Genomic DNA, 52,550 nt, shown 5'->3' with positions numbered 1-52,550 from the left:
CCAGCTCAGCGGTGAGAACACCGTTGGCCAGACCCCGGACCCCGTCCGTGCCGAAGAGCTTTGCCATAGAGGCAGGGAGCCCGATCAGCGCTTGCTGAACTGCGGTGCCTTGCGGGCCTTCTTGAGACCGGCCTTCTTGCGCTCGATGACGCGGGCGTCACGCGTGAGCAGCCCGGCCTTCTTGAGCGACGGGCGGTTGGCCTCGACGTCGACCTCGTTGAGGCAGCGGGCCACGCCGAGGCGCAGGGCGCCGGCCTGACCGGTGATGCCACCGCCGTGGATCCGGGCGATCACGTCGAAGCGGCCCTCCAGCTGAAGGTTCGCGAACGGCTCGTTCACGACCTGCTGGTGCAGCTTGTTCGGGAAGTAGCTCTCCAGGGTGCGGCCGTTGACGGTCCACTGGCCGGTGCCCGGGACGATCCGGACACGGGCGACGGCCTCCTTGCGGCGGCCGGTGGCGCCGGCGGGCGCGATGGTCGCCGGGCGGGCCGGCGTCTCCAGGCTCGGGGCGCTCTCGGAGGAGTAGGCGACGCCGTCCTCGTTGACCTCGTAGGTCTCCTCGAGCTCGACCTCGGCAGTCTCGTTCACGTTCTCAGTCACGTCAGAATCCTCGATCTACGAATGTCTACTGGGAGATCTGGGAGATCTCGAAGGGCTTGGCCTGCTGGGCCGCGTGCGGGTGCTCCGGGCCGGAGTACACCTTGAGCTTCTTGAGCATCTGACGACCGAGGCGGTTCTTGGGGAGCATGCCCCAGACCGCGTTCTCGATGGCCTTGCGGGCGTCCTTCTCCAGCAGCTCGCCGATCGGGGTCTGGGTCAGACCGCCCGGGTAGCCGGAGTGACGGTAGGTCAGCTTCTTGGTGGCCTTGTCGCCCGAGAGGTGCACCTTGGAGGCGTTCACGATGATGACGAAGTCACCGGTGTCCATGTGCGGGGCGAAGATGGTCTTGTGCTTGCCGCGCAGGAGCGTGGCGGCCTGGACGGCGAGCCGTCCGAGGACGACGTCGGTGGCGTCGATGATGAGCCACTCGCGCTGGATGTCCGCGGGCTTGGGGCTGTACGTACGCACGTGTATGCCTTAATCCTCGTTCGTAGCCGGACCGGGAAATCCCCGATTCGACGGTGCTGCTACGGCTTCTGACGAACACTGCCCGGCTCATGAGCGTCCGGGTCTGCACCCCGTCCCGTGCGAGGGACGTGGCGCGGCAGGAGTCGCGACCGGTAAGACTACCGGCGTACGCCCCGAAGGGTCAAAACGAGAGACGGGTTGGCGACCGCCTTCGGCCAGGGAATAGGTTGTCCGTGGGAACTGCGCCGCCGACATCACCGGCGGCACCCCAGGAATCTGCCCATGGATCTGCAGAGAACGACCGAGTGCGAAGGAGCCCTTGTGTCTGACGACAACAACTCCCTGACCGTCCGGGACAACCGGACCGGCAAGGAGTACGACATTCCGATCGCCGACGGCACCATCAAGGCCGCCGACCTTGGAGCGATCAAGCTGAACGACGACGAGCCGGGTCTGGCGACGTACGACCCCGGCTTCGTGAACACCGCATCGACCAAGAGCGCCGTCACCTTCATCGATGGCGACAAGGGCATCCTCGAGTACCGCGGATACCCGATCGAGCAGCTGGCCGAGAAGTCCAACTTCCTCGAGGTCGCCTACCTGCTCGTGTACGGCGAGCTGCCCACCAAGGAGCAGTACGACTCCTGGGTGCACGAGATCACCTACCACACGTTCGTGCACGAGAACGTCAAGGGCTTCATGCAGGGCTTCCGGTACGACGCCCACCCGATGGGCATGCTGATGGCCTCGGTCGGCGCCCTGTCGACGTTCTACCCCGAGGCCAAGAACATCCACGACCCGGAGAACCGGCACATCCAGATCGTCCGGATGATCTCGAAGATGCCGACCCTGGGCGCCTGGGCCTTCCGGCACGCGCAGGGCAAGCCCTACGTCTACCCGGACAACGAGCTCAGCTACACCGAGAACTTCCTCTCGATGCTCTTCAAGATGAGCGAGCTCCGGTTCGAGGCCGACCCGCGCCTGGTCAAGGCGCTCGACGTGCTCTTCATCCTGCACGCCGACCACGAGCAGAACTGCTCGACCAACGCGGTCCGCTCGGTCGGCTCCTCGCAGGTCGACCCGTACTCGGCCGTGGCGGCCGGTGTCGGTGCGCTCTTCGGCCCGCTGCACGGCGGCGCCAACGAGGCGGTGCTGCGGATGCTGCGCCGGATCGGCTCGAAGGAGAACATCCCGGCCTTCATCGAGGGCGTCAAGAACGGCAACGAGAAGCTGATGGGCTTCGGGCACCGCGTCTACAAGAACTTCGACCCGCGCGCCACGATCATCAAGAAGGCCTGCGACGACGTCTTCGAGGTCACCGGGGTCAACCCGCTGCTCGCGATCGCCCAGGAGCTGGAGAAGATCGCGCTCGAGGACGAGTACTTCATCAAGCGCCGGCTCTACCCGAACGTGGACTTCTACTCGGGCCTGATCTACGAGGCGTTCCAGTTCCCGCCGGAGATGTTCACGGTGCTGTTCGCGATCGGCCGGACGCCGGGCTGGCTGGCCCAGTGGCTGGAGCTCACCCAGGACACCGAGCAGAAGATCGCCCGTCCGAAGCAGATCTACACCGGTGACCGGAAGCTGACCTTCGTGCCGGCCTCCGAGCGCTGGAAGTGATTCCCGCCGGACGCTGATCCGAGCTTCTCGACAGCAGCCGACGTCGCCGCATCCGTGCGGTGACGTCGGCTGCTTTCGTCTGCGGATGCCCTACGCTCGAACGATGGAGACCAAGGAGGGTTCCGGCGGGGACGACGACCCCGACTTCGAGCTGATCAGGCCCGAGGACTTCCTGCCGCCGCAGCCATTCCCGGCGGACGCACGGCGGATGGGCGTCGACCGCTACACCGGCGGCGACGGAGCCTTCCTGGCCATGGCCGCGGCCCTGGACGGGCGCAAGACCTCGCACCGGGTGTTCGCGCTGGTGCTGCTGATCTTCGTGATCACTCCGGTCGCGCTCAGCCTCTGGCAGCTGTTCCGCTGACCGGTCAGCCGCCCACGACGTCGCTCAGCATGTCGCGCAGGACGGCGGTGGCGCTGTCGGTGTCGCCCAGCGGGGACGCGAAGTCCGCGTCCGACGAGCTGAGCACGCTCCCGGCCTCGTAGAGCGCCCAGATCCTGGCGCCGCTCCCCCGGTAGTCGGCCAGCTTCGCCGGCAGGTAGGGGTTCGGCACGAAGTGCGGGCTGGTCGCGTAGTCGTTGATCAGCAGCACGTCGAACCGGGTGCTCAGGTTCAGGTACTCCAGGTAGCCGAGCATCGTGTTGATGACGATCACGCCGGTGAGACCGGCTTCCTCCACCAGCCGGCGGAGGCCCAGCGGCTTGCTGGTGAAGACGTGCAGCTGGACCCGGTCGCGCTCCTCGGGACCGAGCCGGCCGAGGGCGTCCATCACCTCGGACAACCCGCGGTTCGGGTAGAAGTTGCCGAAGAACCCGATGTGCACCCGCTCCCGCTCCAGCCGGTACGACGGCGCCACGACGTCGTACAGGTCGGCACCGGGGACCGGGTGGTGCAGCACCCGGGTGATGCCGCGAGCGCGTGCGGCGAGAGCCTGGTCCGAGCAGTAGCCGAGCATCAGGTCCCGCTGGTGGGCGTTGGTGTAGATGATCTCGTCGGCGAAGGCGTAGGCGACCAGCTCGGCCCACGCGAACTGGTCCCGGATCGCCGGCACCTCGTGCCCGTGCCGCCGGAAACCCGCGGTGAGCTCCTCGATGAGCCAGTCGTCCTCGACGTCGCCGACCCGGCTCTCGCCGTACGCGTTGTAGGCGAGCGGGTCCGAGAACTCCGCCACCCAGCGGATCTCCGGCTGCCGGAGCTTCAGGATCGCGGCGGCGAAGTGCGAGTGCTGATTCATCGCCCGGCTGTAGACCGAGCGGTAGGGGCCCTTCTCCCCCTCCAGCTTCGCGACCTCCTCCAGGGCGCTCTCCGCGAACCGGCGGCCGGCCTGCCACTTCACCAGGTGCCGCTTCCCGGGCAGCATCCGCAGCTCGTCCAGGACCTCGGCAGGGATCCGGAGGGAGACGGGATCGGTCCTCCGGCTGTTGGACATGTCCTGCGAGACCACGTCGGTGACGATGCCCGCCTCGCGGAGCCGGCGCGCCGCGACCAGCCCGCTGGTGTCGATGAATGGGACGAAGCAGAACAGGATCGCCAGGTCGCGCGCGCGACCGCGGTTGATCTCTGCCCACGGCAGCTCGTGGACCCGCCGGGCCCGCGCCTCGGCGACCACCCGCGGGTGTGCCTCGGGGTCGGCGTCCAGCAGCTCCCGGATCCAGCTGACCTGGTCGGCGAGTACCTCGTCGCGACGGCGCAGCGTCGTCGGATCGCCGTCCGCCAGCGCGAGCAGGCCCCGGGCCAGGTCGAGGCGGGCGCCGAGGTCCAGGTCGGCTGCGGGCTCCGCCCCGCCCAGCAGCGCCAGCAGGCCGGGAGCCACGGGGACCGAGGAATCCAGGACCAGCCGGTTCGCACCGCGCGCGGCGGCGAGTCCGATCTCGCGGGCCTCGTGGAGGTAGCGCCGGTCGACGGTGAGGCGGCGCGTGCGGCAACCCGCCAACGAGCCTGCGAAGGCGGACTCCGTCTCGGCGTACCGGTCCGGGTCGTCACCGGACCCGTCGACCACCACGACCTCGACCGTGCTGGCAGTGACGCCCTGGGCGCCGATCGACTCCAGGCAACCGGCCGTCGAGGCGTCCGCGCGGACCACGACGACCAGCGAGAACCGCGGCTGCTCGAGCTCGACGCCGGCGGGTGGTGCCACAATGAGCCGACCAGTTTTCCCGGCCTCGGCGTCTGTCACGCGGTCACGATAACAAAGGAGCACCGATGCAGGCTGGCCCAGGATCCGGACCGCAGCGTGCCGTCGTGGTCGGGCCCCGTCGCATCGAGGCAGCCCGGATGTTCGGCGCCCTGGTCGACGACGCGCGGGTGACGTCGTACGAGGACTTCGGTGCCGAGGTCGACCTGTCCACCGTGGTTTCGCTGGGCCTGGTCGTAGGCCCGGAGACAACCGCCTTCCTCGCCGCCATGACCGGAGGCGCGCTGCCCGAGCAGGTGCTGCTGGGGATGGCCGACGAGGTCGCTGAGGCCGCCGGCCGCGATGCGCTGCTCACCGCCGTCACGGCGAGTCCCGCGTTGCGGCCCGCCGAGGTGGTGTCCGCGGACGGCGTCGTCCTGGTCCGCCTCGGTCCCGTGGCCGCGGTCGACGCAGCCGACACCGAACGGGCGCTGGCCACCCTGAGCGATGCCACGCAGGCGCCGCCCCGAACCACGAGTCGGCTCGGACGCCTCCGGGAGCACCTCAGGACCCGGGCCACCGATCGGACGATCCAGCCGCGCTGAGCGGCTGACGACTGCTCACCGCGGACGCAGCAGCGGCTGGATCTCCTCGGCGAAGCGAGCGGCCATCGTCTCGGGCAAGCGCTCCTCGGCACAGGCAAGGGCGCGCGCTCGCAGCTCCTCGGGACGCAGCACGCACTCGTCGAGCGCGCTCCTGATCACGGCCGCGAGCGAGGACGGGTCCCGCGGCTCGAAGAGCTGGACGTGCGGTTCTTCCTCCCACGCACGGAGCGCGCCGGAACGCGGTGCCACCACCGGAAGACCGAAGGTTTGCGCGAGGAGGAACGCCCCCGAGTTCAGGATGTTGCGGTACGGGAGGACGGCGAGGTCGGCTGCTTTCATCCATACCTGGAGCTGATCGCCGGGCACCTCCTCGAAGAAGGCGATCACCCGGGGATTGTCCGAGCACCGGGCCTCGAGGTCCGCAGCCGCGTCGACGTCGACCGGTTGGCCGGCGACCAGCAGCCGCAGGGTCGGGTCCTCGGCGACCAGGTCGTCGAAGACGTCGACGAGGTTGTCGAGGCCCTTATAGGGGCGGATGCCGCCGAGCGCGATCAGCGCCCGCTCACCCTCCTTGAGCCCCAGACGCTTCCGTGCCGCCTCACGCGTGATCCAGTCCGGGTACTCGCCGCGATAGCTCGCGTGCTCGATCAGGACCACCTTGCGCGGATCGAGGTCGTACAGCCCCTCGACAGCATCCAGCGTCGCCGCCGACAGCACCTGGATCTTCTCGGCGCGGTCGGCGAGCAGCTGAGCGAGCTCCAGCTCCGCCCACCGGTGGGAGGTGTCGTGGGGCAGGACGTTGTGGACGGTCCAGATCAACCGGCCGCCCGCGTCGAGGAAGTCGTCGAGCGCCACCTGGAGCCGGTCCAGGGCGAGACGCGCCCGGAACGGCCCGCGGGCCCACTGGAGGATGGGCGCGGTCCAGTGCAGGCTGAGCACGCCCGGATCCCGGCCGCCCTCGATGCTGCGCCGCAGGTGCCCGATGAGGTGGACCACCGGGACGGCGTAGGCGTCGACCGTGTCCAGCCGCGCATGGAGCATCGCCTGGTAGGGATTGCCCCCGCTGTAGTCCGGGAAGAAGTGCATCGGGTAGGTGAGCGAGGACGTGGTCGCCCGCCCCTCGGCGATGATCTCGACGAACTGGTCGGCCCGGCGCCCCCAGGAGTGCTCGTTGCGCACGAAGTCGCCGAGTTCCTCGGCTCGGGCGCGCACTCCGGCCGGGTCACCGCGGAGCTCCGTCAGGAGCTGGGCCAGTGAGGACGCGCCGGTGTAGTGCGGCACCTCCGGGAACCCGAGCTCGATCACACCGAGGGATCCGTTGATCAGCGGCAGGCTCTCGCACGCCGCGCTCTCGAAGAGCCGGCTGTTGAGACTGCCGTAACCCACGGTCGTGGCGTTCATGTCGTCGATCACGAAGCTGCAGCTCCGGTAGATCTCCGGAAGCGCGAAGTAGGGCAGCGGATCGCGGTGCCACCGCAGCAGGGTCTTCGGCGCCTTCTTCGCATGCCCGTACATGGCGACATCGGCATCGGCGGGCAACCGCATCAGCGCCTTGTGCGCGCGCCGCTCGGTGCCCCAGAAGTGAGCAGTCGTCACGGCGGTCGGCACGCGAGTCGTTCCCGGCTCCGGGGGCGAGAAGAGCTTCGTGTCGACGCCGATCGGGAGCACGCCCACGGTGTTGCTCGGACTGATGCGCTTGAGTCGTTGCAGGGACAGGTTCGAGCTCGCGACGACCTGGTCGAAGGCCCGGAGACGGTCCTGGACCGCCCAGCGCTCGGTCTCGTTGCGGACCCAGGCGACCTTCCACGATCCGGCGGGCGCCATCGAGGCGTCCGCATCCGGCATCATCGCGATGAAGATGTCCGCGGTCCCGGCCAGGTGCCAGTCCGCACGGGGCAGCAGCTCGACGCCGTAGCCGCGCTCGACCAGCTCGAGCCCGAGGCCTACCGCGACGTAGAGGTCACCACGGCCCAGGTCGAGATCGAGGGTCGAGACCGCCAGGACCACGCGTTCACCGGGACCGGTCTTGTGATGGCCGTCGATCAGCCTCTGGTAGTCGGCACGACGTTCGAGGTTCTCGGCGGGGTCGGTCGGCAGCGCCAGTCGCGACCGACTCATCCGCGGCCCCGCAACCGGCGAACACGACGGATGATCCGAGCCGTCAACCGGACGAACCGGGAGCTCGTGTAGGCCTCCAGCTCCGCGCGCGCCCGGTTGCGCTCGCCGAGGAGGCGATCGCGGCGCAGGGTCATCCGGGCCAACCGCTCGTCACGGATCGCGAGCTCCTGCGCACCGGCCTCGACCTCGCGGGCGAACTGGTCGCGCTCGGCCTGGAGGAGCGACCTCGCGTCCTGCAGCTGTGCCTTCAGCAGGCGGATCTCCCGCTCGGCGGCAACGTGATCGGCCCCGAAAGTGTCAGGCTCCGTGGGTGACATGAACTTCCTCGTCTGCGCTTGGGTACTGGGTGATGACGTCGTTGCGGCCGTAGACCCGGTTGCGTGCGTCCGCCTTCGCGAGTGCGACCAGGTCGTCGAAGGCAGCGAGCCAGTGGGGGGCGTCCCGCTCGACGTTCCGGCGGTACGGCGCCAGGAACACCTGATCCAGGTGGGCCAGGGCGACCTCTCCGTCCAAGCCGAGGGAGTCCTCGGCGAACAGGTAGCGATTCCTGGTCATGTAGTAGAGGTAGTAGGGCTTCGGCAAGGACGTGCTGGACCGCTTGAGGTGGTGCATCGTGGCTCGCTGGTCCACCATCACCCGCCATCCGGCCGCAGCGACCCGCCGACACCAGTCCACCTCCTCGCAGTAGAGGAAGTACTGGTCCGGAATCGGACCTACCTGCTCGACGACCAGGCGACGCACCAGCAACGAGGCGCCGGTCACGTAGTCCGCGTCGCGGACCACCGGAGCGGGAGCCTTCCGGACCGGGACCCCGAGGTTGACGTGCTCGGTGACCGCCGTCGCCAGGTCGACCAGGCCTCCGTCGAACCAGATCCGGGGCGGCTTCCCGGGGAGAACCAGGCGGGGACCGACCATGCCGCAGTCCGGGGTGGCGTCCAGGTGCTCGCGCAGGATCGCCAGCGTCGTCGGCGCCACCAGCGTGTCCGGGTTCAAGATCCAGACGAGGTCGCACCCGCGCTCCATCACCCAGCTGATGCCCAGGTTGTTGCCGGCGGCGTACCCGAGGTTGTCACCCGTCGAGATCACCGAGGCCCGGCTGCCGACCTCGCGCACCAGCTCCTCGTGGAGCGCATCCTCGGGCCCGTTGTTGACGACGAGGATGTCCATGTCGAGGTCGGTGGAGTTCTCCAGGGACCGCAGGCAACGGAGCGTGTCTCCTGGATCGCCGTAGTTGAGGATGACGACACCGGTAGTACGCGGGGTCACAACCGGCCCCACTAGCTACGGTCCAAGACACGAGACATGGCGAGGATCATACCGGGCTGAGCGGATCGCGATGCCGCTCCGTTCCGAGCCTGTGGATACTGCGCGTTCAGCGCGTACGGCGCACGGCAGCGCCCACCCGCCGTACTCCGGCGCGCAGGATCCCTGCGCCCTGCCGTCCTCGGAGGCGCTCCAGCTCGGCTGCCTGCCGCTCGACCCGGGACTTCAGCCGCTGCACGCGCGCACGAGCGCGGTCTCGCTGGGCACGCTCGGCGGCGAGCCGGTCCACCAGGGCGTCGAAGGCGCGGACCAGGTTCGGGATGTCGCTGTCCAGGCTCACCCGCAGGGTCGGGTCGTCCGAGGCCGTGAGGATCCAGACGGCTTCGACCGGGTTCAGCCGCATCAGGGTGCACGCGGCGTCGCCCAGCATCGTCCGGGGGTCGACCCGGCGCACGCCGAGGCCGCATTCCATCAGCCGAGCCTCCAGGTCGCGCCCGTACCAGCGCACGTGATCGGCCTGACCGAACCGGCGCAGGCGCTCGCTCTCCGGTGCCGACGGGTCCTCGTCGGTATCGACGTCGGGCTTCCACGGCACCTGCATCAGACCGATCGCACCGGGCGAGAGCACCCGAGCCAGCTCTCGCATCGCCGTCCGGTCGTCCGGAACGTGCTCGAGCACGTGGTAGCAGATCAGGAAGTCGACGGACTCGTCCGGCAGCGGCAGCTGCGTGAGCGACGCGAAGCAGTCGACAGCACGCGGGTCGGCGCCCAGGTCGACGCGCAGACGCCGTTCCGCTCCGAGGCCGTCCAGCATCGGGCCGACCAGCTCGGTCGGCGCGATGTCGAGGAGGGTCCCGATCGGCTTCAGCGCCGGCTGCAGCGCCGCCAGCAGCAGCGCCAGGAACCGCTGGCGCTCCAGGCTGCCGCACTTGGGGCAGCTCGCATCGGGGCGTCCGCCCGGGCCTGGACGGAACTCACCGGGGACGAAGGAGGAACAGCACGGGCAGAATCGTGCGGGATACTCGGCGGCGGGTTCCATCTACACCTCTCCTGGTGAGCGAGTTGCGCCGCGGAATCGGGCAACGGGCATCGACCTGCGCCAGGCAGTCTAGGGGCAGGGTGCCCGGACCGTGGCTCCGGACGAACGGCGCGGAACCGTCAGCGGGGACCGGCCGCCTCCAGCAGGGCCGCCTCCTGCTCGGGCGTGAGCCCCGGATCGCCGCCGCGCCCGGAGGGAGGTGTCGGGGTGCCCTCGCGCCGAAGCCAGGCCCAGGTGTCGGTGACCGTCTCCTCGACCGGGCGGCACCGCAGGCCCGCAGCCGCGGCGGCCGAGGTGTCCGCGTCGTGCAGGCCGGCCAGCTCCCCGGTCGGCGGCACCCAGATCGGCAGGTCGGTCCAGCCCGAGACGCCGGCTTCCTCGACCTGCTCGGGCGTGACCGGGACCAGCTCGGCCCCGGACCCGGTGGCCGCGAGGCAGGCGTCGAGCAGTGCGCCGATCGTGGTGTGGCCGGGACGGCTGACGGCGTTGTAGGTGCCGGTGACGCCGGTCAGCATCCAGGCGACCAGGTCCCGGCCGTCGACGTACTGGAGGGGGCGGTCGGCCGGACCGGGTGCCGGCACCCGCCCGCCGGCGGCGATCCGGTCGAGCCACCACGGCAGCCGGCCGACGACCTCGTACGGCCCCAGCACCAGGCCGGCCCGGGCGAGCAGCGAGCGTTCCGGCCCGAAGGTCTCGAGCACGGCGAGCTCGCCGCCGCGCTTGGCGGCCGCGTAGCTCTCCGCGGACTCCGACGCCCCGCCGCCGGCTCCGGCATCCGCCTCGACGACGGGAGCGCTCTCATCGGCTCCCGGTGCCGGCGGCCAGGTGTAGACCGAGCGGCTGGAGACGTAGGCGTAGCGCTCGACCCGGTCGGCGAGCAGCCGCGCCGCGGTCCGTACGGCGACCGGCTCGGACGACCAGGTGTCGAGCACCAGGTCCCAGGTGTCGGTGCCGAGCACGCCGGCGAGTGCCGCGGGGTCACGCCGGTCGGCGTACCGGGCCTCGGCGCCGGCGACCGCCGTCCCGCTGACACCGCGGGTCACCGTGGTCACGGTGTCGCCGCGGCCGAGCGCGGTCTCGACCGCCGCCCGGCCGACGTGGTGGGTCCCTCCGAGGACGAGAACGCGCATGCGTCGAGACTGCGCTCCCCGCACCCCGACCACAAGGGCGGTTCACTCAGGGCGGAACTTCTGGGCGGAATCTCAGCGGGCGCGCTGCACCCGGCCCTCGTCCCAGACCGGCTCGTCGGACTCGTAGACCGAGCCGTCTTCACCGAAGACCAGGTAGCGGTCGAACCCCCGCGCGAACCAGCGGTCGTGGGTGACGGCGAGCACCGTGCCCTCGAAGGCCTCCAGGCCCTCCTCGAGCGCCTCGGCGGACTCGACGTCGAGGTTGTCCGTGGGCTCGTCGAGCAGCAGCAGGGTGGCACCGGAGAGCTCGAGCAGCAGCACCTGGAAACGGGCCTGCTGACCACCCGAGAGCGACTCGAAACGCTGCTCCGAGGCGTGCGCGAGCTCGTAGCGGTCCAGCACCCGGGCCGCCTGCTCGCGCCCCATCCCGGCCCGGTGCGCGTCGCCGCGGTGCAGGATCTCCAGCAGCGTCCGGCCGATCAGCTCGGGGTGGTCGTGGGTCTGCACGAACCAGCCCGGGCGGACCCGGGCACCGAGCTTCGCCTTGCCCGCGTGCCGGACCGGGGCGATCTCGCCCTCACCGACCGGACGGTGCTCAACGTCGGGATCGCTGCCGCCGAGCGCGAGCAGCCGGAGGAAGTGCGACTTGCCGGAGCCGTTGGAGCCGAGCACCGCGACCCGCTCGCCGTACCAGACCTCCAGGTCGAACGGCTTCATCAGGCCGAGCAGCTCGACGCCCTCGCAGACCACCGCGCGCTTGCCGGTGCGACCGCCGACCAGGCGCATCGTCACCTTCTGCTCCCGCGGGATCGCCTGCGGCGGACCGGCCTCCTCGAACTTGCGGAGCCGGGTCTGGGCCGCCTTGTACTGCGCGGCCAGGCCGTCGTTGTACTCGGCCTTGATCTTGTAGCGCAGCACCAGCGCCTTGAGCTTCGCGTGCTCCTCGTCCCAGCGCCGCTGGAGCTCCTCGAAACGCAGGAACCGGTCCCGACGAGCCTCGTGGTAGCTGCTGAAGCCTCCGGGGTGGGTCCAGACGGTGTTGCCGGCGGCACCCAGCTCGACGGTGACGATCCGGGTCGCGGTGTTGTCGAGGAGCTCGCGGTCGTGGCTGATCAGCAGGATCGTCTTCGCCGACGAGCGGATCCGCTCCTCCAGCCAGATCTTCCCGGGGACGTCGAGGTAGTTGTCCGGCTCGTCGAGCAGCAGCACCTCGTCCGGGCCGGCGAGCAGGTACTCCAGGACGAGCCGCTTCTGCTCGCCGCCGCTCAGGGTCGCGAGCGCGCGGTACTTCGCCTTGTCGTAGCCGATGCCGAGGCTCGTGGTGCAGCAGGCGTCCCAGACGACCTCGATCTCGTACCCGCCGGCGTCCGCGAACTCGGCCAGCGCGGTCGCGTAGCTCATCTGGGTCGGTTCGTCGTCGACCTCCATCAGCTGCAGCTCGAGCCGTTCGACCTCGGCCGCCGCGACGCGGACCCGGTCCGGCGCCACCGAGAGCAGCAGGTCGGCGACCGTCGGGTCCGGCCCGAGACCGGCGCCGACCGCCTGGCGCATCACGCCGAGCCCGCCGGTGCGGGTCACCGCGCCGGCGTGCGGGACCAGCTCACCGGTGATGATCCGGAGCAGCGTCGTCTTACCGGCGCCGTTCGCGCCGACCAGGGCCGCCTTGGCACCCTCACCCACCCGGAAGGCGACGTCGTCCAGGAGCACCCGGCCGTCCGGCAGCTCGTAGCGCACTCCATTGACATCCACGTGACCCACGAGGTGCGATTCTTCCCGGTGAAGGTGCCGAATGCACCTGGTTATCAGGAGCCGAGGTAGGCGCTGAGCGCGTCGTGCGCGTGCCGCGGCGTGAAGCCGGTCCTGGTGAGCTTGGTCAGGTCGAGGGTGCTGTTCCGCGGCCGCGGCGCCATCTGCTTGCCGGCGCCGTACTCCTCGGTGGTCACGCAGGTGACGTCGTCGGCAGAGCGACCGCGCAGCACGAAGACGTCCTTGGCGATGTCGGCCCAGCTCTGGACCGGACCCTCGCAGCTGACGTTGTAGGTCCCGTACTCCGCGTCGCTGTTCAGCAGGTGCAGGGTCGCGGCGACCAGGTCGTCGGTGAAGGTGAGCCGTCCGCGCTGGTCGTCCACCACGCTCGGCGCGATGCCGCGGTCGGCCAGGTCGGCCATCGTCCGCACGAAGTTGGACCCGTCCCCGACCAGCCAGCTGGTCCGCAGCAGGTAGTGCCGCGGAGCCGTCGAGACAGCGAGGTCGCCGGCGGCCTTGCTCTGCGCGTAGGCGCCGAGCGGGCTGAGCAGCTCGTCCTCGTCGTGGACCTCGTTCACCCCGTCGAAGACGTAGTCGGAGGAGTAGTGCACCAGCACGATGCCGTGCGCCCGGGCCACCTTGGCGAGCTCGGCGACCGCCGAGCCGTTCACGGCCCAGGCCAGCCGGCGGCCGTCGGTGGTCTCGGCGACGTCCACCGCCGTGTACGCCGCGGCGTTGATGATCAGGTCGAAGTCGCGCCAGGAGGTCGAGTCGAAGGCATCCGGGTCGGTGAGGTCGAAGTCCTCGACCGTGCGGTACTCGGCGTCGGGCATCACCGCCTGGAACTCGTTCGCGAGCTGGCCGCCGGCACCGAGCACCAGGGTGCGCGGTCGCCGGAACGGGACGACGTCGGTCAGCGGCGGGTGGGTCAGGTCGGCGGCGGAGATGTCGGCATCCGCCAGCGGCAGCGGCCAGTCGATCGCCAGCGTCTCGTCGGCCAGGTTGACGAAGGTGTAGCCCTCGCGCGCCTGCGGCGACCAGTGGTCGTTGACCAGGTACGAGTACGTCGTCGCGTCCTCGAGCGTCTGGTAGGCGTTGCCCACGCCCCGGGGGACGAACACCGACGTCTCCGGCCCGAGCTCGAGGGTGAAGAGGGCACCGAAGCTGTCCCCCTCGCGCAGGTCCACCCAGACCCCGAAGATCCGGCCGGTCGAGATCGAGACCAGCTTCTCCCAGGGCTCGGCGTGGATCCCGCGGGTCGCGCCCGCGCGGAGGTTGTACGACACGTTGTTCTGCACCGGCCCGAAGTCCGGCAGACCCAGCGCGACCATCTTCTCGCGCTGCCAGTTCTCCTTGAACCACCCGCGGTTGTCGCCGTGGACGGGCAGCCGCAGGACCATCAGCCCCGGGATCGGCGTCGTCTCGATCGAGAGCTCGTCCGCCACGGTCACTGCCCTGCCTGGGCGTACTTGGACTCGGTCAGGGCCTTCTGCGGCCGCCACCAGTCCTCGTTGTCGCGGTACCAGCCGATGGTCTGCTCCAGCCCGGACTCGAAGTCGGTGTAGGTCGGGGTCCAGCCCAGCTCGCTGCGCAGCCGGGAGCTGTCGATCGCGTAGCGCAGGTCGTGACCGGCGCGGTCGGCCACGTGGTCGTAGTCGTCGACCTCCCGACCCATCAGCCGCAGGATCGCCTGGACGACGTCCTTGTTGTTCTTCTCGCCGTCGGCGCCGATCAGGTAGGTCTCCCCCGGGACGCCCTTCTCGATGATCGCGAGGACGGCCCGGTTGTGGTCGTCCACGTGGATCCAGTCGCGGACGTTGAGGCCCTCGCCGTACAGGCGCGGCCGGATGCCGTCGATCAGGTTGGTGATCTGCCGCGGGATGAACTTCTCGACGTGCTGGCGCGGGCCGTAGTTGTTCGAGCAGTTGCTGATCGTCGCGCGCACCCCGAAGGAGCGGACCCAGGCCCGGACGAGCATGTCCGAGCCGGCCTTCGTCGAGGAGTACGGGCTCGAGGGCTGGTACGCCGTCCGCTCGGTGAACCGCTCCGGGTCGTCGAGCTCGAGGTCGCCGTACACCTCGTCGGTGCTGATGTGGTGCAGCTGCACCCCGGTCTTCCGGGCCGCCTCGAGCAACGTGAACGTGCCGATCACGTTGGTCTGCAGGAACGGCGACGGGTCCGACAGCGAGTTGTCGTTGTGGGACTCCGCCGCGAAGTGCACCAGCACGCCGTCCTCGTCGGCGAGCTTGGCCACCAGCGGGTCGACCACGGCCGGGTCGGCGATGTCGCCGACCTCCAGGCGCACCCGGTCCGCGGGCAGCCCGTCGAGGTTGGCCCGGCTGCCGGCGTAGGTCAGCTTGTCCAGGACGGTCACCGACGCGTCGGTCTCCGTGACCAGCGAACGGACGAAATTCGAGCCGATGAAGCCGGCGCCGCCGGTCACCAAGTAGGAACGCATTGGCGAAGCCTAGCGGTCCCGCGGGCACCCGGACCGCGCCGACCCACGATCCGGGGAATCCGGCGTAAGCCTCAAACCGGACTACCCGGCCAGACCCTACGATGGCCCCCATGCGCGGAATCATTCTGGCCGGCGGCACCGGGAGCCGGCTCCACCCGATCACCCTCGGCACCAGCAAGCAGCTGGTCTCGGTCTACGACAAGCCGATGGTCTACTACCCGCTCTCCACGCTGATGCTGGCCGGCATCCGGGACATCCTGCTGATCACCACCCCGGACGACGCGCCGGCGTTCGAGCGACTCCTCGGCGACGGCTCCCAGTTCGGCATCTCGATCACCCACCAGCAGCAACCGAGCCCGGACGGCCTGGCCCAGGCGTTCGTCCTCGGCGAGGACCACATCGGCTCCGAGTCGGTGGCGCTCGTGCTGGGCGACAACATCTTCTACGGCACCGGGATGGGCACCCAGCTGCACAACTTCGTCGACGTCGACGGCGGCGCCATCTTCGGCTACCGGGTGGCCGATCCGAGCGCCTACGGCGTGGTCGAGTTCGACACCGAGGGACGCGCGGTCTCGCTGGAGGAGAAGCCCGCGAACCCGCGGAGCCCGTACGCCGTCCCGGGGCTGTACTTCTACAGCAACGACGTCGTCGGGATGGCCAAGGAGCTCGCCCCGTCGCCCCGTGGCGAGTACGAGATCACCGACATCAACCGGATGTACCTCGAGCAGGGACGTCTCCGTGTCCAGGTCCTGCCGCGCGGCACCGCCTGGCTCGACACCGGCACCTTCGACAGCCTGCTCGCCGCCGCGAACTACGTGCAGACCATCGAGGCCCGGCAGGGCCAGAAGATCTGCGTTCCCGAGGAGATCGCCTGGCGCCAGGGCTTCCTCACCGACAGCGAGCTGGTCGCGCGCGCCGAGCCGCTGGTCAAGAGCGGCTACGGCGACTACCTGCTCGCCCTGATCGGGTCCGAGGGCTGAGGGAAGCCTCAGCGTCCGGTCACGGGTGCGACGCGACCAGGTTGAGTCCGACGACGCCGACCACGATCAGGCCGAGCGACGCGCCCTTCAGCCAGGTCATCGACTCGCCCAGGAAGGCGAACCCGATCACCGCCACCGTCGCCGTACCGGCACCGGCCCAGGCGGCGTAGGCGACGCTCACCGGAATCGACCGGACCACGACGGCCAGCATCCACAGCGAGACCACGTAGCCGCCGACCACGATCGCCGTCCAGAACGGGTCGGTGAAGCTCTCGGCCCGGGGAAGCAGGGACGTCGCCGCCACCTCGATCCCGATCGCCCCTGCCAGCAGCAGTGTCGCGCCCCACATCTCCGTCGCTCCTCATCCATGTAGCGAGTGCTACATCCAGGCAAGAAATGTAGCATATGCTACGTTCCTGCGGTACCGTCCGGGAATGGCCGAGCACCACCGCGAGGAGCTCCTGGAGAAGGCGACCGACTACGTCCACGCCGAAGGGCTCATCGGGTTGTCGCTGCGGCCCCTGGCGGCCGCGATCGGCACCAGCGACCGGATGCTGATCTACCACTTCGCGAACCGGGACGCCCTGGTCTCCGCGGTCGTCGCCCGGACCAACGAGCGCGCGATGGCCGCCGTGGCGGCGCTCCCCGGTGCGCCGAGCATCCGCTCCGGGGTCAACCGGCTCTGGGCGGCGTACGGCGAGCCGCCGCTCTCCTCCTGCCTGGACGTCTACTGCCAGGCCGCCGCGACCGGTCTGATCGGCCGGGAGCCCTACCTGACCGACGCCCGGGCCAGCGGCGAGCTCTGGGCCGGCGCGCTGCGCGGCTACCTGATCCGCTGCGGCGCCCCCCAGCGCCGGGTGGCGCGGATCGTCACCCTGGTCGACTCGGCCCTCTACGGCTTCCACCTCGACCTGATCACCGACGACCCCGACGAGCTGGCCCGCGGTGTCGACGACCTGGCCCGCGCCGCGGAGGCGCTGGCTCAGGGCTGAGGCGTCAGCCGGGTCACCGTGCCGGTGAAGCTGGTCGCGTAGAGCGACGCCGGGTCCCAGCCCGGGCCCGCGCCGAAGCGGACCGAGCTGACCAGCGGGATCCCGGAGGCCACCGTGCAGATCGCCCCGGTGGCCGGAGTCACCCGGACCACCTTGCCGGCGACGTTCAGCGCGACGTACAGGTTGCCGTCTGCTCCGAGGGTCAGGTCGTCCGCCGCGTTGAGCGGCCCGATCCCGGGGATCACGATCGTGCGCAGCACTGCGTGCGGGGCGTCGAGGTCGATCACGCTGATGACCGTCTTCGCGTCGAACGTCGAGTCGACGTAGAACACGCCCTGGGCGGCGTCGACGGCCATCCCGTTCGTCGAGGTCGCTGCGGGGGCGAACGGGCTCTTCGCGCCGGCCGCCGTCACCCGGGTCATCGAGCCCTTGCCGAGGTCGCGGCTGACCACCAGGTCGCCGCCCGGCAACCGGACCATGCCGTTGGGCATCACCAGGCCGGTCGCGACCGTGCTGACCTGGCCGGTGTCGAGGTCCACCGCGTTGATCGCCCCGTCGGCCTTGTTGAAGAACCCGGAGACCAGTCCGTTCCCGCTGGTGAAGTAAGCGGTCCGTCCGTCCACCACGATGCCGCCCGGCGAGGTCACCTTGTCGACGACCGTCGACCTGACCCCGGTGGCGCTGAGCCGACGCAAGCCTCCCGGCGGGCCGATCAGGCTGGTCTCGGAGACCAGCATCCCCCCGGTGCCGTCGAACGCCAGGTTCTCCAGCACCGAGTAGCCGCGGGCGACCTGGCTCTTCGTCCAGGTCGGACAAGCCGCCGCGGAGGCAGGCGCGCTCGGCACCACCAGGGCGGCCGTCGCGACCAGCAGGCTCAGGGTCAGGGGCAGTCGGGTGCGCATCGCGATTCCTCGTCTCGTCGGCGGGCCCGGATCCCGGGCCTGATCTTAATCACCGCACAGCCTCCGCACAGGCTCATCGCGCAGGCTCGGAGCATGGACAGGGAACAGCAGCGTCGGCGGATCCAGCGGGCCCGACGCGGGATCGTCGCCGGTGCGGTCACGGCCAGCCTCGGCCTCGCCGGCTACCTGGGTCTCGCTCCGAGCGCCACGGCCGGCGCTACTACCTCGACGGCCCCAGGGAGCGGCACCGAGAGCGGGACCGAGAGCGGGACCGAGAGCGGGACCGGGACCGGGACCACCTTCGCCCAGCAGTACGGCGACAACTCCACCCAGGTCACCTCGGGCTCCGGCAGCACGCACGCCACCACGAGCGGGTCATGACCGCCGCCGAGTGGGACGTCTGGAGCACGACCGCCCGGCTGGTCGTGACCGACTCTGCCGTGCTCGACGAGGCCCGCGGACTCTGCGCGGACGTGCTCTCCGGGATCGGCCGGGTGGCCAGCCGGTTCGACCCCGCCAGCGAGCTGAGCGCCCTCGCCGACGACGGCCGTCGCCAGGCCGTCTCCCCGCTGCTCTCCGACCTGATCGCCGAGGCGCTCGGTGCCGCGGCCGCCTCCGGTGGTGCGGTGGACCCGACGATCGGCGGCACCCTGTCCGACCTCGGCTACGACCGGGACATCGCGCTGGTCCGCACCGGCGACCGGATCCTCGCCCGGGTACGCCCGGTCCCGGGCTGGCAGCGCGTCAGCCTGGTCGGCGACGTCCTGACGATGCCGGCCGGCGTGCTCCTCGACCTCGGTGCGACCGCGAAGGCGAGCGCCGCCGATCGGTGCGCCCGGGCCGTCGCCGCGCGGTTCCGGGTCGGCGCGCTGGTGGCGATCGGTGGTGACATCGCCACCGCCGGCGACTCGGCCGGCTGGCAGGTCGAGGTCCGCGACCTCGCCGAGGACGTGCCTGCCCAGGTCGTGGTGCCTGCGGGCTGGGCGATCAGCACCTCCAGCACCCGCCGCCGTACCTGGACCGCCGACGGCAGGCTCCAGCACCACCTGATCGACCCGCGCACCTCGCGCCCGGTCGTCGGCACCTGGGCAGCGGTGACCGCCGTCGCCCGCACCTGCCTGGCCGCGAACACAGCGACCACGGCCGCCATGGTCCACGGGCTGCGCGGACAGGGCTGGCTGGACCGGACCGGTCTCTCCGCCCGGGCCCTGACGACCGACGGCCGGGTGGTCCGCTTCGGCGGCTGGGACGCGACCGAGCGGGCCGCATGAGCTCCGCCGACCTGGAGACCTCGCTGTGGGTGCTCGGCCGCGGCACCGGCGTCGTCGCCCTGGTGCTGCTCACCGTGAGCCTCTGCCTGGGGATCGCGGTGCGCTCGCGGCGGACCTTCGCCGACCTCCCCCGGTACGGCGTCACAGCACTCCACCGGACGGCCGGCCTCACCGGCACCGGCCTGATCGCCGTGCACGTGCTGACCCTGCTGCTCGATCCGCAGGCCGGCTTGCACGTCGTCGACCTGGTGGTGCCGTTCGCCGGGAGCTACCGGCCGTTCTGGCTCGGCCTCGGGACGCTGGCGCTGGAGCTCGTCGCCCTGGTGTCGATCAGCGGCCTGCTCCGCAAGCGGTTCGGTGAGCGCGCCTTCCGCGCCGCCCACCTGACGTCGTACGCACTCTGGCCGATCGCCCTCGGACACAGCCTCGGCACCGGGACCGACGTCGGCACCCTCTGGCTCAACGGGATCGCCGGGGCCTGCCTCGTCGCCGTCGTCGGGGCGGTGTGGTGGCGGCTGGGGGCCGAGTTCGGGAAGCCCGCCGTACGCCCGGGTGCCACCGGCACCGACCGGACCGTCACCACCCGGTGAGTCCCGGCCTCAGCCCCGGATCGTCTCCAGGACCCGGAACCCCTTGGCGCTGCTGACCTTGGTGGTCGGGTAGCCCTGGTCGGTGAGCCAGCCCGCGAGGGAGTCCGCGCCCAGGTTCTTGCCGACGACCATCCGCGCGTGACCTCCCGGCGCCAAGCGCGGGAGCCAGGTCAGCAGGAGCTCGTGCAGGGCTTCCTTGCCGATCCGGATCGGCGGGTTGGACCAGATCTCGTCGTACGTCGCGGCCGGGTCGATCCCGGCCGGGACCGAGGCGGTGAAGCGGTCGGCGACGCCGAGCTCGGCAGCGTTCTCGTTGGCGAGCAGCACCGCCCGCTCGTTCACGTCGACGGCGGTCACCGTGCAGCCCGGTACGGCGATCGCGATCGCCAGTCCGATCACCCCGTAGCCGCAACCGAGATCGAGGATCGACCTCGCGGACTCCGGCGGGGCCGAGTCCTGCAGCAGCACCCCGGTGCCGATGTCGAGCCTGCCCTGGGCGAAGACGCCCGACCCCGAGGTCAGCTCGAGCCAGTGCCCCCAGACGTTGGTCCGGACCGGGACCCGCTTGAACGGCGCCTGCGGGTCAGCGGTGAAGTAGTGCTCGTCATCAGTCACGAGTCCATCTTGCCGTCTGGCGCTTCCTGGTGTCCCCCGGGTTACTCTCGGCGCGTGAGTGATGCCGCGCCGCGCCTCCCGATGATCGTGCTCTGCGCCCCGGAGCACCCCGAGATCCTGGTCGACGAGTTCGGCCGCTACCTCCGGGACTACGACGTCCGCACGACCGCCTCGACGGCGGAGACCTCGGCGCTGCTCACCACGGCCCGCGCGGACGGGGTGCCGGTGGCCCTCCTGGTCACCGAGTCACGACTCCCGGACTCGCACGTCTTCCCGGCCTTCGGGCAGTGGCGCTCGATCATGCCGACCGCGCGCCGGATCGTGGCGGCGCACTGGGAGTACTTCCGGGCCGATGCCGACGAGCTCCGCGAGGGGATGGCCAAGGGCAAGTACGACGCCTACCTGCTGATGCCGCGCGGCGTCCGGGACGAGGAGTTCCACACCGCTATCACCGAGCTGCTCTCCGACTGGGGCTCGACGGTGGCAGCCCCCGAGGTCGCCACCGTGCAGCTGGTCGCGCCGGCCGGCGACCCCCTGGCTGCCGGGATCCGCGACTTCCTCGACCGGATGGGCATGCCCAGCGAGGTGCTGGCACCGGAGTCGGACGCCGGAGCCGCGATCCTGGCCGGGTACGACGGCACGCCCGATGACGTTCGGCGCGGCCCGATCGTCTCCGCGTTCAGCCGCGCGCCGACGCTGGCCACCTCGGTGCGCGACGTCGCCGCCAGCATCTACGGGACGCCCAGCGACATCGACGTCGAGACCGTCGTCGACCTGGTCGTCGTCGGCGCCGGACCAGCCGGGCTGGCTGCCGCCGTCTACGGCTCCTCCGAGGGCCTGAGCACCGTGGTCGTCGAGTCCGAGGCGATCGGCGGGCAGGCCGGGACCAGCTCGATGATCCGCAACTACCTGGGCTTCCCGCGCGGCATCTCCGGGATGCGGCTGGCCCAGCGCGCCCGGAGCCAGGCGATCCGGTTCGGCACCAGGTTCTTCACCGGATGGCCCGTCGTCGGGCTGGAACCCGGCGACGGCGAGCCGCACGTCGTCCGGACCGAGGGCGGGGACGTGCGGGCGCGCACGGTGGTGATCTCCTCCGGCGTGGCCTACCGCCGGCTCGGCGTACCGGCGCTGGAGGACCTGGTCGGGTTCGGCGTCTTCTACGGCGCCGCGGTCAGCGCTGCCCGGGAGCTGGAGGGCCAGGACGTGATCGTGGTCGGCGGCGGCAACTCCGCCGGTCAGGCCGCGATCCACCTGGCCCGGTTCGCCCGCTCGGTCACGATCCTGATCCGCAGGCCCGACCTCGCCGAGACGATGTCGAGCTACCTGATCGGCGAGATCGCCTACAACGACGTGATCAAGGTCCGGCCGTGCTCGGTGATCGTCGACGGCGGCGGCGAGGGCCGGCTGCAGTGGGTGACCACCCGGGACCTGAACACCGGTGCCGAGGCCCGCGAGGAGGTGGGCGGGCTCTTCCTGCTCCTCGGTGCGGCCCCGCACTGCGACTGGCTCGGCGACACGATCTGCCGCGACGAGCACGGGTACGTGCTGACCGGCCGGGACATCCCCAAGGACCTCTGGCACGACGGAACCCCGCCGGCCAGCCTGGAGACCGCGGTGCCGGGGGTCTTCGCCGTGGGCGACGTCCGGTTCGGCTCGATGAAGCGGGTCGCCGCCGCGTCCGGCGAGGGCTCGTCCGTGGTGCCGCTGGTGCACGCCTACCTGAGCGGGATCTAGGGCAGCTCCCGCCGCCGGCGGGCACCCTCGGCCTGGGCGGCGAGCTCGCTGTCGGTCGGGTAGCCGACCTCTTCCAGCGTCAGCCCGTGCGCGGGCGCGACGGCCACCGCCGGGTCCCGGACCTTCGCGGCCAGCACCTGCGCGACCCACTCGGGCCGCTGGCGGCCGACGCCCACCGCTGTCACGCAGCCGACCAGGGAGCGCACCATGCTGTGGCAGAAGGCGTCCGCGCGCACCGACGCGGTCACGATGCCGTCGATCCGTTCCCACTCCAGCTCGATCAGCGACCTGATCGTGGTGGCGCCGGGGCGCTTGCGGCAGAAGGCGGCGAAGTCGTTGAGCCCGATCAGGCTCCCGGAGGCCTCGTTCATGGCGTCGACGTCCAGCCGGCGCTCCCAGGCGACCACGTGGTGGCGCTGCAGCGGGTCGACCAGGTCCGGTACGTCGGCGATGCGGTAGGCGTACCGGCGCCAGACGGCGCTGAACCGGGCATCGAACCCGGCCGGCGCCTCGGCGGCCCGGTGCAACCGGAGATCCGGGTCGAGGCAGCCGTTGAGCCGGCGTACCAGCATCTCGGTGGCCGTGGCGTGGCCGCGGGAGACCAGCGTCGCTAGCTGGTCCTCCTCGAGGTCGAGGTGCGCCACCTGTCCGCGCGCGTGCACCCCGGTGTCGGTCCGGCCCGCCACCGTCACCGCGGAGCCGGTCGTCCGGAGGACCGTGTCCAGCGCCGCCTCCAGCTCGCCCTGAACGGTCCGCAGGCCCGGCTGCTTGGCCCAGCCGCGGAAATCGGTCCCGTCGTAGGCGAGGTCGAGACGGATTCGCACGGAGACATCATGCCCGCTCGCTCGGATAGGGTCGAACCTCCGTACGACGAGCCCGTGGGAGACCGATGTCGCGCTACGCGCCCGCCCTGCTGCTGCGCCTCCTCCTCGGCTGCGTCGTCCTCGGCATCGGCGTCGGCCTGCTGCTCACCGCCGACCTCGGCTCGGACGGCTACTCCACGTTGGTCAGCGGGATCGCCCGATCGAGCGACTGGGCGTTCGTGGTCGCCAACATCGCGGTGAGCCTCGTCTTCCTGGTCGCGGCCGCGCTGCGCAAGGTGCGACCCGATGTCGGGACCGTCGTCCAGATCGTCGTCGTCGGCTACACCGTCACGCTGGTGCTGAAGGTGCTCGACACCCCCGCATCGACCCTCAGCCAGGCCGGCTGCCTGGTGCTCGCCCTCCCGGTGCTCAGCCTCGGCGTCGCGATGTACCTGGGCACCAACCTCGGGGCCGGGCCCGCCGAAGCGGCCGCGCTCGCCTGGGATCCGCCGCTCCCGTTCCGCTGGTCCTACAGCATCCTGCAGGGCGGCGGCGCGGTGATCGGCTGGCTGCTCGGCGCCTCGGTGGGTGTGGGCACCGTCGTGGTGATCCTGCTGCTCGGCCCGCTGGTGGACCTGGCGGCGCGGGTGCTCCGGGTCGAGCTCACCCAGACCTCCTGAGCTGCGCCCCAGAAGTACGCCGAGAAATGCGCTCGGAAATGCGCAACGGCCCGCCACCCTTGCGGGTGGCGGGCCGACAGAGCAGGACAGCTCAGGCTTCGGGCTTCTCCTCGGCGACCTCGGCCTCAGCCTCGGGCGCCTCGGCAACCTCTTCCTCAGCAGCCTCGGCCTCGACGACCTCAGCGGTCTCGGCCTCGGGCGCCTCGGCGACCTCGGTCTCGACCTCGGCAACCTCGTCCGTGGTCTCCTCGACCGGAGCCTCCACGACCTGCGGAGCCGGCGCGGCGGCCTTCTCCTTCTTGGCCTTCGGAGCCGACGGCGTGTACGACTCGGTCACCAGCTCGATCACGGCCATCGGCGCGTTGTCGCCCTTGCGGGGACCGATCTTGGTGATCCGGGTGTAGCCGCCCGGACGCTCCGCGAAGGTCGGCGCGATCTCGGTGAACAGGGTGTGCACGACCGACTTGTCGCGGACGGTCTTGAGGACCTCGCGCCGGTTGTGCAGGTCACCCTTCTTCGCCTTGGTGATCAGCTTCTCCGCGAGCGGACGCAGGGTGCGCGCCTTGGCCTCGGTGGTGGTGATCCGACCGTGCTCGAACAAGGACGTGGCCAGGTTCGACAGGATCAGGCGCTGGTGGGCGGCACTGCCGCCGAGGCGGGTGCCCTTCTTGGGGGTAGGCATCTTGCTTCTCGATTCTCCCCGGCCGTGTCAGGTACCGGAGTAGAGGGGATTTAGTACTGCTCGTCCTCGACGAACGAATCGTCGTCGTCGTCGTACGCCGCCAGAGCGGTGGCCGGGTCGAAGCCGGGCGCGCTGTCCTTGAGGGACAGACCCATCTCGACCAGCTTGGCCTTGACCTCGTCGATCGACTTCGCACCGAAGTTGCGGATGTCGAGCAGGTCCTGCTCCGAGCGGGCCACGAGCTCACCCACGGTGTGGATGCCCTCGCGCTTGAGGCAGTTGTACGAACGAACCGTCAGGCTCAGGTCCTCGACCGGCATGGCCAGGTCCTGGGCCAGCTGCTCGTCGACCGGCGACGGGCCGATGTCGATGCCCTCGGCCTCGACGTTCAGCTCACGGGCCAGGCCGAAGAGCTCGACCAGGGTCTTGCCGGCCGAAGCGATCGCGTCGCGGGGACGGATCGAGGTCTTCGTCTCGACGTCGATGACCAGCTTGTCGAAGTCGGTGCGCTGCTCGACACGAGTCGCCTCGACCTTGTAGGTCACCTTGAGCACGGGCGAGTAGATCGAGTCGACCGGGATCCGGCCGATCTCGTTGTCCGCACCCTTGTTCTGGACCGAGCTGACGTAGCCGCGGCCCCGCTCGACGACGAGCTCGAGCTCGAGCTTGCCCTTGTCGTTCAGGGTCGCGATCTGCAGGTCCGGGTTGTGCACCTCGACACCGGCCGGCGGCGCGATGTCGGCGGCGGTGACCGCGCCGGAGCCCTGCTTGCGCAGGTACATGGTGACCGGCTCGTCGTGCTCCGAGGAGACGACGAGGCCCTTGAGGTTCAGGATGATCTCGGTGACGTCTTCCTTGACGCCCTCGATGGTGGAGAACTCGTGAAGAGCGGTGTCCACCTTGATGCTCGTGACCGAGGCACCGGGGATCGAGGAGAGCAGGGTACGACGGAGCGAGTTGCCGAGCGTGTAGCCGAAGCCGGGCTCCAGCGGTTCGATCACGAACCGCGAACGGAACTCGTCAACGACCTCTTCCGACAGGGTCGGGCGCTGTGCGATGAGCACTGGTGATTTCCTTTCCGAGCCCCACCTCTATTTGAAGGGCTCGAACTCACTGTGGGTGGTTGCCGAAAAAAGGTGGAACTACTTCTTCGAGTAGAACTCGACGATGAGCTGCTCCTGCACGGGAAGCTCGATCTGCGCGCGCACCGGGACCGAGTGCACGAGGATGCGCATCCGGGACGGGATCGCCTCCAGCCAGGCCGGGACGATCCGCTCGCCGTGGGTCTCGCGAGCCACGATGAAGGGGGTCGTCTCGAGGCTCTTCTCGCGCACGTCGATGACGTCGTGAGCCGAGACCTGGAACGAGGGGATGTCCACCTTCAGGCCGTTGACCTTGAAGTGGCCGTGCGTGACCAGCTGGCGGGCGTGGCGGCGGGTGCGGGCGAACCCGGCCCGGTAGACCACGTTGTCCAGGCGGCACTCGAGCAGCTGCAGCAGGTTGTCACCGGTCTTGCCGGAACGCTTGGCAGCGAGCTCGTAGTACTTGTGGAACTGCTTCTCCATCACGCCGTAGGTGAAGCGGGCCTTCTGCTTCTCCTGCAGCTGGTTGCGGTACTCGCTCTCCTTGATCCGCGCCCGGCCGTGCTGGCCGGGGGCGTACGGGCGCTTCTCGAAGGCTGCGTCGCCTCCGACGAGGTCGACACCGAGACGGCGCGACTTCTTGGTCATGGGTCCGGTGTAACGGGCCATTACTCAGTCTCCTTCTGGTCTCGGGTCAGACGCGCCGGCGCTTGGGCGGGCGGCAACCGTTGTGGGGGGTGGGCGTGACGTCCTGGATGGTGCCGACCTCGAGGCCGATGGCACCGAGCGAACGGATGGCGGTCTCGCGACCGGAACCCGGGCCCTTGACGAAGACGTCGATCTTCTTCATGCCGTGGTCCATCGCCCGGCGACCGGCGGCCTCAGCGGCCATCTGCGCGGCGTACGGGGTGGACTTGCGCGAGCCCTTGAAGCCGACGGTGCCGGCAGAGGCCCACGAGATGACCGCGCCCGTGGGGTCGGTGATCGTGATGATGGTGTTGTTGAACGTGCTCTTGATGTGGGCTTCGCCCTGAGCGACGTTCTTCTTCTCCTTGCGGCGCACCTTCTTGGCGCCGGCCGCAGTGCGGCTCTTGGGAGGCATTCAGTTCTCCTGTGTGCTGGTCTGGAAAGTTCGAGTGGGAAGAGGCGAGCGACCGAAGGTCACTTGGCCTTCTTCTTGCCGGCGACAGTCCGCTTCGGACCCTTGCGGGTGCGAGCGTTGGTCTTGGTGCGCTGACCGCGGACCGGAAGGCCCATGCGGTGGCGGCGACCCTGGTAGCTGCCGATCTCGATCTTCCGGCGGATGTCCGCCTGGACCTCGCGTCGGAGGTCACCCTCGATCTTGATGCCCGTGGCGTCGATCGCGTCACGGAGCTTGACCAGCTCTTCGTCACCCAGCGTGTGGACGCGCGCGTTCGGGTCGACCCCGGTGGCGGCCAGCAGCTGCTGGGAGCGGGTACGGCCGATGCCGTAGATGTAGGTGAGTGCGATCTCGATGCGCTTGTCACGCGGGAGATCAACACCAACAAGGCGTGCCATTCTGGCGTTTCCCTTCTGCGGGCCTCGCGGCCCAGTGGTTCACGGTGGTCTGGTCGTGACGCGTCCCGAGTCCCGGTCGTGCTGTGGGCTCGAGCTCCGGCCATCCGCTCCGGAGGTGATTCAGCCTTGCGGCCTAGCGATCACGTTGATGGGTTTCTTCAGTTGTTGCGCCGGAGCGCAGGGACTCAGCCCTGGCGCTGCTTGTGACGCGGGTTCTCGCAGATCACCATGACGCGTCCGTGGCGACGAATCACCTTGCACTTGTCACAGATCGGCTTGACGCTCGGGTTGACCTTCATGTCAGCCCTTTCTCTCTCGGCTGTTGGTTACTTGTACCGGTAGACGATCCGACCCCGCGTGAGGTCGTACGGCGAGAGCTCCACCACCACGCGGTCCTCAGGGAGGATCCGGATGTAGTGCTGGCGCATCTTTCCGCTGATGTGGGCGAGCACCTTGTGTCCGTTGGTCAGTTCGACCCGGAAAAAAGCGTTCGGAAGGGCCTCCACGACGGAGCCCTCCATCTCGATCACGCCTTCTTTCTTCGGCATGTCCTCCACAATCTGTTGGCCTGATGTCTACCGTTGACCCGGGAACCGCCTCGCCGGAGCGAGTGGACCTCGTAGGGCCGCTGGAACCGCCTCATTTCCCGCACACGCGCGTCCGTATCACTACGATTCGCGACGATGTCCGGGCAGCCGTAAGGCGCCACACAACGTACCCACGTTGGGCCGACGCACCAGTCTAGGGAATTGGCCGGGAAATCACCAATCCGAGCGCTCAGCGGCCGCCGAACGGGACGCCGAGCTCGGCGAGCGCCGATTCCCCGCCGTCCAGGGCGGTGAGCACCCACGGACCCCGCTCGGTGAGCGTGAACGTGTGTTCGAAGTGCGCCGACCAGGACTCGTCGCTGGTCACGATCGTCCAGTCGTCCTCCGCCACCAGGGTGTGCTTGCTCCCCAGGGTGACCATCGGCTCGACCGCCAGGGCCAGACCCAGCTCCAGCTTGGCGCCCCGACCGGGCTTGCCGTAGTTCGGGACGTTCGGCGGCTGGTGCATCTCGGTGCCGATGCCGTGGCCGGTGTAGTCCTCGAGGATGCCGTAGGAGCCCCGGGAACGGACGTGCTGCTCGACCGCGTGCGAGATGTCGCTGACCCGGCCGCCCAGGCGGGCGGCCGCGAACCCGGCCCACATCGCCCCCTCGGTGACCTCCATCAGCGCCCGGGCGTCCGCCGGGACCTCCCCCACCGCCACCGTGATCGCGGCGTCGCCGTGCCACCCGTCGACGATGGCACCGCAGTCGATCGAGATGACGTCGCCGTCGGCCAGCACCCGGTCTCCCGGGATGCCGTGCACGACCTCGTCGTTCACCGAGGCGCAGATCGAGGCCGGGAACGGCGGCTGTCCGTAGCCCTGGAAGGACGGGAGGCCGCCGCCGGAACGGATGTTGTCCTCGGCGATGGCGTCCAGCTCACCCGTGCTGATCCCGGCACGGACCGAGGCGCGCAGCAGCTCCAGAGTCTCGCCGACCAGCAGGCCGGCGACCCGCATCTTGGCGATCTGGTCGGGGGTCTTGATCTGGATGCCCCGGTCGAACAGGCCCATGGCCGTGCGGGTCAGCTCTGCCGGACGCCGGCCAGCGCGTCGAAGATCCGCTGGGTGACCTCGTCGACCTCACCAGTGCCGTCGACCTCGATCAGCAGGCCGCGCTCGCGGTACACGTCGATCAGCGGCTCGGTCTGCTCGGCGTAGACCTCCTGGCGCCGGCGGATGACGTCCTCGGTGTCGTCGGCGCGACCCTCGGTCTTCGCACGCTGGAGCAGGCGCTGGACGAGTTCTTCGGAGTTGACGGTCAGCACGACCACCGCGTCCAGCGCGTGGCCGGTGAACGTGATCATGCCGTCGAGCTCGGTCACCTGGGCGAGCGTCCGCGGGTAGCCGTCGAGCAGGAACCCGGGCTTGGCGTCGTCCTCGTCGATGCGGTTGCGCACCATCAGGTTGGTGACCTCGTCGGGCACGTACTCCCCGGCGTCCATGTAGCGCTTCGCCTCGACGCCCAGCTCGGTGCCGGAGGTGACGTTCGCCCGGAAGATGTCTCCGGTGGAGATCGCGGGCACGCCGAAGCGCTCGGCGACGTACTTCGCCTGGGTGCCCTTGCCGGCACCCGGGGGACCCATGAGGATCATTCTCATCGCAAGAAACCTTCGTAGTTGCGCTGCTGCAACTGGCTCTCGATCTGCTTCACGGTGTCGAGTGCGACACCGACCATGATGAGCAGGGAGGTGCCGCCGAACGGGAAGTTCTGGTTGGCGTCGACCAGCACGAGAGCTATCAGCGGGATCAGTGCGATGAGACCCAGGTAGAGAGCTCCCGGCAACGTGATGCGGGACAGGACGTAGTTGAGGTACTCCTCAGTCGGCTTTCCTGCCCGGATCCCGGGGATGAAGCCTCCGTACTGCTTCATGTTGTCGGCGACCTCTTGGGGGTTGAAGGTGATCGCGACGTAGAAGTAGGTGAAGAAGATGATCATGGCGAAGTAGAGCGCCATGTAGATCGGGTGGTCGCCCTTGACCAGGTGCTGGCTCACCCAGGTGAGCACGGCGGAGTCGGAGTTCTGGTTGAACTGGACCGCCATCGCCGGCAGGTAGAGCAGGCTGGAGGCGAAGATGACCGGGATGACGCCGGCCTGGTTGACCTTGAGCGGGATGTAGGTGGACGAGCCGCCGAACATCTTCCGGCCGACCATCCGCCGGGCGTACTGCACCGGGATCCGGCGTTGCGCCTGCTCGATGAAGATGACGCCGGCGACCACGACCAGTCCGATCAGGATGACGCCGCCGAAGACCCACGGGCCCTGCGCCTTCTGGACGTTCCACAGCGCCACCGGGAAGGTAGCCACGACCTGGGTGAAGATCATGATGGACATGCCGTTGCCGATGCCGCGGTCGGTGATGAGCTCGCCGAGCCACATGATCACGGCGGTACCGGCAGTCATCGTCACGACCAGGATCGCCGCGGTCTGGAAGTTGTCCTTGTAGACCAGCGGGAGGTCGCAGCCCTGCAGCAGGTTCCGCGAGCGCGCCAGCGCCACGATGCCGGTCGCCTGCAGGATCGCCAGGGCCAGCGTCACGTAACGGGTGTACTGGGTGATCTTCGCCTGGCCGGACTGGCCTTCCTTCTTCAGCGCTTCGAGTCGCGGGATCACCACGACGAGCAGCTGCAGGATGATGCTGGCCGTGATGTACGGCATGATCCCGAGCGCGAAGATCGTCAGCTGGAGCAGCGCTCCACCGGAGAACAGGTTGATCAGGCCGTAGATGCCGTCGTTCTTGGCGGCGTCGAAGCACTGCTGCACGTTGGCGACGTGGACACCCGGCGCCGGGATCTGCGATCCCAGCCGGAAGACCGCCACGATGAGCAGCACGAACAGCAGCTTCTTGCGCAGGTCCGGGGTACGGAATGCGTTGGCGAATGCGCCTAGCACGTGCTCCTCTTTCGGTCTTTGATGAACGAACGTGACCTGGTTCCGTGCCGCTGTCTACAGCCGGGAGGCCAAGCCGTGGAAGCCTAGCAGGGCAGAGGGATCGCACACCCGCGAAGGTGATGGATCGCCCCTGCCCCGACTAGCATTGTTCAGCTGGTGTTCGACCTCAGAGCTCGGTCGCGGTGCCACCGGCAGCCGCGATCTTCTCCTTGGCGGATGCCGAGAACTTGTCGGCCGTGATCTGGACCGCGACGGTGATGTCGCCCTGACCCAGGACCTTGACCGGCTGGCCCTTGCGGACCGCGCCCTTGGCGACGAGGTCGGCGACCGTGATGGTGCCGCCCTCGGGGAACAGCGCGCCGACCCGGTCCAGGTTCACGACCTGGAACTCGACCCGGAACGGGTTCTTGAAGCCCTTGAGCTTGGGCAGACGCATGTGGATCGGCATCTGGCCACCCTCGAAGGCGACCGGAACCTGGTAACGCGCCTTGGTGCCCTTGGTACCACGACCCGCGGTCTTACCCTTCGAGCCCTCACCACGACCCACACGGGTCTTGGCGGTCTTGGCCCCGGGGGCCGGACGCAGGTGGTGCAGCTTGAGCGGCATCTCTACTTCACTTCCTCAACCGTCACCAGGTGACGGACGGTGTGAACCATGCCCCGGAATTCCGGGCGGTCCTCCTTGATGACCACATCGTTGATCCGCTTGAGACCCAGCGAGCGCAGCGTGTCGCGCTGGTTCTGCTTGAGACCGATGAGGCCCTTGTTCTGCGTGATCTTGAGCTGACCCATCAGACCTTCACCTCCGCGGCAGCCGACTCGGCAATACCCTCGGCACGCGCCTTCAGCAGAGCGGCCGGGGCCACCTGCTCGACGGTCAGGCCACGACGAGCGGCCACGGCCTCGGGCTCCTCGAGCATCCGCAGCGCCTCGACGGTCGCGTGCACGATGTTGATCTGGTTGGACGAGCCGAGCGACTTGCTCAGCACGTCGTGGATGCCGGCGCACTCGAGCACGGCGCGCACCGGGCCACCGGCGATCACACCGGTACCGGGAGCGGCCGGACGCAGGAACACGACGCCGGCGGCCTTCTCGCCCTGGACCGGGTGCGGGATGGTGCCCTGGATGCGCGGAACCTTGAAGAAGGTCTTCTTGGCTTCCTCGACACCCTTGGCGATCGCCGCGGGGACTTCCTTGGCCTTGCCGTAGCCGACGCCGACCATGCCGTCGCCGTCACCGACGATCACCAGGGCGGTGAAGCTGAAGCGCCGACCACCCTTGACGACCTTGGCGACGCGGTTGATCGCGACGACGCGCTCGATGTACTGGCTCTTCTCCTGCTGACCACCGCGACCACCGTCACGGCCGCCGCGGCCGCCACCGGCGCGCTGACCGCGCTGCTGGGATCCGCTCATCAGATAACTCCCTTGAATGTCATGTCCGCCATCAGAAGGTCAGGCCGCCCTCACGGGCAGCGTCGGCAAGGGCCGCGATGCGACCGTGGTACTTGTTGCCGGCGCGGTCGAAGACGACCTCGCCCACGCCCGCGGCCTTGGCGCGCTCGGCGACGAGCTCACCGACCTTGCGGGCCTTGGCGGTCTTGTCGCCGTCGAAGGCACGGAGGTCCTTCTCGGTGGTCGCCGCGAACGCCAGCGTCTTGCCGACCAGGTCGTCGACGACCTGGACCGAGATGTGCTTCGCGGACCGGGTCACGACCAGGCGCGGACGCTCGGCAGTACCGGCGATCTTCTTGCGACCGCGCATCTGGCGACGCAGTCGCGACGCCGTACGAGCAGCGGTGTGCTTGTTGTTCTTCAGCGAGATCGCCATGTCACTTACCGGCCTTTCCGACCTTGCGGCGGACCTGCTCGCCGGCGTAACGGACGCCCTTGCCCTTGTACGGCTCGGGCTTGCGCAGCTTGCGGATGTTGGCCGCAACCTCGCCGACCAGCTGCTTGTCGATGCCCTGGACACCGAGCTTGGTCTGGGACTCGACCGCGAAGGTGATGCCCTCGGGCGCCTTGAAGTTGATCACGTGCGAGTAGCCGAGCTGGAACTCCAGCTCCGTGGGGCCCTTGGAGAGCACCCGGTAACCGACTCCGACGATCTCGAGCTTCTTCTCGTAGCCGTCGGTGACCCCGACGACCATGTTGTTGATGAGCGTGCGGCTCAGGCCGTGGAGGGCCTTGCTCTTGCGCTCGTCGTTGGGACGCTGCACCTCGAGGGTGCCGTCCTCGGCCTTCGCAACCGTGATCGGCTCGGCGACCGTGTGGCTCAGGGTGCCCTTGGGCCCCTTGACCGTCACGACGCTGCCGTCCAGCTGCACGTCCACCCCGGAAGGAACCGGGACGGGAAGCTTGCCAATGCGCGACATTGCTTACTCCTTCTCCTGGTTTCCCGGTTACCAGACGTAGGCGAGGACTTCCCCACCCACGCCCTTCTGGTGAGCCTGACGGTCGGTGAGCAGGCCGGTGCTGGTCGAGATGATCGCCACGCCGAGGCCGCCGAGGACCTTGGGCAGGCCGGTGCTCTTCGCGTACACGCGCAGACCGGGCTTGCTGATTCGGCGGACGCCGGCGATCGAGCGCTCACGGCTACGGCCGTACTTCAGCTCGATCTCCAGGGTCTTGCCGACAGCGGGCTCGCCCTTGTCGTCGGTGTTGTCGGAGACCTTCCAGGAGGTGATGTACCCCTCCTGCTTCAGGATCTCGGCAACGCCTTCCTTCAGCTTGCTGGACGGCATCGCCACCGAGTCGTGGTACGCCTGGTTGGCGTTGCGCAGACGCGTCAGCATGTCTGCGATCGGGTCAGTCATTGTCATGGTGTGTTCTCTCTCGAAGTGGTTTCGCGCGGTACGTCGACCCCGCGACCTTCTACGTTGTTGGGGCTGTTACCAGCTCGACTTGGTGACGCCGGGCAGCTCGCCGCGGTGGGCCATCTCGCGCAGGCAGATCCGGCACAGGCCGAACTTCCTGTAGACGGCCTTGGGGCGTCCGCAGCGCTGGCAGCGGGTGTAGCCGCGCACCTTGAACTTCGGCGTCTTGGCAGCCTTGACCTTCAGTCCAGTCTTCGCCATGTCAGTTGCTCTCCTTGAACGGGAAGCCCAGCTGCTTGAGCAGCGCCCGACCCTCGTCGTCGTTGGTGGCAGTGGTCACGATGGTGATGTCCATCCCTCGCGACCGGTCGATCTTGTCCTGGTCGATCTCGTGGAACATGACCTGCTCGGTGAGACCGAAGGTGTAGTTGCCCCGACCGTCGAACTGGGCCGGGTTCAGACCGCGGAAGTCGCGGATGCGCGGGAGCGCGAGCGCCAGCAGGCGGTCGAGGAACTCCCACATCCGGTCGCCGCGCAGCGTCACGTGGGCGCCGATCGGCATACCCTCGCGCAGCTTGAACTGGGCGATCGACTTGCGGGCCTTGGTGACCTGCGGCTTCTGGCCGGTGATCGCGGTGAGGTCCTTGACGGCACCCTCGATCAGCTTCGAGTCGCGAGCGGCCTCGCCGACACCCATGTTGACCACGATCTTGGTGAGACCGGGGACCTGCATGACGTTGGCGTAGTTGAACTCGGTGCGCAGCGCGGGAAGGATCTCCTCGCGGTAGCGCGTCTTCATCCGGGGCATGGTGGTCTCAGTCATCAGATCTCGTCTCCGGTCTTCCGCGAGATGCGGACGCTCCGGCTTGCCTTGTACGTCGAGCCGTCCGAACGACGCTTCTCGACCTCGACACGCTTGAAGCCGATCCGCGTGACGCCCTTGCCGTCGACCAGCATCACGTTGGACACGTGGATCGGCGACTCGGTGGTGACGATGCCGCCGGTGGAGCCGGCGCGACCGCCCTGGTTGATCACCTTGGTGTGCTTCTTGACCCGGTTCACGCCTTCGACGATGACCCGGTCCTCCTCGCGGAGCACCTGGATGACCTTGCCCTCGGCGCCCTTGTCCTTGCCAGCGATGACGCGGACGGTGTCGCCCTTCTTGATGCTGATACCCATCACAGCACCTCCGGCGCCAACGAAATGATCTTCATGAACTTCTTCTCGCGCAGCTCACGGCCCACAGGACCGAAGATGCGGGTGCCTCGCGGCTCGCCATCGGTCTTGAGGATCACGGCGGCGTTCTCGTCGAAGCGGATGTAGGAACCGTCGGCACGACGGCGCTCCTTCACGGTCCGCACGATCACGGCCTTGACGACATCACCCTTTTTGACGTTGCCGCCGGGGATTGCGTCCTTGACCGTGGCGACGATGACGTCGCCGATGCCGGCGTAGCGCCGACCCGAGCCGCCGAGGACACGGATGCAAAGGATTTCCTTCGCACCGGTGTTGTCGGCGACCTTGAGTCGCGACTCCTGCTGGATCATCGGTATTTCTCCTGGTTGTCGTGCCGGTTCTCGCTCGCTCTAGGCGGACGAGCCTTGCCGAACTGTTGGTGTGGTGGTTACTTGGCCTTCTCGAGGATCTGCACGACGCGCCAGCGCTTGGTGGCCGAGAGCGGACGGGTCTCCATGATCTGGACCCGGTCGCCGATCCCGCAGTCGTTCTGCTCGTCGTGCGCCTTGAGCTTGACCGTGCGGCGAAGGACCTTGCCGTAGAGCGCGTGCTTGACGCGGTCCTCGACGGTCACGACGACGGTCTTGTCCATCTTGTCGCTGACCACGAGGCCCTCGCGGACCTTGCGGCGGGTCCGGTCTCCGGCTACTTCACTCATGCTGCACCATCCTTCTCTGCACCAGGAGCGGTCCGGATGCCGAGCTCGCGCTCACGCACCACGGTGTAGATCCGGGCGATGTCCTTCTTGACCGACCGCAGCCGGCCGTGGCTCTCGAGCTGGCCCGTGGCGGCCTGGAAGCGCAGGTTGAACAGCTCTTCCTTGGCCTCGCGGAGCTTGCCTTCGAGGTCGATGTTGTTGAGCTCGTCGAGCTCGGGGGCGGTCGGCATCAGAAATCACCCATCTCACGGCTGACGAACCGGCACTTCATGGGGAGCTTGTGCATCGCGCGGCGCATGGCCTCGCGAGCGATGTCCTCCGAGACTCCGGAGAGCTCGAACATGACGCGGCCGGGCTTGACGTTGGCGACCCACCACTCCGGGGAACCCTTACCGGAACCCATCCGGGTCTCGGCAGGCTTCTTGGTCAGCGGACGGTCGGGGTAGATGTTGATCCACACCTTTCCGCCACGCTTGATGTGACGAGTCATCGCGATACGCGCCGACTCGATCTGTCGGTTGGTCACGTAGTGACCCTCGACCGCCTGGATGCCGAAGTCGCCGAACGCGAGCTTCGTGCCACCCTTCGCAGCACCCGTCCGCTTCGGGTGGTGCTGCTTGCGGTGCTTGACCCTGCGGGGCATCAACATGGTCAGGCCTCCTCAGTGGTTGCTGGAGCGGCGGCCTCGACGGCCACCGGAGCCTCGGCGGCAGGCGCCTCGGCACGGTCGGCGCGCGTCGGGCGGTCACCCGCGCCACGCGTACCACGGCTGGGACGCTCGCCACCGCGGCCGCCACCTCGGGCGTCACGGCCACCGCTGCGGCCCGGGGCACCGGCGCGGGCCGCGGCCTGCGCCTCGCGCTCGGCACGGGTGCCGGCGACCTCGCCCTTGTAGATCCAGACCTTGACGCCGATGCGACCGAAGGTGGTCTTGGCCTCGTAGAAGCCGTAGTCGATGTCGGCGCGGAGGGTGTGCAGGGGCACGCGGCCCTCGCGGTAGAACTCCGAGCGCGACATCTCGGCGCCGTTCAGACGACCCGAGCACTGGATCCGGATGCCCTTGGCACCGGAGCGCATCGAGGTCTGCATGGCCTTCTTCATCGCACGACGGAACTGCACCCGGCCGGCGAGCTGCTCGGCAACGCCCTGGGCGACGAGCTGCGCGTCGATCTCGGGGTTCTTGACCTCGAGGATGTTCAGCTGGACCTGCTTGCCGGTGAGCTTCTCCAACTCGGTGCGCAGCCGGTCGGCCTCGGCGCCACGGCGGCCGATCACGATGCCCGGGCGAGCGGTGTGGATGTCCACCCGCACGCGGTCCCGGGTGCGCTCGATCTCGACCTTGGAGATGCCGGCCCGCTCCATGCCCTTGGAGAGCAGCTTGCGGATCGCGACGTCCTCGCCGACGTAGGACTTGTACAGCTTGTCGGCGTACCACCGCGACTTGTGGTCGGTGGAGATGCCGAGGCGGAAGCCGTTCGGGTTGATCTTCTGGCCCATTACTTCTGACCCTTCTCTACTGCAGGCTGCACGACGAGGGTGATGTGGCTGGTGCGCTTGTTGATCCGGGTGGCCCGGCCCTGCGCACGCGGACGCCAACGCTTCATCGTCGGGCCCTCGTCGACCATGGCCTTCGACACCACGAGGGTGTTCCGGTCCAGGTCCTCGGTGGTCGTCGCGTTCGCCACGGCGCTCTCGAGGACCTTGTACACGGTCTCGCTGGCGGCCTGCGGCGCGAACTTCAGCAGCGCGAGGGCGTCATCGACCGGGAGTCCGCGAACCATGTCCACCACGCGGCGGGCCTTCATCGGGGTGATCCGGACGAAGCGCGCGCTGGCGAACGCGCCAGCCTCGTCTCCGAGAAGCGAGTCACGGCGGGCGCTCGTGCGCCGACGCTCAGTAACACTCATTGTCATATCTCCTTGGCGGCGCCGCGTCAGCGACGACGGCTCTTCCGGTCGTCCTTGACGTGCCCGCGGTAGGTGCGGGTCGGTGCGAACTCGCCCAGCTTGTGGCCGACCATCGAGTCGGTCACGAACACCGGGACGTGCTTGCGTCCGTCGTGCACGGCGAGCGTGTGACCGATCATGGTCGGCACGATCATCGAGCGACGCGACCACGTCTTGATCACGTTGTGGGTGCCGGCCTCGTTCTGCGCGTCCACCTTCTTCTCGAGGTGGCCGTCGACGAACGGGCCCTTCTTCAGACTGCGAGGCATCTCAGCTCTTCCCTATCAACGCTTGTTCTTGCCGGACTTGCGGCGGCGGACAATGAGGGCGTCGCTGGCCTTGCGCTTGCGCGTCCGGCCTTCGGGCTTGCCCCAGGGCGAGACCGGGTGACGTCCACCGGAGGTCTTGCCTTCACCACCACCGTGCGGGTGGTCGACCGGGTTCATGACGACACCGCGGACGGTCGGGCGCTTGCCCTTCCACCGCATCCGGCCGGCCTTGCCCCAGTTGATGTTCGACTGCTCGGCGTTGCCGACCTCACCGATCGTGGCGCGGCAGCGGACGTCGACGTACCGCATCTCGCCGGAGGGCAGCCGCAGCTGGGCGCGGGAGCCTTCCTTGGCGACGAGCTGGGCCTTGTTGCCGGCCGAGCGGGCCATCTTCGCGCCGCCACCGGGACGGAGCTCGATGCAGTGGATCGTCGTACCGACCGGGATGTTGCGCAGCGGCAGGTTGTTGCCCGGCTTGATGTCGGCGTTGGCGCCCGACTCGATCGGGGTGCCCTGCGTGACACCGTTCGGCGCGATGATGTATCGCTTCTCGCCGTCGGCGTAGTGCAGCAGCGCGATCCGCGCGGTGCGGTTCGGGTCGTACTCGATGTGGGCGACCTTCGCCGGGACGCCGTCCTTGTCGTAGCGACGGAAGTCGATGATCCGGTAGGCACGCTTGTGACCGCCACCCTGGTGACGGGTGGTGATCCGGCCCTGGTTGTTCCGGCCGCCCTTCTTGGGCAGCGGACGCACCAGGGACTTCTCCGGCGTGGTCCGGGTGATCTCGGCGAAGTCAGCGACCGACGAGCCACGACGGCCCGGGGTGGTCGGCTTGTACTTGCGGATAGCCATGAGTTATCTCAGCTCTCTGTCTCTTCGGCCGGTCAGGAGACCGGGCCTCCGAAGATGTCGATGCGGTGACCCTCGGCGAGGCTGACGATGGCGCGCTTGGTGTCCTTGCGCTTGCCCAGCCCACGCGCCGTACGGCGGGTCTTGCCCTGGCGGTTCAGGGTGTTGACCGAGGTGACCTTGACGTTGAACACCTTCTCGACCGCGATCTTGATCTCGGTCTTGTTCGCGTCCGGGTGGACGATGAAGGTGTACTTGTTGTTGTCGAGCAGGCCGTAGCTCTTCTCGCTCACGACCGGCGCGATCAGCACGTCGCGGTGGTCCTTGTGCAGGGTGCTCATTCGGCACTCTCCTCAGCGGTCTCGTCGGCGGCGGCCTCAGCAGCGGGCTCGTCGACCTTCTCGGCCTTCGGAGCGGCCTTCTTGGCAGCAGCCTTCTTGGCCGGCTTCTCAGCGGCGGCCTCGTCGGCGTCGGCCTTCGGAGCGGCCTTCTTGGCAGCGGCCTTCTTGGCGGGCTTCTCCTCGACGACCTCGACCTCGCCACCGACGAACGCCTCGTAGGCGCCCTTGGTGAAGATGACGTCGTCGGAGAGCAGCACGTCGTACGTGTTGAGCTGGTCGACCGCGAGGATGTGCACGTTCGGCACGTTCCGCAGCGACAGCCAGGTCAGCGCGTCGTCACGCTGCAGGACGACCAGCTGGCGACGACCGCCGGCCAGGCTGTTCAGCAGCGCCACGGCCGACTTGGTCGACGGCTTGTCACCGGCGGCCAGGGCCTCGACGACGTGGATGCGGCCGGCGCGGGCCCGGTCGGAGAGGGCGCCCTTGAGAGCGGCGGCCTTCATCTTCTTGGGGGTGCGCTGGTCGTAGTCACGCGGCTTGGGGCCGTGGACGATGCCGCCGCCGACGAACTGCGGAGCGCGGGTCGAGCCCTGACGGGCGCGACCGGTGCCCTTCTGCTTGTACGGCTTGCGGCCTCCACCGCGGACCTCGCCCCGACGCTTGGTCGAGTGCGTGCCCTGGCGCGCGGCGGCCTGCTGGGCCACGACGACCTGGTGGATCAGCGGGATGTTGGTCTCGCGGTCAAAGATCTCCGCCGGCAGGTCGACCTTGACGACCTTCGCGGCAGCGCCCTTGGTAGCGGTAGCCATGCTCAGGCCTCCTGTCCGGACTTGGCGGCGGAGCGGATCATGATCAGGCCGCCCTTGGGGCCGGGAACGGCGCCCTTGAGCAGGATCAGGCCCTTCTCCACGTCGACCGCGTGCACGGTCACGTTCTGGGTGGTGACGGTGTCCGTACCCATCCGGCCGGCCATCCGGGTGCCCTTGAAGACGCGACCGGGGGTCGCGCAGGCGCCGATGGAACCGGGCTTGCGGTGGTTGCGGTGGGCACCGTGCGAGGCACCGACGCCGGCGAAGCCGTGACGCTTCATGACACCGGCGTAGCCCTTGCCCTTGCTGGTGCCGGTGACGTCGACGTCCTCGCCCGCGGCGAACAGCTCGGGGCTGATCTCCTGGCCGATCTCGTACGACGCGGCGTCAGCGGTGCGGATCTCCGCGAGGTGGCGACGGGGGGTGACGCCGGCCTTGCCGAAGTGACCGGCCGACGGCTTGGTGACCTTGCGGCCCTCGATCTCGCCGTACCCGAGCTGGATGGCGTTGTAGCCGTCCTTCTCGGGGGTGCGGACCTGGGTGACCACGTTGGTGGTGGCCGCGACGACGGTCACGGGGACGATCTTGTTGTTCTCGTCCCAGAGCTGGGTCATGCCGAGCTTGGTGCCCAGCAGCCCCTTCACGTTGCGCTCGAAAGTCATCTCGATCTCTCCCTCAGAGCTTGATCTCGATGTCGACACCGGCGGGCAGGTCGAGCCGCATCAGCGAGTCGACCGTCTTCGGCGTCGGGTCAATGATGTCGATGAGACGCTTGTGGGTGCGCATCTCGAAGTGCTCGCGAGAGTCCTTGTACTTGTGCGGCGAGCGAATGACGCAGAAGACGTTCTTCTCCGTCGGCAGCGGCACCGGGCCGGCCACCTTCGCGCCCGTCCGGGTCACGGTGTCAACGATCTTGCGCGCCGAGGTGTCGATCACCTCGTGGTCATAGGCCTTGAGCCTGATGCGGATCTTCTGTCCCGCCATCACGCGTCCTTCACTCTCGTAGTGGGCGGTTTCCCGCCTGGATCCCCCGACCCCCGCGGTCGGGCGTGTCGCGCTCGTGATGACGCGCAGGACCTCGCTCGACCTGGTGGTCGCTTTGTTCTCGGGATGTGCCCGCCGGGGCGGCGGGCGGAACGGGATCTCCAGGTGCGGCACAGACACGCGACCACAGCGCCCCCTTTCGACAGAGGGCCAGGAGAACCTGTTCAGTAGTCAATGTCCGCGCCCCGGCAATCCCGCCGGAGCAACCTGACTATCTTGGCAGAGAACCGCGTGTGCGCCAAATCGGCGTCCCCGGCCCCTCCTCGGGACGGACATGTGCGGTCAAACCTGGCAGGATGACCGCGCCGGCCGTCCCCAAGCCGCAGCCAGACCCGGAGGAACGTCGATGTCCGACCAAGGCAGCTATCCCCCGCCCGGGCAGGTCCCGCCCGGGAGCGGTCCGGTGCCGCCGCCGGCGCAGCCGTGGTTCCCGCCGCCGCCGGTCCACCAGCCCGCCGGCCCGCCGCCGGGGTACGGGTACCCGCAGCCGGGTCCGGCCCAGCCCGGTCAGGCACCGCCCGGATGGCCGCAGCCCGGCTACCCGGGCTACCCGCCGCCGATGATGGCGGCGCACAAGCCGGGGGCGATCCCGCTCCGCCCGCTCCGCCTCGGCGACATCTACGACGCCGCGTTCAAGATCATCCGGATCAACCCGGGCTCGACCGTCGGCTCGGCGGTCCTGGTCACCGCGGTGGCGATGGCCATCCCGATCGCCGTCACCGGGGTCCTGACCGCCTTCCTCGACCTCTCCCTGGTCGACCTCGAGTCGGAGTCGCAGGACGCCGCCGATCTGGCCGGGTTCCTGAGCGCCTACGGATCGATGCTGATCGGCGGCATCCTCCAGTCGTTCGGCCTGCTCTTCGTCACCGCGATGATCACCCACGTCACCGCCGCAGCCGCAATCGGCCGGAAGCTGTCGCTCGGCGAGGCCTGGGCGGCGACCCAGGGCAAGCGGTGGCGCCTGGTCGGCCTCGCGTTCTTCCTCGGCGCCGCGACCCTGCTCTACCTGGCCCTGGTGATCGGGTTGATCGTGCTCTTCGCCGTGACCCTGCCGAACGCGGCGGCGGTCCTGCTCGGCCTGACCCTCGGGTTCGGCGGCCTCGCCGGCCTCGTCTTCGGGTGGGTCCGGGTCTACTACCTCGCGGTCCCCCCGCTGATGCTCGAGCCGATCGGGGTCTTCGCGGCCCTGGGTCGTGCCTTCACGCTGACCGCGCAGCAGTTCTGGCGCACCTTCGGCATCGCGGTGCTGACCCTGATGATCACCCAGTTCATCGGCGGGATCCTCTCGGTGCCGTTCTCCATCGGCGGCGTGATCGCCACGGCGACGGCCAGCGGTGAGGCGAGCCTGATGATCTTCGTGATCACCAACGCCCTGGGCAGCGTTGTCGCCGCGGCGTTCGTGACCCCGTTCACCAGCTCGGTCACCGCGGTGCAGTACCTCGACCAGCGGATCCGCAAGGAAGGGTACGACGTGGAACTGCTCGCCCGGGCGGGCGTCGGCTGACGTGACCAGCCCCTGGGCGGTCCTCGCCGCCTTGCCCCCCTCCCGGCTCGATCCGTCCCCGGACCGCGCGGACGAGCTGCTGCGCCGCGAGCTGCTGCGCCCGGAGTACCACGAGCAGAACCTGATGGAACGGTTCCTGAACTGGATCAGCGACCGGCTCGACGACGCGCTCGCGACCGCGTCCCAGGCCTCCCCGCTGGGCTGGGCCGGGGCCGTCGTCGTCTTCCTGGTCGTCCTGGTGCTGATCGGGCTGCTGCTCTCCAAGGCCCGCCGCACCCCCCGGGCGCGCACCGCCCCGGGAGCCGTGCTGACCGAGCACCGGGCCACCGCGGCCGAGCTGCGCCGCCGCGCGGAGGAGGCGCTGTCCGCCGGTGATCCGGGCCAGGCGGTGGTCGAGGCGTTCCGGGCGCTCACCGTCCGGCAGATCGAGCGCGGCCGCCTTCCGGACCTTCCCGGCGCCACCGCGCACGAGGTCGCCACCAGCCTCGGGTCGACGTACCTGGACCAGCGCGGGCGGGTCGACGGCGCCGCGGCGCTCTTCGACCGGGTCCTGTACGGCGACCGCCCGGCCACGACCGGCCAGGCCGAGGGCGTCCTCGCGCTCGACGACGACCTCGCGGGGGTCCGATGACCGCCACGGCGACCAGCCCGGTCGCGACCTCCTGGGTGCGCCGGTACCGAGCGCTGCTGATCGTCGGCGCCGGGTTCGTGGCCGCCATCGTCTTCGCGGCGCTCGGCACCGGCGGCACCCACGGCGGCGTCGCGGACCCGGGCAACGCCGACCCGGAGGGCGCCCGGGCGCTGGCGCAGGTGCTCGGCGACCAGGGCGTCGACGTGCGCGTCGTCCGCAGTGCCGACGACCTCGACCGGACGACCGCCGACGCGGACACCACTGTCGTGGTCACCGGGACCGAGGACCTCGGCGAGAGCACCGTACGCCGACTGCTCGACCACGCCCGCGACGCCGACGTGATCGTCGTCGAGCCCCGCTACGGGGCAGCCCAGCTCTTCGGCGTCGACCGGAGCGGCTCGGTCCTCGACGGGGTGTCCGTGGTCGCGAGCTGCACCGATTCCCGCCTCGAGGGCCTCCGGATCGAGGTCGAGGCCGCCACCGGGTACGCCGGCGACGGCGGGTGCTTCCCGGCGGGCGAGGGCGCCCTGATGGTCTCGCCGAGCCCGGGCGTCACCCTCCTAGGTTCGACCGACCTGATCAGCAACGAGCAGATCACCCAGGCCGACAACGCCGCGATCGCGCTGCGGCTGTTCGGGCAGCACGACCGGCTGGTCTGGTACGTCCCGAGCCTCTCGGACCTCGACGGCGCTGACGGCGTCTCGCTCGGATCGCTGCTCCCCCGGTGGCTGCGTCCGGCGCTGCTCCTCGGTGCGGTGGCGATGCTGAGCGTGCTGTGGTGGCGGGGCCGCCGGCTCGGCCGGCTCGCGACCGAGCCGCTGCCCGTCGCGGTGACCGCGATCGAGACCACCCTGAGCCGGGGCCGGCTGTACCGGAAGGTCAACGACCGGGCCTACGCCGCGGCCGCGCTCCGCAGCGCCGCCCGGCGGCGGGTGGCCGAGTCCCTCAACCTGCCCCGGGGCGCCGTCACCGACGTGGACGGCCTGGTCCGTGACGTCGCGGCGCACACCGCGCTCGACCACGCCCGGGTGCGCGAGCTCCTGGCCGACGGCCCGGCGCCGTCCTCCGACCACGACCTGACCCACCTGGCCAACGACCTGGCCGACCTGATGAGAGAGGTACGTCGCCGATGAGCGAAACCGTGAACCCCGCAGGAACCGCGGGTGCCGACGAGGCGCGAGCCCGGCTGGCCGCCGTACGGACCGAGGTGGCGAAGGTGGTCGTCGGCCAGGACGCCGCCGTCTCCGGCCTGCTGGTCGCGCTGCTGTGCCGCGGCCACGTCCTGATGGAGGGCGTGCCCGGCGTCGCCAAGACTCTCCTCGTGCGCACCCTGGCGGGCGCGCTCGCGGTGGACACCAAGCGGGTCCAGTTCACCCCGGACCTGATGCCCGGCGACATCACCGGATCGATGGTGATCGACAGCCACGCCGGCGAGCTCAGCTTCCGCGCGGGACCGCTGTTCACCAACCTGCTGCTCGCCGACGAGATCAACCGGACCCCGCCCAAGACGCAGTCCGCGCTGCTGGAGGCGATGGAGGAGGGCCAGGTCTCCGTGGACGGCACCTCACGGCCGCTTCCCCGGCCGTTCCTGGTAGCCGCGACCCAGAACCCGATCGAGTACGAGGGCACCTACCCGCTGCCCGAGGCCCAGCTCGACCGCTTCCTGCTCAAGGTGGTGCTGCCAGTTCCCGACCGGGACGCGGAGCTCGAGATCCTGCGCCGGCACGCGGCCGGGTTCGATCCCCGGGACGTCGCCGGGGCCGGGGTGCGCCCCGTCGCGAGTCCTGCGGACATCGTCGCCGGCCAGCAGAGCGTCCAGCAGGTGCAGGTCTCCCCCGAGGTCGCCGGCTACATCGTCGACATCGCCCGGGCCACCCGGAACTCGCCGTCGCTGAGCCTCGGGGTCAGCCCGCGCGGCGCGACCGCGCTGCTGCACGCCTCCCGGGCCTGGGCCTGGCTGGCGGGCCGCGACTTCGTCACGCCGGACGACGTCAAGGCACTGGCGCACGCCACCCTCGCGCACCGCCTCGGCCTCCGCCCGGAGGCCGAGCTGGACGGCGCCGACGTCAACCAGGTGCTGGCGTCCGCCCTCGGATCGGTCCCGGTACCGCGATGAACCACGGATCCCGGTAGATGACCGTCACCGGCCGCGTCCCGCTCCTGCTGCTCGCCGGAGTGGTTCCGGTCGTCCTGAGGCCCTCACTGGGCACCGCATGGCTGTGGGTGCTCCTGGTGCTGGTCGTGGTCGGCGTCGACTGGTGGCTGGCGCCCCGCCCGGACCGGCTCGAGCTGGCCCGCTCGGCCGACCCGCGGCTCCGGCTCGGTGAGAGCACCACCACCACGCTGATGGCGAGCAACCCGACGACGCGCCGCTACACCGGGATCCTCCGGGACGCCTGGCAGCCCACCGCGGGCGCCATGGACAACCGGCACCGGGTCGCCCTGGAGCCCGAGGGCCGGGTCGCGCTGAGCACCCGCCTGGAGCCGGTACGCCGCGGCGACCTCCGCGCCGTCGGCGTCACCCTCCGGATCCGGGGCCCGCTGGGGCTCGCCTGCCGCCAGCAGACCCGCCAGGTCGCCGGCGCGGTGCGGGCACTCCCGCCGTTCGGCTCCCGCAAGCACCTGCCGAGCCGGCTGGCCCGGCTGCGCGAGCTCGACGGCCGGGCCGCGATCCGGGTGCGCGGACAGGGCACCGAGTTCGACTCGCTCCGCGAGTACGTCCGCGGCGACGACGTCCGCAGCATCGACTGGCGGGCGAGCGCGCGCAACCGCTCGGTCGTCGTACGGACCTGGCAGCCGGAGCGGGACCGCCGGGTCGTGCTGGTCCTGGACACCTCCCGCACCTCGGCCGGCCGGGTCGGCGACGTGCCCCGGCTGGACTCGGCGATGGATGCGGCCCTGCTCCTCGCCGCGCTCGCCGCCCGGGCCGGCGACCGGGTCGACTTCCTGGCCGGGGACCGCCGGGTGCGCAGCCGGCTGCGGCTCAGCGGCACCGACGTGATCGCGCCGCTCCAGGACGCGATGAGCGGCCTGGAGCCGATCATCGCCGAGGCGGACTGGTCGGCCCTGGCCGGCGCGCTGGGCCAGCTCGGCCGGCAGCGGGCGCTCGTCGTGCTGCTCACCCCGCTGGAGCCGTCCGCCGTCGAGGAGGGGCTGGTGCCGATCCTGCCGGCACTCGCCCGCCGGCACCGGGTGGTGCTGGCCTCGGTCAAGGACCCTGCGCTCGAGCAGCTGGCGGCGGACCGGTCCGATGTCGGAGCCGTGTACGGCGCGGCCGCCGCCGAACAAGTGCTGGAGCGGCGCCGGCGTACCGCCGAGATCCTGTCCGCCCTCGGCGTGGACATCGTCGACGCGGACGCCGAGCACCTGGCACCGGCGCTGGCCGATCACTACCTCAGCCTGAAAGCCAGGGGCCTTCTCTAGGACGCGGTGGCGACCCGGTCCTCCAGGAGGGAGGCGTCGATGTCGCCGGTCTGGCCGCGGGCGTACGCGTTGCGTCCGAGCGTGAAGACGTAGGTGAAGAACACGACCTCGGCCGCGATACCAATCGCGAGCCTCGCCCAGGTCGGCAGGCCCGAGGGGGTCACGAAGCCCTCGATGGCGCCGCTGATCATCAGCACCACCACCAGCCCCAGCGCCACGGTCGCTGCGGTCCGCCCGTTCTGGGCGAGCGCCTGGGTGCGGGTCTGCGCTCCCGGTTCGATCCAGGACCAGAACAGCTTCAGGCCGACGCCGGCGGCCACGAAGACCGCCGTCAGCTCGAGCAGTCCGTGCGGCAGCAGCAGTCCCCAGAACTCCATCGCGTGGTCGTGCCGGGTCATGATCGCGCCGATCACCGCCACGTTGGCGATGTTGGTGAAGAGCAGGTAGATCACCGGCACCCCGAGGACGCCGAGCGCCAGGCAGAGCGCCGCCACCCAGGCGTTGTTGATCCAGACCTGGAGCGCGAACTCCGACGCCGCGTAGTTGCTGTAGTAGTCCGCGAAGTCGTGGTTGACCAGGCTGTCGACGGCCTCGCGGCTCATCAGCGTCTGCTCGGCGTTCGGGTGCTCGAGCAGCCAGAGCATCATCACCGCGATCACGACCACGTTCGCCGCCATCGTGCCCAGCCACCACCAGCGCAGCCGGTACAGCGCCGCCGGGAACACCTCGGTGAAGTACCGCACCACGTTGCGCCAGCTAGTGACCCGGGTACCGACCGAGCGGTTCCGGGCCCGGGACAGGATCGCGGAGAGGTAGGCGACCAGCTGCGGATCGGGCGCCGAGGTGCGGACCACCGAGAGATGGGTCGCCACCTGCTGGTAGCGGTCGACGAGCTCGTCGCCCTCGGCACCGGTCAGCCGCCGGCTGCGGGTCAGCACCTCCAGGCGCTCCCACTCGTGCCGGTGCGCGATCACGTAGGCGTCGAGGTCCACGGGTCGAGGCTACGCGAACGAGCGGAGCCTCGACGAGCTTGCTCGTGGGCGGCGTAGCGCGGAGCGAAGCGAGGATCAGGGAGGCAGCCTATGCTGAGCGGCGATGACAAACCCGTCGCTCGAGTACGCCGCGCTGACCTCCGACGACCTCGTCACCGGCGAGGCCGTCGCGCTCGACCTGCCCGCGGCGTCGTTCGGCTCCCGGATCGCGTCCGGGCTGATCGACATCATCGTCACGGTGATCAGCGCGTTCGTGGTCATCACGATCCTCGGCAGCATCTCGGCCGGCAGCAGCGAGGCGCTCGTCTACGCGTCGATGGTCGCCGCCCTGATCGTGATCTTCCTGGTCATCCCGACCACGGTCGAGACCGTCACCCGGGGCCGCTCGCTGGGCAAGCTGGCGCTCGGGCTGCGCACCGTCCGCGACGACGCCGGACCGATCTCGTTCCAGCACGCCTTCATCCGCGCGCTGGTCGGCTTCGTCGAGATCTATCCGCTGACCGGCGTACCGGCCTTCTTCTCGGCGCTGCTGAGCGACCGCGGCAAGCGGCTCGGCGACCACGCCGCCGGCACCTACGTGATCCGGGACCGGTTCGCCCTCCAGCTGCCGCCGCCGGTGCCGATGCCGTACGCGCTCCAGGACTGGGCACGCAACGCGGACATCACCGCACTCCCGACGCCGCTGGCACTGGCCACCCGGCAGTACCTGTCCCGGCTCGGCGAGATCACGCCGCAGGCGCGGACGTCGCTGGGGCTGAGCCTCGCCGAGCAGATGCGCCCGTACGTCGCCCCGGCGCCCCCGGCAGGAACGCCTCCCGAGGTCTTCCTCACCGCCGTCCTGGTGGCCCGTCGCGACCGCGACCTGGTCCGCCTGCAGCGCGAGGCGGCGCTGCGGCACCGGTTGTTCAGCCGTCGCTGACCCGGACGTACTCCAGGTCGGTGATGTCCCGCCCGACCTCGACGCCCTTGCGCTCGAACTTCGTCACCGGGCGGTCCGCCCAGCGCTCGACCTGCCCGCCGGAGAACTCCGGAGCCGCGTCGAGCACCACCTGCATCTGCTCGGCGTACTCGGCCCAGTCGGTGGCCAGCCGCCAGCTGCCCCCGGGACGGAGCCGGGACGCGACCAGGGCGGCGAACCCCGGCGTCACCAGCCGCCGCTTGTGGTGGCGCTTCTTGGGCCACGGATCCGGGAAGAACGTCCACAGGTCATGGATCTGCCCCGGCTCGAACAGGTGCTCCAGCGACCAGACCGCGTCGACGCTGATCAACCGGACGTTGTCGGCACCCGCCTCGGCCAGCAGCCCCAGCGTGTGCGCCACCCCCGGCCGCCACACCTCGAAGGCGAGCACGTTGACCTCGGGACGAGCGGCCGCGAGCGCAGCCGTCGCCTCCCCGATCCCGGACCCGATCTCCACGATCACCGGAGCCTCCCGCCCGAACCAGTCGGCCACCGAGACCCCGGGGACGTCGACCGCCTCGTCCGGGATCACCCACTTCTCGTGGTGCGCGTCCCAGGACTCCTGCTGGGACGGCGTGAACCGGCTCCCCCGCCGCGAGTAGGACAGCACCTCACGCATCCGCTGCCCGTCCTCGGTGAAGCGGTTGTACGGACGCGCAGCGGGAAGAGGCTCAGACACGACGAGAACAGTACGGCTCACCGCGCGGAGCAACAAAAAGCAGAACGGCCCCGGACCGAAGTCCGGGGCCGTCCTTGAAGCGTTAGATCAGCAAGCTCACTTGTTGATCTTGGTGACGCGACCCGCGCCCACGGTCCGACCACCCTCACGGATGGCGAACTTCAGACCGTCCTCCATGGCGATCGGCTGGATCAGCACGACCGACATGTCGGTGTTGTCGCCCGGCATGACCATGTCGCGACCCTCGGGGAGGGTGACGACGCCGGTCACGTCGGTGGTCCGGAAGTAGAACTGCGGACGGTAGTTGTTGAAGAACGGCGTGTGACGGCCACCCTCCTCCTTGGAGAGGATGTAGACCGACGCGTCGAACTCGGTGTGCGGGGTGGTGGTGCCCGGCTTGATCACGACCATGCCGCGCTCGACGTCCTCGCGCTTGGTGCCGCGGAGCAGCAGACCCACGTTCTCGCCGGCCTGGCCCTCGTCGAGCAGCTTGCGGAACATCTCGACGCCGGTGACCGTCGACTTCTGCGAGGCGTCGCGGATGCCGATGATCTCGACCTCCTCGTTCACCTTGACGATGCCGCGCTCGATACGACCGGTGATGACGGTTCCACGACCGGTGATCGTGAAGACGTCCTCGACGGGCATGAGGAACGGCTTCTCGGTGTCACGCTCGGGCTGCGGGATCGACTCGTCGACCGCGTTCATCAGCTCGAGGATCGACTCGCCCCACTTGGCGTCGCCCTGCAGCGCCGGGAAGGCGGCAACGCGCACGACCGGAACGTCGTCGCCCGGGAACTCGTACTCGGAGAGGAGCTCGCGCACCTCCATCTCGACGAGCTCGATGAGCTCCTCGTCGTCGACCATGTCGCACTTGTTGAGCGCCACGACCAGGGCCGGCACGCCGACCTGGCGGGCGAGCAGCACGTGCTCACGCGTCTGCGGCATCGGGCCGTCGGTGGCGGCGACCACGAGGATCGCGCCGTCCATCTGGGCCGCACCGGTGATCATGTTCTTGATGTAGTCGGCGTGACCGGGGCAGTCGACGTGCGCGTAGTGGCGCTGCTCGGTCTGGTACTCGACGTGCGCGATCGAGATGGTGATACCGCGCTGACGCTCTTCGGGCGCCTTGTCGATCTGGTCGAACGCCGAAGCCTCGTTGAGGTCCGGGTACTTGTCGTGCAGAACCTTCGTGATGGCAGCCGTCAGCGTCGTCTTGCCGTGGTCGATGTGACCGATGGTTCCGATGTTGACGTGCGGCTTGTTCCGCTCGAACTTGGCCTTAGCCATTTCTGGCTCCTCCTGGTTGTGTTTTCTTGACTCGTAGATAGAACGTTGTAAAGCCGAGGACTGCGGTGCGAACTACTCGCCGCGGACCTTCTTGATGATCTCGTCAGCGACGTTCGAGGGAACCTCGGCGTACGAGTCAAACTCCATCGAGTACGACGCCTGACCCGAGGTCTTCGACCGCAGGTCACCAACGTACCCGAACATCTCAGAGAGCGGCACCAGGGCGTCGACGACCATGTCGCCGTGACGCTCCTCCTGGGCCGTGATCTGCCCGCGGCGCGAGTTGATGTCGCCGATGACCGTGCCCAGGAAGCTCTCCGGGGTGACGACCTCGACCGCGAACATCGGCTCGAGCAGGACGGGCTTGGCCATCCGGGCAGCTTCCTTGAACGCCTGGTTGCCGGCGATCTTGAAGGCGAGCTCGGACGAGTCCACGTCGTGGTAGGCGCCGTCCTCGAGGGTGAACTTCACGTCCACCATCGGGTAGCCGGCGAGGACGCCGAACTCCATGGCCTCCTGGCCGCCCTGGTCCACGGACGGGATGTACTCGCGCGGCACGCGACCACCGGAGACGGCGTTCACGAACTCGTAGCCGGCACCGGTCCCGGTCTCGGGGTCGATGTTCGGCTCCAGGGTGACGAGCACCTTGGCGAACTGACCCGAACCACCGGTCTGCTTCTTGTGCGTGTAGCCGTGCTTCTCGACGCGCTTGCGGATGGTCTCGCGGTAGGCGACCTGCGGCTTGCCGACGGTGGCCTCGACGCGGAACTCGCGACGCATCCGGTCGACCAGGATCTCCAGGTGGAGCTCGCCCATACCGGCGATGATGGTCTGACCGGTCTCCTCGTCCGCCTTGACGGTGAAGGTCGGGTCCTCGTCGGAGAGCCGCTGGATGGCGGTTCCGAGCTTCTCCTGGTCGCCCTTCGTCTTCGGCTCGATGGCGACCTCGATCACCGGTGCCGGGAACGACATCGACTCGAGCACGACCTGGTTCTGCGGGTCGGAGAGCGTGTGACCGGTCTTGGTGTCCTTGAGGCCCATCACGGCGACGATCTGGCCGGCGCCGACCGACGCGATCTCCTCACGCTTGTTGGCGTGCATCTGGTAGACCTTGCCGATCCGCTCCTTGCGGCCGTTCACCGAGTTGACCACGGTGCTGCCGGCCTCGAGCTTGCCCGAGTAGACCCGGACGTAGATCAACTTGCCGAGGTGCGGGTCGGTGGCGATCTTGTAGGCCAGGCCGGAGAACGGCTCGGAGTCGCTGGGCTGGCGGACGATCTCCTCGTCCTCCTTGCCCGGCGCGTGGCCGACGATGCCGTCGATGTCCAGCGGCGAGGGCAGGTACTTCACGACGGCGTCGAGCAGGGGCTGGACGCCCTTGTTCTTGAACGCGGTGCCGCAGAGGACCGGGTTGAGCTTGTCGGCGAGGGTGGCGCGACGGATCGCGGCCTCGAGCTCCTCGACGGTGAACTCGCCCTCGTCGAGGAACTTCTCCATGATCTCGTCGTCGGCCTCGGAGAGGGTCTCGAGCAGCTTCTCGCGCCACTCGGCCGCCTGCTCGGCGAGCTCCGCCGGGATCTCCTCGACGGTGTAGTCCTCACCCATCGTGGTCTCGCCGCGCCAGGTCAGGGCACGCATGCCGACCAGGTCGACGACACCGAGGAAGTCCGCCTCGGCACCGATCGGGATCTGCAGCACCAGCGGGGTGGAGTTGAGGCGCTCGACCATCATGTCGACGCAGCGCCAGAAGTCGGCACCGGTGCGGTCGAGCTTGTTGACGAAGCACATCCGGGGCACCGAGTACTTGTTGGCCTGGCGCCACACGGTCATCGTCTGCGGCTCGACACCGGCGACACCGTCGAAGACCGCGACCGCGCCGTCGAGGACGCGGAGCGAGCGCTCCACCTCGGCGGTGAAGTCGACGTGCCCGGGGGTGTCGATGATGTTGATCTGGTGGTTCTTCCACCAGCAGGTCGTCGCGGCGGACGTGATCGTGATGCCGCGCTCCTGCTCCTGCTCCATCCAGTCCATCGTGGCGGCACCCTCGTGGACTTCACCGATCTTGTACGTGATGCCGGTGTAGAACAGGATGCGCTCGGTGGTGGTGGTCTTGCCGGCGTCGATGTGCGCCATGATGCCGATGTTGCGGACCTTGTTGAGGTCCGTAGTGATGTCGACTGCCACTGAAAGTCAGTTCCTCAGGAAGTTGATGGATGCAGGTGGGGCTGGTGCGGGAGCCCGATCGGGCCCCCGCAGCCAGGTCACCAGCGGTAGTGGGCGAAGGCCTTGTTGGATTCGGCCATCTTGTGGGTGTCCTCGCGCTTCTTCACCGCGGCGCCGAGGCCGTTGGCTGCGTCGAGGATCTCGTTCTGCAGGCGCTCGGCCATGGTCTTCTCGCGACGCTCCGAGGCGTAGCCGACGAGCCAGCGCAGCGCGAGCGTGGTGCCGCGGGTGCCCTTGACCTCGATCGGGACCTGGTAGGTCGCGCCACCGACACGGCGGGACTTGACCTCGATGGCCGGCTTGACGTTGTCCAGCGCACGCTTGAGCGTGACCACCGGGTCGGTGCCGGTCTTCTCCCGGGCACCTTCGA

Annotated in this window: 68 protein-coding genes (2 of these 68 only partly in view); 16 read left to right on the top strand and 52 right to left on the bottom strand. The window is 69.4% G+C overall.

Going from position 1 to position 52,550, the window contains the following annotated elements:
- The 3 genes in view from glmM to rplM are tightly spaced (at most 25 nt apart) and all read right to left on the bottom strand, a layout consistent with a single transcriptional unit that may run on beyond the window.
- A protein-coding gene (gene glmM, locus EFK50_RS17730; protein WP_123228919.1) for a phosphoglucosamine mutase crosses the window boundary here: on the bottom strand, positions 1-67 show its 5' end (the start). The gene continues 1,280 nt to the left of window position 1, outside the view; 67 of the gene's 1,347 nt are visible here — the first part of the coding sequence; it begins with the start codon at positions 65-67; its stop codon lies off the left edge, out of view.
- A 17-nt stretch (positions 68-84) separates the two neighbouring features.
- Positions 85-600 carry a 30S ribosomal protein S9 gene (gene rpsI / locus EFK50_RS17725; protein ID WP_425454388.1) on the bottom strand — a complete coding sequence of 172 codons (516 nt, stop codon included), beginning with the start codon at positions 598-600 and terminating at the stop codon, positions 85-87.
- 25 nt (positions 601-625) lie between these two features.
- Positions 626-1,069, bottom strand: coding sequence for a 50S ribosomal protein L13 (gene rplM, locus EFK50_RS17720; RefSeq protein ID WP_123228918.1), 444 nt, complete (start codon positions 1,067-1,069; stop codon positions 626-628).
- A gap of 321 nt (positions 1,070-1,390) precedes the next feature.
- On the opposite strand from rplM, the gene EFK50_RS17715 reads away from it, so the two are divergent.
- Positions 1,391-2,689 (top strand): citrate synthase, encoded by a 1,299-nt coding sequence (locus EFK50_RS17715; RefSeq protein ID WP_246004223.1) that lies wholly within the window; start codon positions 1,391-1,393, stop codon positions 2,687-2,689.
- Between the two features lie 103 nt (positions 2,690-2,792).
- Complete coding sequence (locus EFK50_RS17710; RefSeq protein ID WP_123228916.1) at positions 2,793-3,053, top strand: hypothetical protein; 261 nt, start codon at positions 2,793-2,795, stop codon at positions 3,051-3,053.
- A 4-nt stretch (positions 3,054-3,057) separates the two neighbouring features.
- On the opposite strand, the gene EFK50_RS17705 is transcribed toward EFK50_RS17710, so the two are convergent.
- Positions 3,058-4,866, bottom strand: a complete 1,809-nt coding sequence (locus tag EFK50_RS17705; RefSeq protein ID WP_148046223.1) for a glycosyltransferase — start codon at positions 4,864-4,866, stop codon at positions 3,058-3,060.
- A gap of 26 nt (positions 4,867-4,892) precedes the next feature.
- Between EFK50_RS17705 and EFK50_RS17700 the strand changes: the two genes are divergently transcribed.
- Positions 4,893-5,408, top strand: coding sequence for a hypothetical protein (locus tag EFK50_RS17700; protein WP_148046222.1), 516 nt, complete (start codon positions 4,893-4,895; stop codon positions 5,406-5,408).
- Between the two features lie 15 nt (positions 5,409-5,423).
- Here EFK50_RS17700 and EFK50_RS17695 read toward each other — a convergent pair whose 3' ends face one another.
- From EFK50_RS17695 to rfbB, 8 genes are all read right to left on the bottom strand, one after another.
- On the bottom strand, positions 5,424-7,526 hold the full coding sequence (locus EFK50_RS17695) for a glycosyltransferase (RefSeq protein ID WP_123228913.1): 2,103 nt from the start codon (positions 7,524-7,526) through the stop codon (positions 5,424-5,426).
- Positions 7,523-7,843, bottom strand: a complete 321-nt coding sequence (locus EFK50_RS17690) for a hypothetical protein (protein WP_123228912.1) — start codon at positions 7,841-7,843, stop codon at positions 7,523-7,525. Before EFK50_RS17690 ends, EFK50_RS17695 begins: the two co-directional genes overlap by 4 nt.
- A complete protein-coding gene (locus EFK50_RS17685; RefSeq protein ID WP_183407903.1) occupies positions 7,824-8,792 on the bottom strand; it encodes a glycosyltransferase family 2 protein in 969 nt (322 codons plus the stop codon). The genes EFK50_RS17690 and EFK50_RS17685 overlap by 20 nt, the downstream gene beginning before the upstream one ends.
- 106 nt (positions 8,793-8,898) lie before the next feature.
- Positions 8,899-9,828 (bottom strand): class I SAM-dependent methyltransferase, encoded by a 930-nt coding sequence (locus tag EFK50_RS17680; protein WP_123228910.1) that lies wholly within the window; start codon positions 9,826-9,828, stop codon positions 8,899-8,901.
- A 119-nt stretch (positions 9,829-9,947) separates the two neighbouring features.
- Complete coding sequence (locus EFK50_RS17675) at positions 9,948-10,958, bottom strand: NAD-dependent epimerase/dehydratase family protein (protein WP_123228909.1); 1,011 nt, start codon at positions 10,956-10,958, stop codon at positions 9,948-9,950.
- Positions 10,959-11,030: 72 nt separating this feature from the next.
- Positions 11,031-12,716, bottom strand: a complete 1,686-nt coding sequence (locus tag EFK50_RS17670) for an ABC-F family ATP-binding cassette domain-containing protein (RefSeq protein ID WP_123228908.1) — start codon at positions 12,714-12,716, stop codon at positions 11,031-11,033.
- A gap of 44 nt (positions 12,717-12,760) precedes the next feature.
- Positions 12,761-14,155 (bottom strand): bifunctional dTDP-4-dehydrorhamnose 3,5-epimerase family protein/NAD(P)-dependent oxidoreductase, encoded by a 1,395-nt coding sequence (locus EFK50_RS17665; RefSeq protein WP_281274050.1) that lies wholly within the window; start codon positions 14,153-14,155, stop codon positions 12,761-12,763.
- Positions 14,152-15,162 (bottom strand): dTDP-glucose 4,6-dehydratase, encoded by a 1,011-nt coding sequence (gene rfbB / locus EFK50_RS17660; RefSeq protein ID WP_123228907.1) that lies wholly within the window; start codon positions 15,160-15,162, stop codon positions 14,152-14,154. Before rfbB ends, EFK50_RS17665 begins: the two co-directional genes overlap by 4 nt.
- Before the next feature lie 110 nt (positions 15,163-15,272).
- On the opposite strand from rfbB, the gene rfbA reads away from it, so the two are divergent.
- Positions 15,273-16,142: a glucose-1-phosphate thymidylyltransferase RfbA gene (rfbA, locus tag EFK50_RS17655; RefSeq protein ID WP_123228906.1), complete on the top strand. Its 870-nt coding sequence runs from the start codon at positions 15,273-15,275 to the stop codon at positions 16,140-16,142.
- 19 nt (positions 16,143-16,161) lie between these two features.
- Here the strand turns inward: rfbA and EFK50_RS17650 are convergent, their stop codons facing one another.
- Positions 16,162-16,491 carry a DMT family transporter gene (locus EFK50_RS17650; protein WP_123228905.1) on the bottom strand — a complete coding sequence of 110 codons (330 nt, stop codon included), beginning with the start codon at positions 16,489-16,491 and terminating at the stop codon, positions 16,162-16,164.
- 85 nt (positions 16,492-16,576) lie between these two features.
- Between EFK50_RS17650 and EFK50_RS17645 the strand changes: the two genes are divergently transcribed.
- On the top strand, positions 16,577-17,134 hold the full coding sequence (locus EFK50_RS17645; protein ID WP_123228904.1) for a TetR/AcrR family transcriptional regulator: 558 nt from the start codon (positions 16,577-16,579) through the stop codon (positions 17,132-17,134).
- On the opposite strand, the gene EFK50_RS17640 is transcribed toward EFK50_RS17645, so the two are convergent.
- Entirely contained in the window at positions 17,125-18,036 is a 912-nt protein-coding gene (locus EFK50_RS17640; RefSeq protein ID WP_123228903.1) for an SMP-30/gluconolactonase/LRE family protein, read from the bottom strand. The genes EFK50_RS17645 and EFK50_RS17640 overlap by 10 nt on opposite strands.
- Positions 18,037-18,129: 93 nt before the next feature.
- On the opposite strand from EFK50_RS17640, the gene EFK50_RS17635 reads away from it, so the two are divergent.
- The 3 genes from EFK50_RS17635 to EFK50_RS17625 are packed head-to-tail and all read left to right on the top strand — an operon-like array spanning position 18,130 to position 19,897.
- Positions 18,130-18,417 (top strand): hypothetical protein, encoded by a 288-nt coding sequence (locus EFK50_RS17635; RefSeq protein WP_123228902.1) that lies wholly within the window; start codon positions 18,130-18,132, stop codon positions 18,415-18,417.
- Complete coding sequence (locus EFK50_RS17630; protein WP_123228901.1) at positions 18,414-19,307, top strand: FAD:protein FMN transferase; 894 nt, start codon at positions 18,414-18,416, stop codon at positions 19,305-19,307. Before EFK50_RS17635 ends, EFK50_RS17630 begins: the two co-directional genes overlap by 4 nt.
- Positions 19,304-19,897: a ferric reductase-like transmembrane domain-containing protein gene (locus EFK50_RS17625; protein ID WP_221177460.1), complete on the top strand. Its 594-nt coding sequence runs from the start codon at positions 19,304-19,306 to the stop codon at positions 19,895-19,897. Before EFK50_RS17630 ends, EFK50_RS17625 begins: the two co-directional genes overlap by 4 nt.
- A 9-nt stretch (positions 19,898-19,906) precedes the next feature.
- Here the strand turns inward: EFK50_RS17625 and EFK50_RS17620 are convergent, their stop codons facing one another.
- A complete protein-coding gene (locus EFK50_RS17620) occupies positions 19,907-20,512 on the bottom strand; it encodes a class I SAM-dependent methyltransferase (protein ID WP_123228900.1) in 606 nt (201 codons plus the stop codon).
- Between the two features lie 54 nt (positions 20,513-20,566).
- On the opposite strand from EFK50_RS17620, the gene EFK50_RS17615 reads away from it, so the two are divergent.
- The gene (locus tag EFK50_RS17615) at positions 20,567-22,246 is read left to right on the top strand and encodes an NAD(P)/FAD-dependent oxidoreductase (RefSeq protein WP_246004222.1); all 1,680 of its coding nucleotides are present in this window, start codon (positions 20,567-20,569) and stop codon (positions 22,244-22,246) included.
- Here EFK50_RS17615 and truA read toward each other — a convergent pair.
- Positions 22,243-23,070 (bottom strand): tRNA pseudouridine(38-40) synthase TruA, encoded by an 828-nt coding sequence (truA, locus tag EFK50_RS17610; RefSeq protein ID WP_123228898.1) that lies wholly within the window; start codon positions 23,068-23,070, stop codon positions 22,243-22,245. The genes EFK50_RS17615 and truA overlap by 4 nt on opposite strands.
- 65 nt (positions 23,071-23,135) lie before the next feature.
- On the opposite strand from truA, the gene EFK50_RS17605 reads away from it, so the two are divergent.
- Positions 23,136-23,729, top strand: a complete 594-nt coding sequence (locus tag EFK50_RS17605) for a DUF6198 family protein (RefSeq protein ID WP_123228897.1) — start codon at positions 23,136-23,138, stop codon at positions 23,727-23,729.
- Positions 23,730-23,820: 91 nt separating this feature from the next.
- Here EFK50_RS17605 and rplQ read toward each other — a convergent pair whose 3' ends face one another.
- From rplQ to rpsJ, 31 genes are all read right to left on the bottom strand, one after another.
- A complete protein-coding gene (gene rplQ / locus EFK50_RS17600; RefSeq protein WP_123228896.1) occupies positions 23,821-24,411 on the bottom strand; it encodes a 50S ribosomal protein L17 in 591 nt (196 codons plus the stop codon).
- A 50-nt stretch (positions 24,412-24,461) separates the two neighbouring features.
- On the bottom strand, positions 24,462-25,475 hold the full coding sequence (locus EFK50_RS17595; protein WP_123228895.1) for a DNA-directed RNA polymerase subunit alpha: 1,014 nt from the start codon (positions 25,473-25,475) through the stop codon (positions 24,462-24,464).
- A gap of 78 nt (positions 25,476-25,553) precedes the next feature.
- Entirely contained in the window at positions 25,554-26,162 is a 609-nt protein-coding gene (rpsD, locus tag EFK50_RS17590; protein WP_123228894.1) for a 30S ribosomal protein S4, read from the bottom strand.
- Between the two features lie 25 nt (positions 26,163-26,187).
- Positions 26,188-26,595, bottom strand: a complete 408-nt coding sequence (gene rpsK / locus EFK50_RS17585) for a 30S ribosomal protein S11 (protein ID WP_123228893.1) — start codon at positions 26,593-26,595, stop codon at positions 26,188-26,190.
- 59 nt (positions 26,596-26,654) lie between these two features.
- The gene (gene rpsM, locus EFK50_RS17580; RefSeq protein WP_123228892.1) at positions 26,655-27,032 is read right to left on the bottom strand and encodes a 30S ribosomal protein S13; all 378 of its coding nucleotides are present in this window, start codon (positions 27,030-27,032) and stop codon (positions 26,655-26,657) included.
- Positions 27,033-27,217: 185 nt separating this feature from the next.
- A complete protein-coding gene (rpmJ, locus tag EFK50_RS17575; RefSeq protein WP_004008316.1) occupies positions 27,218-27,331 on the bottom strand; it encodes a 50S ribosomal protein L36 in 114 nt (37 codons plus the stop codon).
- Positions 27,332-27,358: 27 nt separating this feature from the next.
- Positions 27,359-27,580 carry a translation initiation factor IF-1 gene (gene infA, locus EFK50_RS17570; RefSeq protein WP_123228891.1) on the bottom strand — a complete coding sequence of 74 codons (222 nt, stop codon included), beginning with the start codon at positions 27,578-27,580 and terminating at the stop codon, positions 27,359-27,361.
- A 229-nt stretch (positions 27,581-27,809) separates the two neighbouring features.
- A complete protein-coding gene (gene map, locus EFK50_RS17565; protein ID WP_123228890.1) occupies positions 27,810-28,634 on the bottom strand; it encodes a type I methionyl aminopeptidase in 825 nt (274 codons plus the stop codon).
- A gap of 11 nt (positions 28,635-28,645) precedes the next feature.
- Positions 28,646-29,221 (bottom strand): adenylate kinase, encoded by a 576-nt coding sequence (locus tag EFK50_RS17560; protein WP_123228889.1) that lies wholly within the window; start codon positions 29,219-29,221, stop codon positions 28,646-28,648.
- On the bottom strand, positions 29,218-30,513 hold the full coding sequence (gene secY / locus EFK50_RS17555) for a preprotein translocase subunit SecY (RefSeq protein WP_123228888.1): 1,296 nt from the start codon (positions 30,511-30,513) through the stop codon (positions 29,218-29,220). Before secY ends, EFK50_RS17560 begins: the two co-directional genes overlap by 4 nt.
- A 166-nt stretch (positions 30,514-30,679) precedes the next feature.
- On the bottom strand, positions 30,680-31,120 hold the full coding sequence (gene rplO / locus EFK50_RS17550; RefSeq protein WP_123228887.1) for a 50S ribosomal protein L15: 441 nt from the start codon (positions 31,118-31,120) through the stop codon (positions 30,680-30,682).
- A 2-nt stretch (positions 31,121-31,122) separates the two neighbouring features.
- Positions 31,123-31,305 carry a 50S ribosomal protein L30 gene (rpmD, locus tag EFK50_RS17545; protein ID WP_123228886.1) on the bottom strand — a complete coding sequence of 61 codons (183 nt, stop codon included), beginning with the start codon at positions 31,303-31,305 and terminating at the stop codon, positions 31,123-31,125.
- Entirely contained in the window at positions 31,305-31,928 is a 624-nt protein-coding gene (rpsE, locus tag EFK50_RS17540) for a 30S ribosomal protein S5 (RefSeq protein WP_123228885.1), read from the bottom strand. Before rpsE ends, rpmD begins: the two co-directional genes overlap by 1 nt.
- Before the next feature lie 31 nt (positions 31,929-31,959).
- Positions 31,960-32,343: a 50S ribosomal protein L18 gene (gene rplR / locus EFK50_RS17535; protein WP_123228884.1), complete on the bottom strand. Its 384-nt coding sequence runs from the start codon at positions 32,341-32,343 to the stop codon at positions 31,960-31,962.
- Between the two features lies 1 nt (position 32,344).
- Positions 32,345-32,887 (bottom strand): 50S ribosomal protein L6, encoded by a 543-nt coding sequence (gene rplF, locus EFK50_RS17530; protein WP_123228883.1) that lies wholly within the window; start codon positions 32,885-32,887, stop codon positions 32,345-32,347.
- 27 nt (positions 32,888-32,914) lie between these two features.
- A complete protein-coding gene (rpsH, locus tag EFK50_RS17525; protein ID WP_123228882.1) occupies positions 32,915-33,334 on the bottom strand; it encodes a 30S ribosomal protein S8 in 420 nt (139 codons plus the stop codon).
- A gap of 69 nt (positions 33,335-33,403) precedes the next feature.
- Positions 33,404-33,589 (bottom strand): type Z 30S ribosomal protein S14, encoded by a 186-nt coding sequence (locus tag EFK50_RS17520; RefSeq protein WP_123228881.1) that lies wholly within the window; start codon positions 33,587-33,589, stop codon positions 33,404-33,406.
- A gap of 1 nt (position 33,590) precedes the next feature.
- Positions 33,591-34,151, bottom strand: coding sequence for a 50S ribosomal protein L5 (gene rplE / locus EFK50_RS17515; protein WP_123228880.1), 561 nt, complete (start codon positions 34,149-34,151; stop codon positions 33,591-33,593).
- Complete coding sequence (rplX, locus tag EFK50_RS17510) at positions 34,151-34,507, bottom strand: 50S ribosomal protein L24 (RefSeq protein ID WP_221177459.1); 357 nt, start codon at positions 34,505-34,507, stop codon at positions 34,151-34,153. The genes rplE and rplX overlap by 1 nt, the downstream gene beginning before the upstream one ends.
- A complete protein-coding gene (gene rplN, locus EFK50_RS17505) occupies positions 34,507-34,875 on the bottom strand; it encodes a 50S ribosomal protein L14 (RefSeq protein ID WP_028644805.1) in 369 nt (122 codons plus the stop codon). The genes rplX and rplN overlap by 1 nt, the downstream gene beginning before the upstream one ends.
- 77 nt (positions 34,876-34,952) lie before the next feature.
- Complete coding sequence (gene rpsQ / locus EFK50_RS17500; protein ID WP_123228879.1) at positions 34,953-35,222, bottom strand: 30S ribosomal protein S17; 270 nt, start codon at positions 35,220-35,222, stop codon at positions 34,953-34,955.
- Entirely contained in the window at positions 35,219-35,452 is a 234-nt protein-coding gene (gene rpmC, locus EFK50_RS17495; protein ID WP_123228878.1) for a 50S ribosomal protein L29, read from the bottom strand. Before rpmC ends, rpsQ begins: the two co-directional genes overlap by 4 nt.
- The gene (gene rplP, locus EFK50_RS17490; protein ID WP_123228877.1) at positions 35,452-35,871 is read right to left on the bottom strand and encodes a 50S ribosomal protein L16; all 420 of its coding nucleotides are present in this window, start codon (positions 35,869-35,871) and stop codon (positions 35,452-35,454) included. The genes rpmC and rplP overlap by 1 nt, the downstream gene beginning before the upstream one ends.
- A 2-nt stretch (positions 35,872-35,873) precedes the next feature.
- Entirely contained in the window at positions 35,874-36,719 is an 846-nt protein-coding gene (gene rpsC, locus EFK50_RS17485) for a 30S ribosomal protein S3 (protein ID WP_123228876.1), read from the bottom strand.
- On the bottom strand, positions 36,719-37,129 hold the full coding sequence (gene rplV / locus EFK50_RS17480) for a 50S ribosomal protein L22 (RefSeq protein ID WP_123228875.1): 411 nt from the start codon (positions 37,127-37,129) through the stop codon (positions 36,719-36,721). The genes rpsC and rplV overlap by 1 nt, the downstream gene beginning before the upstream one ends.
- A 26-nt stretch (positions 37,130-37,155) precedes the next feature.
- The gene (gene rpsS, locus EFK50_RS17475; protein ID WP_123228874.1) at positions 37,156-37,437 is read right to left on the bottom strand and encodes a 30S ribosomal protein S19; all 282 of its coding nucleotides are present in this window, start codon (positions 37,435-37,437) and stop codon (positions 37,156-37,158) included.
- 15 nt (positions 37,438-37,452) lie between these two features.
- Positions 37,453-38,289 (bottom strand): 50S ribosomal protein L2, encoded by an 837-nt coding sequence (rplB, locus tag EFK50_RS17470; RefSeq protein WP_123228873.1) that lies wholly within the window; start codon positions 38,287-38,289, stop codon positions 37,453-37,455.
- Between the two features lie 32 nt (positions 38,290-38,321).
- Complete coding sequence (gene rplW / locus EFK50_RS17465; protein ID WP_123228872.1) at positions 38,322-38,627, bottom strand: 50S ribosomal protein L23; 306 nt, start codon at positions 38,625-38,627, stop codon at positions 38,322-38,324.
- Positions 38,624-39,436, bottom strand: coding sequence for a 50S ribosomal protein L4 (rplD, locus tag EFK50_RS17460; RefSeq protein ID WP_123228871.1), 813 nt, complete (start codon positions 39,434-39,436; stop codon positions 38,624-38,626). The genes rplW and rplD overlap by 4 nt, the downstream gene beginning before the upstream one ends.
- A gap of 2 nt (positions 39,437-39,438) precedes the next feature.
- Entirely contained in the window at positions 39,439-40,098 is a 660-nt protein-coding gene (gene rplC, locus EFK50_RS17455; RefSeq protein ID WP_123228870.1) for a 50S ribosomal protein L3, read from the bottom strand.
- A 13-nt stretch (positions 40,099-40,111) separates the two neighbouring features.
- Positions 40,112-40,420 carry a 30S ribosomal protein S10 gene (rpsJ, locus tag EFK50_RS17450; RefSeq protein ID WP_007078637.1) on the bottom strand — a complete coding sequence of 103 codons (309 nt, stop codon included), beginning with the start codon at positions 40,418-40,420 and terminating at the stop codon, positions 40,112-40,114.
- Positions 40,421-40,826: 406 nt separating this feature from the next.
- Here rpsJ and EFK50_RS17445 point away from each other — a divergent pair, with 406 nt between their 5' ends.
- The 5 genes from EFK50_RS17445 to EFK50_RS17425 are packed head-to-tail and all read left to right on the top strand — an operon-like array spanning position 40,827 to position 46,038.
- A complete protein-coding gene (locus tag EFK50_RS17445; RefSeq protein WP_123228869.1) occupies positions 40,827-41,984 on the top strand; it encodes a hypothetical protein in 1,158 nt (385 codons plus the stop codon).
- Position 41,985: 1 nt separating this feature from the next.
- Positions 41,986-42,615, top strand: coding sequence for a DUF4129 domain-containing protein (locus EFK50_RS17440; RefSeq protein WP_123228868.1), 630 nt, complete (start codon positions 41,986-41,988; stop codon positions 42,613-42,615).
- Entirely contained in the window at positions 42,612-43,748 is a 1,137-nt protein-coding gene (locus EFK50_RS17435) for a DUF4350 domain-containing protein (protein WP_123228867.1), read from the top strand. The genes EFK50_RS17440 and EFK50_RS17435 overlap by 4 nt, the downstream gene beginning before the upstream one ends.
- A complete protein-coding gene (locus EFK50_RS17430; protein WP_123228866.1) occupies positions 43,745-44,731 on the top strand; it encodes an AAA family ATPase in 987 nt (328 codons plus the stop codon). The genes EFK50_RS17435 and EFK50_RS17430 overlap by 4 nt, the downstream gene beginning before the upstream one ends.
- Before the next feature lie 17 nt (positions 44,732-44,748).
- Positions 44,749-46,038 (top strand): DUF58 domain-containing protein, encoded by a 1,290-nt coding sequence (locus tag EFK50_RS17425; RefSeq protein WP_123228865.1) that lies wholly within the window; start codon positions 44,749-44,751, stop codon positions 46,036-46,038.
- On the opposite strand, the gene EFK50_RS17420 is transcribed toward EFK50_RS17425, so the two are convergent.
- Positions 46,035-47,030, bottom strand: coding sequence for a stage II sporulation protein M (locus tag EFK50_RS17420; RefSeq protein ID WP_123228864.1), 996 nt, complete (start codon positions 47,028-47,030; stop codon positions 46,035-46,037). The genes EFK50_RS17425 and EFK50_RS17420 overlap by 4 nt on opposite strands.
- Positions 47,031-47,133: 103 nt before the next feature.
- On the opposite strand from EFK50_RS17420, the gene EFK50_RS17415 reads away from it, so the two are divergent.
- Positions 47,134-47,949, top strand: a complete 816-nt coding sequence (locus EFK50_RS17415) for an RDD family protein (protein WP_123228863.1) — start codon at positions 47,134-47,136, stop codon at positions 47,947-47,949.
- Here EFK50_RS17415 and trmB read toward each other — a convergent pair.
- The 4 genes from trmB to rpsG all read right to left on the bottom strand — a co-directional run.
- Positions 47,936-48,667 (bottom strand): tRNA (guanosine(46)-N7)-methyltransferase TrmB, encoded by a 732-nt coding sequence (trmB, locus tag EFK50_RS17410; RefSeq protein ID WP_246004221.1) that lies wholly within the window; start codon positions 48,665-48,667, stop codon positions 47,936-47,938. The two genes, EFK50_RS17415 and trmB, sit on opposite strands and share 14 nt — an antisense overlap.
- A 96-nt stretch (positions 48,668-48,763) precedes the next feature.
- On the bottom strand, positions 48,764-49,957 hold the full coding sequence (gene tuf / locus EFK50_RS17405) for an elongation factor Tu (protein ID WP_123228861.1): 1,194 nt from the start codon (positions 49,955-49,957) through the stop codon (positions 48,764-48,766).
- Between the two features lie 72 nt (positions 49,958-50,029).
- Entirely contained in the window at positions 50,030-52,090 is a 2,061-nt protein-coding gene (gene fusA / locus EFK50_RS17400; protein WP_425454389.1) for an elongation factor G, read from the bottom strand.
- 128 nt (positions 52,091-52,218) lie between these two features.
- Positions 52,219-52,550, bottom strand: partial view of a 30S ribosomal protein S7 gene (rpsG, locus tag EFK50_RS17395; protein WP_123228859.1) — the 3' portion only. It continues 139 nt past the right edge of the window; the window shows 332 of its 471 coding nt (coding positions 140-471); its start codon lies beyond the right edge, outside the window; it ends in the stop codon at positions 52,219-52,221.

It is taken from the genome of Nocardioides marmoriginsengisoli (genome assembly GCF_003725695.1).
In the GTDB taxonomy this organism is placed as follows: Bacteria; Actinomycetota; Actinomycetes; order Propionibacteriales; family Nocardioidaceae; genus Marmoricola; species Marmoricola marmoriginsengisoli.
The sequence above is the reverse complement of the archived record's forward strand: the minus strand, read 5'-3'. Positions and strand labels throughout refer to the sequence as shown.

Coding starts and splice junctions, on each gene's coding strand:
- EFK50_RS17710 (WP_123228916.1), top strand. CDS start 2,793: ATGGAGACCAAGGAGGGTTCCGGCGGGGACGACGACCCCGACTTCGAG.
- EFK50_RS17700 (WP_148046222.1), top strand. CDS start 4,893: ATGCAGGCTGGCCCAGGATCCGGACCGCAGCGTGCCGTCGTGGTCGGG.
- EFK50_RS17695 (WP_123228913.1), bottom strand. CDS start 7,526: ATGAGTCGGTCGCGACTGGCGCTGCCGACCGACCCCGCCGAGAACCTC.
- EFK50_RS17690 (WP_123228912.1), bottom strand. CDS start 7,843: ATGTCACCCACGGAGCCTGACACTTTCGGGGCCGATCACGTTGCCGCC.
- EFK50_RS17680 (WP_123228910.1), bottom strand. CDS start 9,828: ATGGAACCCGCCGCCGAGTATCCCGCACGATTCTGCCCGTGCTGTTCC.
- EFK50_RS17675 (WP_123228909.1), bottom strand. CDS start 10,958: ATGCGCGTTCTCGTCCTCGGAGGGACCCACCACGTCGGCCGGGCGGCG.
- rfbB (WP_123228907.1), bottom strand. CDS start 15,162: ATGCGTTCCTACTTGGTGACCGGCGGCGCCGGCTTCATCGGCTCGAAT.
- rfbA (WP_123228906.1), top strand. CDS start 15,273: ATGCGCGGAATCATTCTGGCCGGCGGCACCGGGAGCCGGCTCCACCCG.
- EFK50_RS17650 (WP_123228905.1), bottom strand. CDS start 16,491: ATGTGGGGCGCGACACTGCTGCTGGCAGGGGCGATCGGGATCGAGGTG.
- EFK50_RS17645 (WP_123228904.1), top strand. CDS start 16,577: ATGGCCGAGCACCACCGCGAGGAGCTCCTGGAGAAGGCGACCGACTAC.
- EFK50_RS17640 (WP_123228903.1), bottom strand. CDS start 18,036: ATGCGCACCCGACTGCCCCTGACCCTGAGCCTGCTGGTCGCGACGGCC.
- EFK50_RS17635 (WP_123228902.1), top strand. CDS start 18,130: ATGGACAGGGAACAGCAGCGTCGGCGGATCCAGCGGGCCCGACGCGGG.
- EFK50_RS17630 (WP_123228901.1), top strand. CDS start 18,414: ATGACCGCCGCCGAGTGGGACGTCTGGAGCACGACCGCCCGGCTGGTC.
- EFK50_RS17625 (WP_221177460.1), top strand. CDS start 19,304: ATGAGCTCCGCCGACCTGGAGACCTCGCTGTGGGTGCTCGGCCGCGGC.
- EFK50_RS17605 (WP_123228897.1), top strand. CDS start 23,136: ATGTCGCGCTACGCGCCCGCCCTGCTGCTGCGCCTCCTCCTCGGCTGC.
- rplQ (WP_123228896.1), bottom strand. CDS start 24,411: ATGCCTACCCCCAAGAAGGGCACCCGCCTCGGCGGCAGTGCCGCCCAC.
- rpsD (WP_123228894.1), bottom strand. CDS start 26,162: ATGGCCCGTTACACCGGACCCATGACCAAGAAGTCGCGCCGTCTCGGT.
- rpsK (WP_123228893.1), bottom strand. CDS start 26,595: ATGCCTCCCAAGAGCCGCACTGCGGCCGGCGCCAAGAAGGTGCGCCGC.
- rpsM (WP_123228892.1), bottom strand. CDS start 27,032: ATGGCACGCCTTGTTGGTGTTGATCTCCCGCGTGACAAGCGCATCGAG.
- rpmJ (WP_004008316.1), bottom strand. CDS start 27,331: ATGAAGGTCAACCCGAGCGTCAAGCCGATCTGTGACAAGTGCAAGGTG.
- infA (WP_123228891.1), bottom strand. CDS start 27,580: ATGCCGAAGAAAGAAGGCGTGATCGAGATGGAGGGCTCCGTCGTGGAG.
- map (WP_123228890.1), bottom strand. CDS start 28,634: ATGGGCCTGTTCGACCGGGGCATCCAGATCAAGACCCCCGACCAGATC.
- EFK50_RS17560 (WP_123228889.1), bottom strand. CDS start 29,221: ATGAGAATGATCCTCATGGGTCCCCCGGGTGCCGGCAAGGGCACCCAG.
- rplO (WP_123228887.1), bottom strand. CDS start 31,120: ATGCCGCTCAAGCTGCACCACCTGCGTCCGGCCCCCGGGGCCAAGACC.
- rpmD (WP_123228886.1), bottom strand. CDS start 31,305: ATGGGTCAGCTCAAGATCACGCAGAACAAGGGCCTCATCGGTCTCAAG.
- rpsE (WP_123228885.1), bottom strand. CDS start 31,928: ATGAGCGGATCCCAGCAGCGCGGTCAGCGCGCCGGTGGCGGCCGCGGC.
- rplR (WP_123228884.1), bottom strand. CDS start 32,343: ATGGCGATCTCGCTGAAGAACAACAAGCACACCGCTGCTCGTACGGCG.
- rplF (WP_123228883.1), bottom strand. CDS start 32,887: ATGTCGCGCATTGGCAAGCTTCCCGTCCCGGTTCCTTCCGGGGTGGAC.
- rpsH (WP_123228882.1), bottom strand. CDS start 33,334: ATGACAATGACTGACCCGATCGCAGACATGCTGACGCGTCTGCGCAAC.
- EFK50_RS17520 (WP_123228881.1), bottom strand. CDS start 33,589: ATGGCGAAGACTGGACTGAAGGTCAAGGCTGCCAAGACGCCGAAGTTC.
- rplE (WP_123228880.1), bottom strand. CDS start 34,151: ATGACTGAGACCACCATGCCCCGGATGAAGACGCGCTACCGCGAGGAG.
- rplX (WP_221177459.1), bottom strand. CDS start 34,507: ATGGGTATCAGCATCAAGAAGGGCGACACCGTCCGCGTCATCGCTGGC.
- rplN (WP_028644805.1), bottom strand. CDS start 34,875: ATGATCCAGCAGGAGTCGCGACTCAAGGTCGCCGACAACACCGGTGCG.
- rpsQ (WP_123228879.1), bottom strand. CDS start 35,222: ATGAGTGAAGTAGCCGGAGACCGGACCCGCCGCAAGGTCCGCGAGGGC.
- rpmC (WP_123228878.1), bottom strand. CDS start 35,452: ATGCCGACCGCCCCCGAGCTCGACGAGCTCAACAACATCGACCTCGAA.
- rplP (WP_123228877.1), bottom strand. CDS start 35,871: ATGTTGATGCCCCGCAGGGTCAAGCACCGCAAGCAGCACCACCCGAAG.
- rpsC (WP_123228876.1), bottom strand. CDS start 36,719: ATGGGCCAGAAGATCAACCCGAACGGCTTCCGCCTCGGCATCTCCACC.
- rplV (WP_123228875.1), bottom strand. CDS start 37,129: ATGAGTGTTACTGAGCGTCGGCGCACGAGCGCCCGCCGTGACTCGCTT.
- rpsS (WP_123228874.1), bottom strand. CDS start 37,437: ATGCCTCGCAGTCTGAAGAAGGGCCCGTTCGTCGACGGCCACCTCGAG.
- rplB (WP_123228873.1), bottom strand. CDS start 38,289: ATGGCTATCCGCAAGTACAAGCCGACCACCCCGGGCCGTCGTGGCTCG.
- rplW (WP_123228872.1), bottom strand. CDS start 38,627: ATGAGCACCCTGCACAAGGACCACCGCGACGTGCTGATCGCGCCGGTC.
- rplD (WP_123228871.1), bottom strand. CDS start 39,436: ATGGCTACCGCTACCAAGGGCGCTGCCGCGAAGGTCGTCAAGGTCGAC.
- rplC (WP_123228870.1), bottom strand. CDS start 40,098: ATGACTTTCGAGCGCAACGTGAAGGGGCTGCTGGGCACCAAGCTCGGC.
- rpsJ (WP_007078637.1), bottom strand. CDS start 40,420: ATGGCGGGACAGAAGATCCGCATCAGGCTCAAGGCCTATGACCACGAG.
- EFK50_RS17445 (WP_123228869.1), top strand. CDS start 40,827: ATGTCCGACCAAGGCAGCTATCCCCCGCCCGGGCAGGTCCCGCCCGGG.
- EFK50_RS17435 (WP_123228867.1), top strand. CDS start 42,612: ATGACCGCCACGGCGACCAGCCCGGTCGCGACCTCCTGGGTGCGCCGG.
- EFK50_RS17430 (WP_123228866.1), top strand. CDS start 43,745: ATGAGCGAAACCGTGAACCCCGCAGGAACCGCGGGTGCCGACGAGGCG.
- EFK50_RS17425 (WP_123228865.1), top strand. CDS start 44,749: ATGACCGTCACCGGCCGCGTCCCGCTCCTGCTGCTCGCCGGAGTGGTT.
- EFK50_RS17415 (WP_123228863.1), top strand. CDS start 47,134: ATGACAAACCCGTCGCTCGAGTACGCCGCGCTGACCTCCGACGACCTC.
- tuf (WP_123228861.1), bottom strand. CDS start 49,957: ATGGCTAAGGCCAAGTTCGAGCGGAACAAGCCGCACGTCAACATCGGA.
- fusA (WP_425454389.1), bottom strand. CDS start 52,090: ATGGCGCACATCGACGCCGGCAAGACCACCACCACCGAGCGCATCCTG.